Genomic DNA, 45,255 nt, shown 5'->3' on the forward strand with positions numbered 1-45,255 from the left:
AAAATGCAGCGGCTGCAGGGTTTTACGACATCAAAGATGACGCTGCCGATGCGGATCACTTTCCAGGTGTCTTCTTCCCAGGCGTCGGCGCCCGTGACCACCAGGTTCGGACGGAACTGTTCCATCTGAACGCTGGCCTTGCAGCGGCCTTGTAAATCACGCAGCGAGGCTTCGTTAGTCAGCAGGAACGGGAAACCATCGGCGAAGGAGAGGGGAACGGCGTCGTGGCGCTTCACGCGACGCGTCGGTTCAGGACCTACCCAGCGCAGCTGCACGTCGCGGGAGAAGAAACCGCTCAGCCAGCGGTTAATCTCATCCGGGGCGATGCGCGCGGTAAAATGATTGCCCCACACTTCCGTTGGCGCATCGACAGGCGCAAAATCAGCAAAGCGAATGACCGCGCTGGAACCGTCCGGCGCGGTAAGGTGCAAACCGTCATGAAGCGGGGAAGGGGTAAAGCGAACCATCTGCGGGAACTGGCGTGCGGTGATGAACGTGCCGTCAGGCTCGGTGACCATCAAAATACGATCGAAGGCGAATCCGCTCATGTCGGCCAGCGCGTGAGAGACGCCGATGCCGCGCATGGATTTCACCGGATGAATAAAAAGCCTGGATAACGTCGCCACTGCACACTCCCACAAATGAAAATAAGCCTTCAACTTTATGACATACACGCCATATTAGCTATAATGCGCGACAATTTTCTAAGAGTAAAAGTGACGATATGAATTCTCTGTTTGCCAGTACGGCCCGTGGGCTGGAAGAGCTGTTAAAAACTGAACTGGAAAGCCTGGGCGCGCAAGAGTGCCAGGTGGTTCAGGGTGGTGTCCATTTTGAGGGCGACACGCGGCTTATTTACCAGAGCCTGATGTGGAGCCGTCTGGCGTCGCGCATCATGCTGCCGATGAAGGAGTGCAAGGTCTATAGCGACCTGGACCTCTATACCGGCGTACAGATGATCGACTGGACAGAGATCTTCACGCCCAATGCCACCTTTGCGGTGCATTTCAACGGCGTGAACGACGAGATCCGCAACAGCCAGTACGGTGCCCTGCGCGTAAAAGACGCCATTGTGGACTGCTTTACGCGTAAAAATAAGGAACGTCCGAACGTCGATCGCGAAAATCCGGATCTGCGTATTAACGTCTGGCTCAACGGTGACACGGCGAGTATTTCTCTCGATCTGAGCGGCGCGGGCCTGCACCTGCGCGGCTACCGCGATCGTACCGGTATGGCGCCAATTAAAGAAACCCTGGCCGCCGCCATTGTAATGCGCTCCGGCTGGCAGCCGGGCACGCCGCTGCTCGATCCGATGTGCGGTTCCGGTACGTTGCTGATTGAAGCGGCCATGCTGGCAACCGACCGCGCGCCGGGCCTGCATCGCGGTCACTGGGGCTTTAAAGGCTGGGCCCAGCACGACGAAGCGCTCTGGAAAGAGGTCAAAGACGACGCGCAGACCCGCGCGCGTAAAGGTCTGGCGGAGTACACCTCCCACTTCTACGGTTCGGACAGCGACCCGCGCGTAATCGAACGCGCGCGCAGCAACGCCCGTCGCGCCGGTATCGGCGAGCTGGTCACCTTCGAGGTGAAAGACGTGGCGAATCTGACCAACCCGCTGCCAAAAGGTCCGTACGGTACCGTGATCAGCAACCCGCCTTACGGCGAGCGTCTGGACAGCGAGCCGGCGCTGATTGCCCTGCACAGCCTGCTGGGCCGCAATATGAAGGACTACTTCGGCGGCTGGAACCTGTCGCTGTTTAGCGCCTCGCCGGAGCTGCTGAGCTGCCTGCAGCTGCGTGCCGATCGCCAGTTTAAGGCGAAAAACGGCCCGCTGGACTGCGTGCAGAAAAACTACCATCTGGCGGAGAAAGCGGCGGACAGTAAGCCATCCGGCGTGGCGGAAGATTATGCCAACCGCCTGCGCAAGAACCTGAAAAAATATGAAAAGTGGGCGAAGCAGGAAGGGATTGAATGCTACCGCCTGTACGACGCCGACCTGCCGGAGTATAACGTGGCGGTTGACCGCTACGCGGACTGGGTGGTGATTCAGGAATATGCGCCACCGAAAACCATTGATGCGCAAAAAGCGCGTCAGCGCATGCTGGACGTTATCGCGGCCACCATCGCCGTGCTCGGCATTGCGCCGAACAAGCTGGTGCTGAAAACCCGCGAGCGTCAGAAAGGGAAAAATCAGTACCAGAAGATGGGCGAGAAGGGCGACTTCATCGAAGTGGGCGAATACAACGCTCGCCTGTGGGTGAACCTGACAGACTATCTGGATACCGGCCTGTTCCTCGACCACCGTATCGCCCGTCGCATGCTGGGCCAGATGAGCAAGGGCAAAGATTTCCTCAACCTGTTCTCCTATACCGGCAGCGCGAGCGTGCATGCGGGTCTGGGCGGCGCGCGGAGCACCACCACGGTGGATATGTCCCGCACCTATCTGGAGTGGGCGGAGCGCAACCTGCGTCTTAATGGGCTGACCGGACGTCAGCACCGACTGATGCAGGCCGACGTGCTGGGCTGGCTGCGTGATACTGACGAGCAGTTCGACCTGATCTTTATCGATCCGCCGACCTTCTCCAACTCCAAGCGCATGGAGGATAGCTTTGACGTTCAACGCGATCACCTGCGCCTGATGACCGACCTGAAGCGCCTGCTGCGTAAGGGCGGTACCATTATGTTCTCGAACAACAAACGCGGCTTCCGTATGGATCATGACGGCTTAGCAGCCCTGGGACTGAAAGCACAAGAAATCAGCCAAAAAACGCTGTCTCAGGACTTTGCCCGTAACCGTCAAATTCATAACTGCTGGTTGATTACCGCGGCCTGAAAGGAAAAATAAATGTCTTTAATTAGTATGCACGGCGCGTGGCTCTCTTTCAGCGACTCGCCGCTTCTCGATAATGCAGAGCTGCATATCGAAGATAACGAGCGCGTCTGTCTGGTGGGCCGTAACGGCGCGGGTAAATCCACGCTGATGAAAATCCTCAACCGCGAACAGGGGCTGGATGACGGTCGCATCGTTTACGAGCAGGATCTGATCGTCTCCCGTCTCCAGCAGGACCCGCCGCGTCACGTGACAGGCAGCGTTTATGATTTCGTGGCGGAAGGGATCTCTGAGCAGGCCGAATACCTGAAGCGCTATCACGAGATTTCGCATCTGGTGATGACCGACCCGAGCGACAAGAACCTCAACGAACTGGCGAAAGTGCAGGAGATGCTCGATCACCACGGTCTGTGGCAGCTTGAAAACCGCATTAACGAGGTTCTGGCCCAGCTTGGTCTGGAACCGGACATGGAGCTGTCGGCGCTCTCCGGCGGCTGGCTGCGTAAAGCGGCCCTGGGCCGCGCGCTGGTCAGCGGGCCGAAGGTGCTGCTGCTGGACGAACCGACGAACCACCTGGATATCGAAGCGATTGACTGGCTGGAAGGTTTCCTGAAAACCTTCAGCGGCACCATCATCTTTATCTCGCACGACCGTTCGTTTATTCGCAACATGGCGACGCGTATTGTCGATCTCGACCGCGGCAAGCTGGTCACCTATCCTGGCGATTACGACACCTATCTGCTGGAGAAAGAAGAAAACCTGCGCGTGGAAGAGCTGCAAAATGCGGAGTTCGACCGCAAGCTGGCGCAGGAAGAGGTGTGGATTCGCCAGGGCATCAAGGCCCGCCGTACCCGTAACGAAGGCCGCGTGCGCGCTCTGAAGGCAATGCGCCGTGAGCGCAGCGAACGCCGTGAAGTGATGGGCAGCGCCAAAATGCAGGTGGAAGAAGCATCCCGTTCCGGCAAGATTGTCTTTGAAATGGAAAACGTCAACTATCAGGTTGATGGCAAAGTGCTGGTGAAAGATTTCTCCGCCCAGGTGCAGCGCGGCGACAAAATTGCGCTTATCGGCCCGAACGGCTGCGGAAAAACCACGCTGCTGAAGCTGATGCTGGGCCAGCTGCAGGCCGACAGCGGCCGCATTCACTGTGGGACTAAGCTGGAAGTGGCCTACTTCGACCAGCACCGCGCGGAGCTGGATCCGGACCGCACGGTGATGGATAACCTCGCCGAAGGCAAGCAAGAGGTAATGGTAAACGGCAAACCGCGCCACGTGCTGGGCTATCTGCAGGACTTCCTGTTCCATCCGAAACGTGCGATGACCCCTGTTCGTGCGTTATCTGGCGGAGAGCGTAATCGTCTGCTGCTGGCGCGTCTGTTCCTGAAACCAAGTAACCTGTTGATTCTCGATGAACCAACGAACGACCTGGATGTCGAAACGCTGGAATTGCTCGAAGAACTGATTGACGGTTATCAGGGGACCGTGATGCTGGTTAGCCACGATCGTCAGTTCGTGGATAACACCGTGACCGAGTGCTGGATCTTCGAAGGTGAAGGGCAAATTGGACAATACGTAGGCGGTTATCACGATGCAAAAGGGCAGCAATCGCAGTCTCTGGCGCAGAAACAGTCAAAGTCCAAAATAAGTTCAGAACCTGCTGTAACAAAAGCAGAAACTGTCAAGAAAACCTCGGCTAAACTAAGCTATAACCTGCAGCGCGAACTGGAGGGGCTACCGCAGCGTCTTGAAGAGCTGGAGGCCGCGCTTGAGGATCTGCAAAAACAGGTTGCTGATGCATCATTCTTTACCCAATCGCATGACTATACTCAGAAAGTACTGGCTGAACTGTCCGCGGCTGAAAAAGCCCTGGAAGAAGCATTTGAGCGCTGGGAGTACCTTGAGTCTCTGAAAAACGGCGCATAGACAGGGATAACATATGTGTGACCAGCACCATGCCGACAGGCATATTTTATGCTCGCAATGCGATATGCTCGTGGCGTTGCCAGAGCTTGGTCACGGACATAAAGCCCTGTGTCCACGTTGCGGCGCAACGTTGACAACCGAGTGGGACGCGCCGCGGCAGCGTCCCACTGCTTACGCTCTGGCAGCATTGTTCATGCTGCTGCTCTCCAATCTCTTCCCCTTCATCTATATGAAGGTGGGGGGGATAACCAGCCAGGTGGATCTGCTTGAAATCCCGGGCGTGATGTTCTCGGAAGATTACGCCAGCCTCGGCACCTTTTTTCTCCTGTTTGTCCAGGTAGTCCCGGCTTTTTGCCTGGTCGTTATCCTATTGCTGGTCAACCGCGTCAGGATGCCCTCATCATTGAAAATCCGGCTCGCGCGTATCCTTTTTCAGCTCAAAAGCTGGGGCATGGCTGAAATCTTTCTGGCGGGCATTCTGGTCAGTTTCGTGAAGCTCATGGCGTACGGCGATGTGGGGATCGGCAGCAGCTTTATTCCGTGGTGCCTGTACTGTGTCCTGCAGCTGCGCGCGTTCCAGTGCGTGGACAGACGCTGGGCGTGGGATGATATCGCCCCGGCACCGACGCTTGCGCAGACGGTAAAAGTCGGCGTGCCCGGCATTCGTCAGGGGCTGCGTTCCTGCCCGTGCTGCACCGCCGTGCTGCCCGCCGATCTCGACGTTTGTCCGCGCTGCGAAACGAAAGGTCACGTACGCCGTAAAAATAGCCTTCAGTGGACGATGGCCCTGCTGGTCACCTCCATCATGCTGTATCTGCCTGCCAATATTCTACCGATCATGATCACCGATTTGCTCGGCGATAAAATGCCCTCGACGATCCTCGCCGGGGTGATCCTGCTGTGGGGCGAAGGTTCCTATCCTGTCGCCGGCGTGATCTTTATCGCCAGTATTATGGTGCCAACCTTAAAAATGATCGCCATCGCCTGGCTCTGTTGGGATGCGAAGGGGCATGGAAAACGCGACAGCGAGCGCATGCACCTGATTTATGAAGTGGTCGAGTTTGTCGGACGCTGGTCAATGATTGACGTGTTTGTCATCGCCGTTCTCTCTGCACTGGTGCGGATGGGCGGTTTGATGAGTATTTATCCCGCGATGGGGGCTTTAATGTTTGCACTGGTCGTGATTATGACCATGTTTGCGGCCATGACCTTCGACCCTCGTTTATCGTGGGATCGTGAGCCTGAATCAAGCCATGAGGAAGAGTAAGAGCATGGAAAATAAGAGTGGAGAGGCGAAAGTGCAGAAGGTCAAAAACTGGTCGCCGGTGTGGATTTTCCCCATCGTGACCGCGCTGATCGGTGCATGGATCCTGTTTTATCATTACAGCCATCAGGGACCGGAAGTCACGCTGATAACCACCAATGCCGAGGGGATTGAGGGCGGTAAAACGACCATCAAAAGCCGTAGCGTGGACGTGGGCGTGGTCGAAAGCGCAACCCTGACCGACGATTTAACCCATGTGGAAATTAAGGCGCGCCTTAATGCCGGCATGGAAAAACTGCTGCACGGCGATTCCGTTTTCTGGGTCGTTAAACCGCAGGTGGGGCGCGAAGGGATCAGCGGCTTAGGGACGCTGCTCTCTGGGGCCTACATTGAACTGCAGCCCGGCACGAAGGGCAGCCAGCCTGGGCAATATCAGCTTCTCGACTCACCGCCGCTTGCGCCGCCTGATGCCAAGGGTATCCGCGTGATCCTCGACAGCAAAAAAGCGGGTCAGCTCACTGCGGGTGATCCAGTACTGTTCCGCGGCTACCGCGTCGGTTCCGTTGAAACCAGCACCTTCGATGCGCAAAAGCGTACCATCAGCTATCAGCTGTTCATCAATGCGCCAAACGATCGTCTGGTGACCAGCAACGTTCGCTTCTGGAAGGACAGCGGGATCGCGGTCGATCTTACGTCGGCGGGGATGCGCGTAGAAATGGGTTCCTTAACCACGCTGTTTGGCGGCGGGGTGAGCTTTGATGTGCCGGAAGGGCAGGATCTGGGGCAGCCGGTTGCCGAGAAAACGGCGTTCAGACTCTTTGACGATCAGCGAAGCATTCAGGACGCGCTTTATACCGATCACATCGACTTCCTGATGTTCTTCAAAGATTCCGTCCGCGGCCTGCAGCCGGGCGCGCCCGTTGAGTTCCGAGGTATTCGTCTTGGTACGGTTGGGCAAGTTCCGTTCTTTGTTCCGGGCCTGAGCCAGATGCTTGACGATGATTACCGTATTCCGGTACTGATCCGCATCGAGCCGGAACGTCTGCTTAACCAGATTGGCGAGAATCAGGATATTGCCACCCATATCAGTCAACTGATGGACCGTGGTCTGCGAGGTTCCTTGAAGACGGGTAATCTGGTGACCGGTGCGCTGTATGTGGATATGGACTTCTACCCGAAAGCACCGCCGATTACCGGTATTCGTGAATTTGGTGGCTACAAGATCATCCCAACGGTGAGCAGCGGTCTGGCTCAGATCCAGCAGCGTCTGATGGAAACGCTGGATAAGATCAACAATCTGCCACTGAATCCGATGATTGAAGCGGCGACGAACTCTCTGAGCGAAAGCCAGGCAACGATGCGTCGCCTGCAAACCACGCTGGATAACATCAACAAGATCACTGCGAGCCAGAGCATGCAGCAGCTGCCGCAGGATATGCAGAAAACGCTACGTGAGCTGAACCGCAGTATGCAGGGCTTCCAGCCGGGTTCAGCGGCGTACAACAAGATGGTGGCAGATATGCAGCGTCTTGATCAGGTCTTGCGTGAACTGCAGCCGGTGCTGAAAACGCTCAACGAGAAGAGCAATGCGCTGGTGTTCGAAGCGAAAGATAAAAAGGATCCTGAGCCGAAGAGGGCAAAAGAATGAAAAAGTGGCTATTGATGGTTGGCGCTCTGCTGTTAACGGCGTGCAGTTCAGGGGTAGATAATAAAAGCTACTATCAGCTGCCTGTGTCTACACACAGCGGTGGACAAAGCACGGCCAGCCAGGGAAACCGCCAGCTGTGGGTTGAGCAGGTTACCGTGCCGGATTATCTGGCAGGAAACGGCGTGGTCTATCAGACCAGCGAGGTTAAATACGTGATTGCGACGAACAACCTGTGGGCCAGCCCGCTGGATCAGCAGCTGCGTAACACGCTGGTGGCCAATCTGGGCAGCCAGCTTCCGGGCTGGGTTGTCGCATCGCAGCCGCTGGGTAACGACCAGGATACGCTTAACGTCACGGTAACGGGCTTCCACGGCCGCTATGACGGTGCGGTGGTGATTAGCGGGGAGTGGTTGCTGAACCATCAGGGGCAGCTGATTAAGCGTCCTTTCCATCTGGAGCTGAAGCAGCAGAAAGATGGCTATGACGAAATGGTGAAAGTTCTGGCTCAGGGTTGGGCACAGGAGTCGGCCAGCATCGCAAGGGAAATTTCCCGGCTGCCATAAGTAAAATTCATCATTAAAAACCGCAGTTGGCCTGTTGCTGATTGCGGTTTTTTTTCGTTTTCAGTTCAGTTTGTTACTTGTGCCACGTCACAATTTTTGTACAAATGAACTTCCGGCTAGCTCACAAATATGACACCCGTATGAATTTTGAACATTGACGATGCGACTAATTCGGGGTATTCGTTATCTGTGCCTGTGCATTGAGTGCAGACACTGTTTTCTTTCCACCAGACAAAAGAATGAGGGAAACGAGGCATGAAGAGACAGAAACGAGATCGCCTGGAACGGGCTCATCAACGTGGTTATCAGGCCGGCATCGCTGGACGTTCTAAAGAAATGTGTCCTTATCAGACGATAAATCAAAGGTCACAATGGCTTGGAGGCTGGCGAGAAGCCATCGGCGACAGGGCACTCATAGCCTGATAACGTCTCTTTCAAAAAAGAAACCTCCGCAATGCGGAGGTTTCGCCTTTCTGTGGGTGCCAAAAGCACGATCAGAAAGCTGAAGTATCCTGGAACAGGCCAACTTTCAGGTCGCTTGCGCTATAGATCAGACGACCGTCGACCAGCACTTCGCCATCTGCCAGGCCCATAATCAGGCGGCGGTTAACGATGCGCTTGAAGTGAATACGATAGGTCACTTTCTTCGCCGTAGGCAGAACCTGGCCAGTGAATTTTACTTCGCCCACGCCCAGCGCGCGGCCTTTACCTTCGCCGCCCAGCCAGCCCAGATAGAAGCCAACCAGCTGCCACATGGCATCCAGGCCCAGACAGCCAGGCATTACCGGATCGCCAATAAAGTGGCAACCGAAGAACCACAGGTCCGGGTTGATATCGAGTTCTGCTTCTACGTAACCCTTATCGAAGTTGCCGCCGGTTTCGGTCATTTTCACGACACGGTCCATCATCAGCATGTTCGGGGCCGGTAACTGTGGGCCTTTAGCGCCAAACAGTTCACCGCGACCAGAGGCAAGAAGATCTTCTTTTGTATAGGATTCGCGTTTATCTACCATGTTCTCAGTAAGCCTTATTTTAGTGAAGGACGCAGGATAGCTAACACGTGTACGCTGAACAAGTCCGATCAGTTCGAACTAAACCAGCCCAGCCAGCGTAACGGCCATGGATAACGATGACGAGCATCCTGCTGCGTCGCCTGAGCTATGCGCTCCTGGATAGTCTGCATCAGGGTAGTTTGCCCTTCGCCATCCCAAACCAGATTTGTCAGTAAGGGTAGCGCATCCTCAATCCCTTCGATGGCCCAGATGGCGAATTGCTCTTGCTCAACTGCATCCAGAATATCCTGACTGAGGCTCAAATGGCGTGCGTTGGGAGCAGGAATAATCACACCCTGTTTGCCGTTTAAACCGCGCTGCTGACAGATGGAGAAGAAGCCTTCAATTTTTTCGTTGAGGCCTCCCACTGGCTGGGCACGACCGAACTGGTCCACCGAACCGGTGATCGCGATGTTCTGATTGATGGGTACTTCCGCCAGGGCGCTGATTAAGGCGCACAGCTCGGCCATAGAGGCGCTATCACCATCCACTTCGCTGTAGGACTGCTCAAACGTCAGCGAGGCGGAGAAGGGGATCTGTTGCTCAAGCTGCAGCTCTGACATCAAAAACGCCTGCATGATCATCATGCCTTTCGCGTGAATGTTGCCGCCCAGCTCGGCTTTTCGTTCAATATCGGTGAACTCGCCATCGCCAATGTGCACAACGCAGCTGATACGGGACGGTTCCCCGAATGCGCGCGGATGGCCAGGAAATTCAATCACCGACAGGGCGTTGATTTGCCCGACGCGTTCGCCTTCGGTTTCCACCAGAATTTGTTCCAGCAGAATTTCATCCTGCATACGGTCGGCAAGATAGCCTTCTCGCCACTCACGCTGAGCCAGCATCTGAGTGAGCTGTTCTCCGGTGAACGTCCCGTTACCGCTAATCACACCCACTTCACGCAGCTGTTTGCCGATCCAGAGCGGGCAAAGCGGCAGCGTTTCCTGGTCTCCGGTGTAACGTACCGCTTCGCGGATTAAGCCCGGCCACGCGTCAGCCGCAGGGGTTGGCAGCGCAAAACGCTCAGCAACGGCCATCACCCACTGGCACCACTCCGCCATATCGTCGGCGTCAGCAATCTGGATGTTGTCTTCGTATTCGCTATACACCGCCTGCTCAGCGAGTTCTGGCTCCATTTCCTGGAAATCCGCCAGCGATTCGCGGTCGCCCGTCAGCACGACGGTCAGCGACAGCGGCATAGACGGAACAGAGACAGGCAGAGGACGAGACTCGTCGTAGCCGACCCAGTCGAAACGCTGCTGGTTGACGATAGTTTTCAGACGCATCCACAGCAGCGGCTGCGAGAGCAGGGTACGCAGTGAGATGATGAGAACACCGCCATTTGCGCGATGAACCAGCCCTGGCTGCAGCGAAAGTTCGCCGTTAAACTGGCGCAGACAACCAAAGAGTTGTTCCGCCTCGACCCAGTTAGCGGTAATCACTTCGCCTTTAACGGCAAAACGGCCATCGGTCTGCGCCGTTGGTTCGAAAGTGACATCATGTCCCGCAATACGATACTGGCCGCCAAAAACTGCGTTCGCTTCCGGCTTCAGCTGGCGCACGGCATCACCGAGCAGCGTCAGGTATTCCGCTTCTTCCGGGGCCTTGAGCAGCATGAAGGGCGCTGTTGCCCATGGGCTTAACACCTGCTCCAGCGCATAATGCAAACGAGGCTGCGTATCGCTAAGGATGAATTCGTGTTCTTTTGCGAGTTCGGGCTGTGCAAACAGTTCCTGGTAACTTTCGGTATCCGGAACAAGGTCACGCCATGCAAGTTTCGTAATGGTCAAAGTTGATGTTTTTTAGTCAGATGTAAAAGCGTGGAGTATACCGTAAGCGGGGGGCTGTACCCAAGCAGGATTGGGGATTTCGACAGGGCGATTGGCTGCATTCACTCACAGGATATGATTTCTTTTCAGCAGATTGCTAAAAAACTGATATTCTGAACAGAGTTACGTGGTAACACTGAGATCGCAATGAAATATCAACAACTGGAAAATCTCGAAAGCGGCTGGAAATGGAAGTACCTGGTCAAAAAGCACCGTGAAGGGGAGCTGATCACCTGCTACGTCGAAGCCAGCGCTGCGCAAGAAGCCGTGGATATTTTGCTGACCCTCGAAAATGAACCGGTACAGGTTAACGGCTGGATCGAGAAACACATCAATCCCGCGTTGTTAAACCGGATGAAGCAAACTATCCGCGCGCGACGCAAACGGCATTTTAATGCTGAGCATCAGCACACTCGCAAAAAATCAATCGACCTGGAGTTCGTTGTCTGGCAACGCCTGGCTGGGCTGGCACAACGACGGGGCAAAACGCTGTCGGAAACCATCGTGCAGCTGATTGAGGATGCCGAACATAAAGAGAAGTACGCCAACCAGATGTCGACGCTGAAGAACGACCTTCAGGCTCTGTTGGGTAAAAAATAGATTTTTCTTTTCTTCAGACAATAAAAAACCCCGCATGGCGGGGTTTTTTTATAAGACGATAACTTATGCCGCTGGCTGAGTTACAACGTCTTTGATGCCTTTAACTTCGATCTCTACGCGACGATCTGGAGCCAGGCAGTCGATCAGTGCAGCGCGAGCTTTCACGTTGTCACAGGTGTTGCCAGTAACTGGGTTAGATTCGCCCATACCACGTGGGGAGATCTTGTTAGCTGGGATACCTTTAGAGATCAGGTAATCAACAACAGACTGAGCACGTTTCTCAGACAGTTTCTGGTTGTAAGCGTCAGAACCGATACGGTCGGTGAAGCCCAGAACCACTACGGAACCGTCTTTAGGATCCAGGTTGCTCAGCTGGGTGTACAGCTGATCCAGTGCCTGCTGACCTTCTGGTTTCAGAGTCGCTTTGTTGAAGTTGAACAGAACGTCAGACTTCAGAGTGAAGTGCTTGGTCTGTACTTCTGGAGCTGGAGCCGGCGCTGGAGCAACAACTGGAGCTGCTTCTTCCTGCTGGCCGAAACGGTAGGATACACCTACGCTCAGCATGCCGTTGTCTGGACGAACACCAACGGTGTTGCCGTCGCCGATGTTGTTAACCCACTGGTATTCCAGACGGGTAGCGATGTCGCGGGTCATAGCCCACTCAACGCCACCAGCGAATACTGGGGAAACACCGGTGTCATGGTTGTCACCAGAGATGTTGTTGCTGGAATCTGCGCGCCATACCATGCCGCCCAGACGGGTGTACACGTCCAGATCGTCAGTGATTGGGTAGCCCAGTTTAGCGGTCAGCTGAACGCCCTGTGCTTTGAAAGCGCCGTTAATGGTGTCGCCTTTGTATGGCATACGACCTAACCAGTCGTAACCCATTTCAAAACCAACATACGGGTTAACCTGATAGCCACCGAACGCACCTGCACCAAGCTGGCTCTCGTGAGTTGGGCCATCATTGTTCAGGCTGCTGTTGTACCAGCCGGTGTCATGGAACTGAGACCAGCCCAGTTTACCACCTGCATACCAGGTATTATCTTTCGGAGCGGCCTGCGCTACGGTAGCGAAGCCAGCCAGTGCCACTGCAATCGCGATAGCTGTCTTTTTCATTTTTTGCGCCTCGTTATCATCCAAAATTCGCCATGAAAGTCTCAGGAGAGAATCACGGTTAAATCCTTCACCGGGGGGCGTGGTCAAATATAAATCTACCGATATCTTCGGCTTAGGCCGAGCACCCCTGGCGATGTAAAGTCTACAACGTAGCTGAAAACTTACAAGTGTGAAGTCCGTCAGGCATATGAAAAAAAAAGTTCCGTATACCGATTATTTAACATTTTTCGAACGAATTTTGTGCAATAAAATTAAGGAGAACCGCACCAGACAAGCCTTGCCGCAATTTTCAGACCGGGAACTTTAATGCCATCTTGTGGTCAAAAAAAATTCCAGGAAAAATCTTAATTTCACTCAATGATACAAATTTGAGTGAATTTTTAGCCCAGAAAGTTGTCCTCTGCGGTAAGAATCCGATCGAACCGGACGCATAATGAACCCGATCGCATTCCCTTCTTCGGCTGCTTCAGTCAGACGGAAATGTTCCTCTTCCGTCAATTCTTCCGGTAACCATCCAATCACCACGCTGTAATTTCCGGTGCGTAACGCGCGGATCATCGACTCAACGGTATCGCACGGCGGGAGCTGATTAATTTGCATGACCTTAGTAAGCGGAAGGCCTGCGGACTGAACCCATTCACGGCTCAGTTTTTGCTGAGGCGTGAGCCAAAGCTGCCAGCGCGATTGCTGACCAAGCTGTTGTAATAACGGCAACAACAGAAGTTGCGTCAACAGGGGCTGGTCTTCACGATAAACCACTTCACTGATTAGCCCCGTGGAAACACGCTCGACGGAATTCTGCGCGACATTGCCTGCGGTAGAAGAGAGAGAGGTTGAGCGATTTGCATAGCCTGAAGTGTGCATATTCATTCCAGCCCTGTAGTTACTGTATGGATATACAGTAACCCCTGTATGCATAAAGATCAACCTCATTTTCGGAAAGCGACTCGCAAAATTCATTCAATGTTGATGTCCCTCGAAAAATCATCTTGCTCATCGGCAATAAGTTGCCTATTTTCCTGCTAACGGATCCGCTAGTAAGAAATTTCGTTGTTACTTTATGATTTTGAAGGGAAATATCATGAAAAAGATATCTTATGAACGGATTTATAAATCCCAGGAATACCTCTCCCCGTTGGGCGAGATTCATCATCGTGCGCTGTTTGGAGGCTATACCCTGGCGGTGGATGATGCGGTTTTTGCCATGGTGTCAGACGGAGAGCTTTATCTTCGCGCCTGTGAGGAGAGTGCGAAATACTGTGTAAAAAATGCCTCCTCTTTTTTGACGTTGATGAAGCGAGGCCGCCCTGTGCTGCTCAACTATTATCGTGTGGATGACGGATTATGGCAGGACAGGGAGCGGCTGCTTCAGCTCTCCTCGTTTGCGCTCAGTGCGGCAAGAAAAGAGCGCTATCAGCGCCATCAACGAAACCGACTCAAGGATCTGCCAAACCTGACCTTTCAGCTTGAAGTCTTGCTCTTTGAAGCTGGCATCACCAATGAGGAAACGCTGCGGGCGCTGGGTGCCAGAGCGAGCTGGCTGAAGATGCGGGCAAAAAACAAAGCGCTCGGTATTAAAGTTCTCTTCGCGCTGGAAGGGGCTATCGAGGGGCTGCATGAGGCGGCACTCCCGGCAGGCATTCGCCGGGAGCTGACGGAGTGGTTTAATGCGCTGCCTGAGCCACAGGAGAATCACTCCTCCAGGTAGCGATTTGCTGTTGCAGCCGGCAAATTTCAGGCAGCAGAGCGATAAGCAGGCCTATTTGCTGAAGAACCAGCGGCGCTTTGCTGTCGTTTCCTGGGTCAAGATGCGCAATGCGTTGAGCCAGTTCATCCAGGGCCTGTTGAACGCGCGGCTCATCGGCCGGTCGGTGATGAAGTGCGTCATCAACGTAGCAGACGGCGTCATCGAGCAGGTTGAGAATGCCCGGGTTGGTGAGTTTCTCACGGTGGGCACCCAGCGTCGAAATATAGCTGGTGAACGTATGGTTCAGGCAGAGCAGGCGGAACGCAGTCTCACGAATCTCCGCCGTGGCGCGAGGCTCCGTTGACATGTTAGAGACAACGGAGGCCAGTTCTGCATCACTGTTGTGCGCGTCGCGACGGGCTATCCGGTAAGCCAGGCGGTTATCGCGCCCCTGGTGGTACTGCTCCAGGATTGCGTCAAGGTATCGACAGTTGGCGTTCATTGCCCTGTCTACCACGCGCGGCAAATTGCGGAAACGCCAGTCCGGCCAGATAAAGCTGACGGCAGCCCAGGCAATCGCACAGCCAATCAGGGTATCGATCACGCGGGGCAGGGCAACTTCAAACCCTTCACCCAGCAGGTTAAAGCAGAGCAGCACCAGCAGCGTGATGAACATGGTGGCGTGCGCGTACTGCACGTTGCGAAACGCGAAGAACAGCACGCCGGTGATCACAATCAGAATCAGTTGACCTTCAACGGAGGGCACGAAATAGAGCACCGGAAGGCCGATCGCGACGCCGACCAGCGTGCCGATAATACGCAGCGCAAGACGGTGTCGGGTGGCGTTATAGTTTGGCTGGCAGACGAACAGGCTGGTCAGCAGGATCCAGTAGCCGTGGTGCAGCCCGGTTATCTGGATAAAGGCATACCCCACGCACAGCACCAGCGACATTCTTACCGCGTGGCGAAAGAGAGCCGACTCCGGCGTAAAGTTACGGCTCAGCCGTAGCCACATATCGCTAACGCTGTGCACGCTGTCATCAGCAAGCTGATTTTCCACCTCACTGCCCGGCAGCGCCATCGCCTGTTCGGACTCAATGGTCGCCAGCTGAGCATCAATCGCCCGCAGGTTGTTCAGCAGAAAGCCCAGCGCTTTGATGTGCTCCGGTGACGTTCCGCTGGCCTGAACGCGGTCGAGCGCCGCATCAAGATGGCTGAATACGCGTTCAAAGCGGGGGTCATGCTGATAGGGCGTACGCAGCAGAATGGAGCGCGAGAGCTGCTGACACGCCTGAGACTGCATGGACAGCAGGCGCTGGAAGCGGAACATCACGTCGCTGTAGCGGAACTTCTCGCGCAGGGCCGCGTATTGAACGTGCGAGGAGCTGGCACGTTCGTGAATGTCCTGGGCGGCAAAATAGTAGTGTAAGGTCCTTCGCGTTCCGCGCTGACCGCGATCGCCGCGCAGACGGGTAAGCAGAGAGGCTTTTGTCTGGTTAAGGGTGGCGACCAGCTGGCCATTTGCCAGCGCCAGATCGTAGAGCGGAGCCTGGCTTTCTTCCTCGATATCCGGGTCGAACAGCCGGGATTTCAGTTCCAGATAGTGGGCTAACTGCTCAAAGCTGCGGGCAAGGTTATCCTGCAGCGGGCGAACCGGGAAGATCAGATGACCGGTTAGCGTCAGCAGGTTATACCAGATGGCGCCCAGCAGCAGGAGAACCGGCTGCTGGTACCACTGGTCATAGAGGGAAACGCCCAGCATGGTGTAGATAGCGATCAGCAATGCACCAAACGCGATGGTGGCATAGCGCTGCCCGAGGCCGCCCAGCAAAATAAACCCGCTGGTTGAGAGCGTAAGGCCCAGGGCAAACAGCCAGGGCCACGGGAAAAGCAGCTCAACGGACGCTGACGCAATGAAAAAGCAGACGAGCGTAATGACCAGGTTACGTAAGCGCCCGGCCAGACGATCGTCCAGGTCCGCCAGCGCCCCGGCCACTACCCCCAGCGTAAGCGGAATGGTGAGCTTGACATCATTCAGCCACCAGGGCAGTGCAACCGTGCCGCAAAGCGCGATAAATATCCTGACGTTGTATAGCCAGGTGCTGTTCCAGGTATAACGGCGAAGCAGTGGGCTTAGCATAAACGCGGCCGGTCCTTATTTACTGAAAACGACGACGCGCGTTTGCTTCACGCGCCGCCTGGGCCACTTCTACCGGAACAACCCTGCGACCAACGGGCCAAAGGGCGATAGCGGCGATCTTAAAGTTCGCTATCCCCACCGGAATACCAATAATCGTGATGCACTGTGCAATACCGGCAAAAATATGCATGATGCACAGCCACCAGCCGAAGAAAATCAGCCACAGAATGTTCAGCAGGGTTCCGCCCGTATTCATCAGGGCGTTTTTGCTCTCCGGATTGAGCTCGTCAACGTGGATAGCTTCATTTCCGTAGGGGATTAAGGAGAGTTTTGTGATCTCCCAGCAGGAACGGGTCAGGGGAAGCGTGAAAATCAGGACGATGCTCACCAGCGTGGCGAAAAGCCAGGAAAGGGTGGTGGCAAAACCGCCCAGCACAAAATTCAACACATTCAGAACGGTACGCATAAACCCTCACTTCCTTTCGATAAAATTAACGCCCAATGATTGTAACGTTTTTTTAGGCTGGAGCACCTTAAAACTGGCAGTTAAACTGTCAGGTAAATTATCTCTTCGTGGATTTGGCGGAACATGGAACTGAAAGCAACCTCGTTAGGCAAACGCCTGGCGCAACACCCTTACGACAGGGTGGTTCTCCTTAATGCCGGGGTGAAAGTCTCCGGGGAACGCCACGAATACCTTATTCCGTTTAATCAGCTTCTGGCTATCCACTGTAAGCGCGGGCTGGTGTGGGGCGAGCTGGAGTTCGTTCTGCCTGACGATAAAGTCGTGCGTCTTCACGGCACCGAGTGGTCGGAAACCCAGCGTTTCCATCATCACCTGAACGCACTCTGGCAGCAGTGGAGCCAGGATATGAGCGTAATTGCCGCCCAGGTGCTGCAGCAGGTGCTGGACGATATCGCGCAGAGCAACGCACAGCACGCGTGGCTGACCCGTCAGCAGACCGCCGGGCTGCAGCAAAAGATCCGACAGGCACTCTCGGCGCTGCCGCTCTCCGTGACGCGTCTCGACGAGTTTGACAACTGTCGCGACGCCTGGCGCCAGTGTCAGGCCTGGCTGAATGATAAGGATAAAAGCCGTCTCGCCCATAACCAGGCCTGGACGGACGCTATGCTCACCCAATACGCCGACTTTTTCAGTACGGTGGAATCTTCACCGCTCAATCCGGCCCAGGCGCGCGCGGTGGTCAATGGCGAGCAGTCGCTGCTGGTGCTGGCGGGGGCCGGTAGCGGTAAAACGTCGGTACTGGTGGCGCGTGCCGGCTGGCTGCTGACGACCGGAGAAGCGGTAGCCGCTCAAATACTACTTCTGGCCTTTGGCCGCAAGGCTGCTCAGGAGATGGACGAACGTATCCAGGAACGTCTGCACACGCGGGATATCACTGCCAGAACCTTCCATGCCCTTGCGCTGCATATTATTCAGCAGGGCAGTAAAAAAGTGCCTTCCATCAGTAAGCTGGAAAACGACGCGCAGGCGCGTCAGGCGCTGTTCATCAAAGCGTGGCGCCAGCAGTGCAGTGAGAAAAAGGCGCAGGCGAAAGGGTGGCGTCAGTGGCTGGAGGAGGAGCTCGGCTGGGAGGTGCCAGAGGGCAGCTTCTGGCAGGATGACAAACTGGCGCGTCGGCTGGGTTCGCGACTTGACCGCTGGGTCAGCCTGATGCGAATGCACGGTGGAACGCAGGCAGAGATGATTGAAAGCGCGCCGGAGGCGATCCGCGATCTGTTCTCGAAACGGGTCAAGCTGATGGCTCCGCTGCTGAAAGCCTGGAAAAACGCGCTGAAAGAGGAAAATGCCGTCGATTTCTCCGGTTTGATCCATCAGGCCATCATCATTCTTGAGAAGGGACGTTTTGTCAGCCCGTGGAAACACATTCTGGTGGATGAGTTCCAGGATATCTCTCCGCAGCGTGCTGCACTACTCTCGGCGCTACGGGCGCAAAATAAACATACGTCGCTGTTTGCGGTGGGTGACGACTGGCAGGCCATCTATCGCTTCAGCGGGGCGCAGCTCTCCCTGACGACCGCGTTCCACCACTATTTTGGCGAAGGGGATCGCAGCGATCTGGACACCACCTACCGCTTCAATTCACGCATTGGTGAGATCGCCAACCGCTTTATCCAGCAGAACCCGCATCAGCTGGCCAAGCCACTCAATAGCCTGCGCCCAGGGGATAAAAAAGCGGTCACCCTGCTGGCGGATGACCAGCTGGAGCCGCTGCTGGACAAGCTCAGCGGCTACGCGAAGCCCGATGAACGTATTCTGGTGCTGGCCCGCTACCATCACCTTAAGCCCGCGGCGCTGGAAAAAGCCGCCACCCGCTGGCCGAAACTGCAGCTTGAATTTATGACAATTCACGCCAGCAAAGGGCAGCAGGCTGACTATGTGATTGTGCTGGGGCTGAAAGAGGGCAGCGACGGTTTCCCGGCCCCGGCCCGCGAGTCGGTGATGGAAGAGGCCCTGCTGCCGGTGCCGGAAGATTTCCCGGATGCCGAAGAGCGGCGTTTGCTGTATGTGGCCATCACCCGCGCGCGGCATCGCGTGTGGCTGCTGTTCAATAAAGAGGAGCCATCCGTGTTTGTCGATATCCTGAAGAGTATTGATGTGCCGGTGGCGCGTAAGCCATAACGATGTCAGGCAAGATTTTGTAGCCGGGTAAGGCATAGCCGCCACCCGGCAAAAAAGCTACTTCAGTCTGTCGGAAAGATAACGCTGATAGTCCGGAATAAGGATATCAACCGGCGAGTTAAACTGCGGCGATTCGATGATGAAATCCGCCGTCGACAGGTTTGTCGCCACCGGAATATTCCACACCGTCGCCAGGCGCAGCAGCGCTTTAACATCCGGATCGTGCGGAACCGCGTTCAGCGGGTCCCAGAAGAAGATCAGCACATCAATTTTCCCTTCGGAAATCTGCGCGCCGACCTGCTGATCGCCGCCCATCGGACCGCTCAGCATGGCATTCACCTGCAGACCCGTTTCGCGCTGGATCAGGTTACCGGTTGTGCCGGTCGCCGACAGGGCGTGCTTTTCCAGCGAAGGCTGATGGCGGCGAACCCAGTTAAGCAGCATTTGTTTACAGTGATCGTGCGCCACAAGAGCAATGTGTTTGCGCTCAGGCAGCGTGCGTGTTGTCAGTTCCATAATCATATCCATCAGGTTAACTGACTACACGATGACGGGAACCGTCTGACGCTGCAAGAGAAAGGCGTAAAAAATGTGGCTTATGATGAAGGTTGTTGTTTTGCCCACTGTAAAAAACGGGCCCGCGTGTCGGGATCGGCCTGCTGGAACCAGAATTTTAGGCGCTGTTCCGTCAGCGTCTGGGACTGAGGTGGAATAACGTCCAGTTCAGAGACGCCGGATAGAAGCGTACTGTCGTCCGCCATCATGGTGGCAAACTGCGGAAGCGATGCGCGTTTTCCCGCTTTGTTATAGGTCTGGGTCGCGGCCTCGTAATCCGGGCCTTTCGGCGAGGTCGTTAACGCCAGAATATCCAGCTTCACCGGAATCGGCATCGCATTCCCGTCCAGTAGTTCAACGCGGGGTGAAGCGTCGAAGGCCGCAGATTCCTTCTCCGTTTCAAGGCGAGGCAGGGTGATGTTCACCTGACTGATTTGCCGGGTATTAAAGCTGACGATCAGCGGCGGGGAGATGTACATCCGTTGCTCGTGATTAGCCAGACCGATCGACTTTTCTACCCGAAAGACCAGCTGATGCGGCCCGTTATCTAACTCGATGCTGTCTGCACCGCGCAATAACGAGCTGGAGACCTTTTTTCCGTCCAGTACAAGAAGATCAATGTCGGTAGAGAGCCGGAGCGTGGTAGCAAAAACGCAGACCGGCATCACTAACGCAATCAGGGCAGTGGCAATACCGGTTTTCATAGAAGGCTCCCGTCAGAAATCCTGTCGCCGCATTAATGTATCTAAATTTTTCGATAATCACGTTTACTAACATATAGACATATTTCGCCATTTTGCCCTCATGCATCTGTATGGGATGGATGGTTGAGATGTGCGGTTTGGCGTACACTTTTAAAAAAGCTAGGAGAAAAACCATGAAAGAGAACGATATTGCCGAGATTCTGACATCCACGCGTACCATTGCGCTGGTGGGCGCGAGCGATAAACCCGATCGTCCCAGCTATCGGGTGATGAAATACCTTCTCGATCAGGGCTATCACGTTATCCCGGTCTCACCAAAAGTGGCGGGGAAAACATTGCTGGGTCAGCAGGGTTACGCCACGCTCGCGGACGTGCCGGAAAAAATCGATATGGTCGATGTCTTCCGTAATTCCGAGGCAGCGTGGGAAGTGGCGCAGGACGCTATCGCCGTAGGGGCGAAAACGCTGTGGATGCAGCTGGGCGTGATTAACGAGCAGGCCGCCGTGCTGGCGCGGGATGCGGGGTTGAAGGTCGTCATGGATCGCTGTCCGGCGATCGACATCCCCCGTCTGGGGCTGGCGAAGTAATAAAAAAAAGCCCGTTATCGGGCTTTTTTTACACGCTTAGTTCCGCAGGCGCGGAGCCTGTAACTGTTTGCGGATAGTCTGAGCAAGTTCATCCATTGTGGGTTGCTCCGGATGCTCTTCCTGCAGCTCGCTACTCAGCTGCGCTTCGGCCAGATAGGTGTGAACGGGTTGTCCATCATCACCTTCCATTACCACATGGTACCAGGGCGCGGCGCGAAGCTCTGCGTTCACCGCCAGCTCGTCTGCTGACGGTTCATCAAGGGAATACTCCGGGTCGATATCCACGACCACACCCAAATACCCTAGCAAAGTGTGGCGGACCTGCTGGCCGATACCGAATTTGCTGGCAATCATAGTCACCTCCCGGGAAATACGACTTACACGTTATGTGCGGGCAATATTTCTCTTTTCAAGTTACATGACGCGACAGGCAAACCCTTTCAGATACAGTCCTTCCGGGTAGGTAGCAATCACGGGGTGATCGGCTGCCTGACGGAACTGCTCTATAAATTGTACATCACGACCAGCATCTATTGCGGCATCGGCGATGATTTTCTGAAATAAATCTGTGGTCATCAGGCCGGAGCAGGAGAAGGTGAGCAGAACCCCGCCCGGGTTCAGCAGCTGGATAGCCAGCATGTTGATATCTTTATACCCGCGGCACGCGCCCATCAGCTGGCTTTTGTTTTCCACAAACTTCGGCGGATCCATCACGATGACGTCGAACTTCTCGCCCTGATCGCGATATTTACGCAGCAGCTTGAACACGTCATCGCGGACAAACTCCGCTTTGCTCAAGTCCAGCTTGTTGAGCTCGACGTTCTGTTTTGCCACGTCCAGCGCTTCCTGCGAGGTGTCCACGCTCACCACCTGAGCACAGCCGCCCATCAGCGCCGAAACGGCAAAACCGCCGGTATAGGAGAAGCAGTTCAGCACGCGTTTGTCGGCAACGTACTGACGCGTAGCCAGACGGCTGTCGCGCTGGTCGAGGTAGTAACCCGTTTTGTGCCCGCCCTGAATATCCACCAGCAGCTTCATGCCGTGCTCTTCAATCGGCAGCAGGGCCGGTGGCAGTTCGCCCGTTACGGGCCCCTGAGTCAGCTCCATGCCTTCTTTTTTGCGCACCGCCACATCGCTGCGGTCGTAAATGGCGCATTCCGGGAACAGCGTTTGCAGCGCGCTGATCAGCGCTGCACGCTGGTATTCCGCTCCGGCGCTCAGGAGCTGCAGCACCAGGAAGTTACCGAAGCGATCGATGGTCACGCCAGGCAGGCCGTCGGACTCACCGGCAATCAGGCGGTAGCTGTCCAGCCCGTCGCGTTTTGCCAGCCAGTCGCGCCACTGCTGCGCCTGCTGCAGACGGCGAACGAAGAAATCGATGTCGATGGTTTCATCTTTATCAAACGTCCAGACGCGAGCGCGGATCTGGGACGCTGGTGAGTAGGCGCCTCGCGCTAACCATTTCCCCTGATGGTCAACGATATCAATGGTTTCACCGAGGCTGGCTTTGCCTTCCATACGGGCAACCGCGCCGGAAAAGACCCAGGGATGACGGCGCAGTAATGATTTCTCGCGCCCTTTGGCTAACACTAAACGTACACTCATAATTTGCTGTTCTGTCGATTTCAGGAAATGGCGCGTAGATTACCACATTCAGCAAGGCGCAATCATCTGCGGATACCGTTGAGCGTTTCGGCACAAAATCAAATCGCTTAGGCACATTACGATATTGCCGCTGGGTTTAGAGTGGGGCTTCCGGTACAGCAGAGGGAGCACCCATGAAAAAGCGCAGTGTGATAGCAATAGCCGCTCTGGCGGCGATGAGTTTTCAGGTTTTAGCAACAACGCCTTTCGACGTCACCAGCCGGGATATTTCCGGCGAAAGGCGACTGGCGCAACAGCAGGTATTTGAGGGGTTTGGCTGCCACGGTGGGAATATCTCACCGCAGCTGGCATGGAAAAATCCGCCTGCCGGTACGAAAAGTTTTGCCGTCACGGTATATGACCCGGATGCGCCTACCGGCAGCGGCTGGTGGCACTGGACCGTAGCCAATATTCCGGCGAAGACAATGACGCTGCCCGCTGACGCCGGTAACCCGAACGGCGAGAAATTACCTGCCGGCGTTGTGCAGGGGCGTAATGATTTCGGCTATTCTGGATTCGGCGGCGCATGTCCACCCGAAGGGGACAAGCCTCACCGCTATCAGATTACCGTCTGGGCCCTGGACGTGGATAAACTGCCCGTCGACAACAATGCCAGCGGCGCGCTGGTCGGTTTTATGCTCAATAGTCACGTTCTGGCAAAGGCTCAGTTAACAGCAACCTACAGCAGATAAGGATGGCAGGGTGCAGGAGTTTCATTTTCGACATAACCATCTTACCGCGGGTGAAGTGACTGCCAGCAAAATGCATCGCCTGCACCAGGTTAAGCTCTTTTTTCCGGCTATTTGTCATATCACTCACGGCACTAAGGTGATAGTTCAGGATGATAACCGCCTGGAGGCGACACGGGATGAGCTCATTATTATCCCGGCCAATACGGCGATGGAGATTATCAATCAGCCTGTAAACGGTCTGTTTCACTCGGATTTGCTGATGTTATCCCCGGAGATCGTCGCCGAGTTTAAGGCGCATTACCTGAAATCCTGGCCGCGCACGACGCTGCATTCGCTCTGCGCCCCGCTGAGCGAGGGATTGGCGTTTATGTGGGACAATCTGCTGCACGCCGTGCGTCAGGATTTACCGGAGGCGCTACAAAAGCATCAGGCTTTCGGCCTTTTGCTGGCCCTGCTGCACGATGGCGTGGCGGGTCCGCTGCTTGTTGAGCGCAACAGTAACCTGACCGAGCAGGTGCGGCAGTTCATTATGCTGTCGCCCGCCAGAGACTGGACCGCGCAGGACGTTGCCAGCCGTCTGGCCTTAAGCGTGCCGACGCTGCGCAGACGCTTGCGTGAAGAATCGCAGAGTTTTCGCCAGATCGTGGAGGAGGTGAGGATGGCCGTTGCTTTGTCACAGCTCCAGTCAACCCGATTACCGATTGGTGAAATCGCATTACAATGTGGGTATCTTTCCAGCTCTCGTTTCACCGCCCGTTTCCGGCAGCACTATGGCTGTTTGCCGAAAACGCTACGTTAAGGAGAAGAAAAATGTCAAAAGTCTGCACCATTGCCTGGGTTCACGGCGTTGTTCAGGGCGTGGGGTTCCGCTACAGCACCCAGCGCGAAGCGGTTGAGCTTGGGCTCACGGGATACGCGCGAAATAGGGACGACGGCAGCGTTGAGGTGGTCGCCTGCGGCGAAGCGGAGCAGGTCGACAAGCTGGTGGCGTGGCTGAAAGCGGGTGGGCCGCGCAGCGCACGGGTTGATAAGGTCTTAACGGAACCGCATCAACCCGGGCGCGAATACGTAAACTTCGGGATTCGGTATTAAATACACTTCACCGGCTTAGGCAGGCCGGCAATTTTGGTGGCCTGTTTTGCCGGGCCTTTCGGGAACAGACGATACAGATAGCGGCTGTTGCCTTTCTCTTCGCCGAACTTATTGGCCATGGCTTTAACCAGCATGCGGATCGCCGGAGAGGTGTTGAATTCAAGATAGAACTCGCGAACAAAACGCACCACTTCCCAGTGTTCGGGGGAGAGGGTAATCCCTTCGTTTCCCGCAATTTTCTCCGCCAGCGGCTCGCTCCAGAGCGTCGTATCTTTCAGATAGCCTTCGCTATCGGTCTCAATTTCCTGGCCTGCAAAAATGAACATAATCTTCTGTCGTCTGTGAAAAAAACGGCGACAGTGTAGCAAAAAAGCCGCCGAAGGATAAGCCGTGCCCTACAGGAGCAGTTGCAGCAGATTGTTGGCATTAAGCTTTTTCAGCGCGTTGCATTTATACGTTGATACCTGTTTTTCACTCATTTGTGTCATATGCGCGATATGCCTTACCGATTGTCCGTTAACCAGCCTGTCGAGAACGTTAAACTCCATGCCTGTAAGGCAACAATTCAGGCTGCGAATCCGGCGAGGCTCTTTAGCAAGCAAATACGCCGCATCCGCGACGGCAATTCTGTCATCAATGATATATAAGGTCAGCGTGGCAAACCGCTTACGCAGATGGGTAGCCAGCGCCCAACCTTTTTCATTGCACACCAGATATACCATTCCTGCCCAGCGCCTGGCCTCCAACTGGAGCAGAATGTCGACCAGCGCCAGATGTGCCCCCGTGACGGAAAATCGGCAACGGATAACGAGGGTGTCGCAGGCCAACAGCGAACGGCGCCACTTTACCGTGTCGCTCTCAACCAGCGTCTGAGCGTTACGGCGAAGAAGGGCGTAGCGCAGCCCCTCGGCATAAAAACGATTATTATCAAGAATGATGTAATTCACGGCGGTCTCTTTATAACGTACTGGGAGTGTAGATAACGCGTAGCGTGCCGGTGTAATCCCCGGCATTTTTGCTGCTGGCGGAAAACGACGGCGTGGTCAGAATGATAGGTGCGGGGACGCACTGTACTGTTTCACGCCCACCTGGCAGGATCACTTGCCGAAGATATTTAGGGTCATTCACCCCCTCCCAGACGACGGTAGTGCCGTTTGTTACCGTTTCCGTGGCGCCCGTGACAGGATGGATCACCGAAACCCGGTAATCGAGACGGTCTCTCGGTTCCGTCTGGCTTCCGCCGCGCCTGCGGATGGAGAATGCCCCAGCAGCGCGATCTGCTGCTTCCAGCCCGTCGTCTTCAAAGCGCAGGAAGAGGCGACGACTGGTGCTGCTGTTACCATCGTAAAGACACATATCGAGCCCGGTTTCACCGCTGATCTCACTTCCTCCTGGTCTGCCAGGAAAGTTAGTCAGGTTTAGATTGACGACAGGGGTTGAATGCGGGAAGGCTGGCAGGTAAATTTGTTGATTACCCGTATCGACAACTTCGAGCTTGATTTCTGCAGACCATTTAGCGAGGTTGGTGTCACCACATCCCAAGCTAACCGGAAGTCCCCCACAACTCCCGTTATTCCATAACCTAACATTCTGTATTAACGTTTGGGACCAGATACCGGAGAGATTCAGTTTGCTCAATTCACTGCCGACAATATAAAAATCAAAATAAGGTTCGCGATCCCAGTCTGCTCTGTTGTAGGACCCATCGGTAACATAGCTCGCAAGGGTGATGGCGCTTTTACGGAGAAACATATGCTTCTCACCGTATACCTTTAGTTCCACCTTATTGTTTGTCGCCAGATGGGTAAATTGCACACTAATTGCATATGGCGGCGATGGGTTATCTTCCACCGAGTATTGATTCGTACGACAGCCCCCTTGAGGGTTGTTGGTCGATAAACAGGTGAGTGTGTTCATTCCCCATTTTTGGGGGGTTAGAGGATCATAACCGGCTGACTCCTGGTTCCAGATATAAAAGCGGTTGGGTGGCGCTGTACGATCGAAGCTCAGACTGACAGTCGTGTTTTTGTCTGCGGGGGGCGCTGCTGGCGATTTCACTGCCCAGAGGCAGGCAAGCAACGAAAGTAAAATCTGTTTGTTCATCATTTTCCTTTTACATCGTTATCAGTATTCATTACCGTGGCGTCAACCGCCTTTCCATGTCTGGTTAGCATTAACTGCGCCTGCTGTTGAACCGTTTCTGGCAGAGCGGAAAATGTCATTCCCCGGCAAGTTATGGTGCCGACATAGCGCACCACATCACGCATACTCTTGACGTTAAGCGCGCATTGATAAAACTGCTGCTGGCTAACCATATAAAGTTGGTGGAGAAGGACATCGCTTTGTGCGCTAAAACCCCCTTGTCCCAGATCGTTCCAGCCATTGACATTTATAGGCACGGCTCCCGTCAGCGGGACATGACGTTCATCTGTCAACCGTCCAACCCAGGTGTAGCTTGCTGAAGTGTGCACGTCTCTATGAAGCAATTTCCCGGGCACCATAAACACCGTTCTGCTCCCTGACCCCTGTGTGATTTCACTGCTGGCACCGTGAGAAATTTTCAGGGATTCGTTAATGGTCAGCGTCGTTTGTCGATAGCCCGGTACGGTGAACAACCCCTGGCTGTTCGTTGGGATATCCGCACTACCGCCGTTATCCAGCGAGACGGCAACACGGGATGTCTCGCTTTCTTCCGGTGTAGAGACGTTAACCGCAACGGCTGATGCTGGACGTCCATCACTCCAGCGGCCAAGCCACAACCCGGAGCGCGACAGCGCGAATGTTGAACTGTAATTTCCGCTTCCGCTCGGAGTGTGGCTGCGCGCGTTTCTGTCCCAGAAGTCGCTGAACATCAGGCTGACATTACCGAAACGCCCTCCTTGTCGCGTGTATGCCGATGCGTTAAGCGAATTACTGTTGATTCCGGATGCGCTCAGACCGTATTCGTTCTCGCCACGTGCGTCTGCGTACCAGTTATGCGCTACGCTATAGCTGAGCTGGTTTTTTTCGTTTTGCTGCCCCTGCCAGGTAGCCCCCAAAGAGGTATAACTTGAGGTCTCCCTTTGAGGGGGATTTGCCAGAGACAGGTTTAAGCTCAAGTAACCGCCTTTGTCGCTGCCACTGCGTGAGTCGTCGTTGCGCTTAAACACATTGGCGCTGCCGTAAATATTCAGGCCACGGATATTAAAACTGCTGCTCAGCCCCGCCTGCCAGGCACGAGAGTGAGAGCGTGTCATATAAACCTGTTCCCAGGGGAGACCTTCGTCGTAACGATCGTCATAATGAGAAAGCTCGCGGCGGTAGACGTAACGTCCTTCGCTGTGGTTATCGGAATAGCCCAGGCTGGCATACCACGATCCGAGAGGTACGGAAAACAGTGTCGACAGCGTACGGTAACAACCGTTAACAGCGTCGAATCCCTGGCTTCTGTTATCGCAGCTATCTGCTGATAATGCGTTACGATAAAAACTCAGGGAAAAACCATCGTTATAGCTGACCTGTTGGATATTTCCTCGTTCTCCATTGCTGCCGTACAGGTAGCTAAAACGTGTGCTAAGCACCCCATCAATCGGCCCTGAATTAAAACCCTGGCTCCAGTCAACGGCATTTTCCAGAAAACGGCGCTCACTTGTTGCAGTGACGCCACTGGACAGGGCCAGTGTCGGTGTGAGAGGCAGGCGAATCCCTGCTTGTGCTACGGCAGAACGTGATTCATCTGGCCCATCGTTATTAGTTTCACCACCCTGCATAAACCATTCGATGCGATCAAACGGGGTTATACCGGTACGAGTAAAGGGAACTTGTTCAGTGCGTGTTAGACGGTTATTTTCATAGATTGCCAGAGTGACGGTGTAGCTGCCCTCCGGGAACGAACGGGTATCCAGTGTTTGCGCCCCGGCGTTCAGGTAAAAGCTGGCCAGCAACTGCTCTCCCCGACGTGCGTCTATGCGGGCGTCATGGGACAAAAGAACGGTGAGTGGCGTGCCGTGCGAAAGCTGAACCGGATTGATCCATGCCCGGGTCGAACCCGCGCGAAGCCCACGTATTTTCCCCAAAGGAAGCTGGCTGAGAGAAATATTTCCCCCGGTGTTGCTGAATAAATCGCGGGTGTCCATCTCCCCCAGTTGAATATAGTGTTCACGGCCTATGTCCTGACGATACCAGGCATTGTTGACGGTGACATTCTGCTGTTGCTGATGGTGGGATCGTTGCCCAAGCCAGGCCCAGTCGAGATTGAAATAACCGTCATCTGTAACCGCCAGCGCACCACTACCTTGAACGGTGGCCGACTGATAAACTCTGTCCGCAACAAAGTTAATATTTTGCTGATGAATAAGTGCGTTTTCGCTGCCGTGCGTCGGCTGATACCATTGACTTCCCGCTGTGCGTTTTGGCAAATACTGCTTATCAAAAAATAGATTTATGCGTGCGTTATTTTCGTCATAGATAATTGCCGCGCGGCGGGTATTGATATAATCACATCCTGGCGCTGAACCGTTGCTACTGCAGGCGAGGTTGCCGTTGCGAGGCAGCGGTGCAGCCAGCGTATTGCTTACGGAGGCAAGAAGCGCTGGATCGTCATTAAATTGACGTTTAACGGCGGCGATAAGCGCCTGCGGTCTGATAAAGGTGACCGTCTCAAGATTAGTATCTATTTCAAAAAGACCAAGTGATTCTCCATACAGGCTGACTTCCGTCCACAGACGCTGAGTTTTTGCCAGATCCTCAAACCCAGATGGGATTGCCATTTCTGCACAGGCAAGTTGAATTGATGCGGGTAATAGAGAAACAAAAAGGAGAGTACTTCTGTGAAAAGCCATAAGTGAGCCTCAACATCATCCTGACATCAGAGGGAAAGATCCCTCTGATGGTATTTCCTTTGTGTAACAGTGAATTATGCTGTAGTTGCCTGCGTTAACATCAGGCTCACAACGCCGCTATACTGCCCGCTTTTCAGCATACCTTTCGTCGTTTGAGAAAGAGTCAGCGGTAATACGGCTGAACCGTTTTCAGCAGTGCCCGGGAAAAGCTCCGTACCGGTAAACACCGTGTCAGTCGTATTGAGCGTTTTATCGCCAAGAATAACGGTCATTGGAATGTTCTGGTTACCATCGGTATTGGTCAGTTTGGCTGCGCTGACAAGACGAACCTTGACGTTGCTGGTGGCGGAGTTAGACCAGATTTTGGTATTTAAACGGTAACTTACCAACCCGCTGCCAGGCAGATACTGCATATCGATACTGGACGGAAGTGGTGTGTTGTCGGCCTGAGTCATATCCAGCTGCGAATCGACGCTAGCATTGATAGTAATATCTTTCTGAATGGCCATTGCGTTCAGAGATGCTGTCATCGAGGCAACGATCATCAGAGGTTTAATAAACTTATGCATTGATATCTCCATATTTACAAGTGAGCGCCATAGCGCTTTAAAAAAACACATTAGGACTACAGATGTCGTGTTATTCCACGACGGGTAACTCAGCTTCTTCAGTGGTTTTGTTTATCCAGTTGAAGTAGCGGAATTTGTACTTAATGCCCTGTGGTTGCGAAAAACTTTTTAAGTTTCGCTCCGTCTCCGGATAAATTGTTGCCTCTTCTTTAAGCCAGTGGCATTTATCTTTTTCATCACATATACCGATTTCTTTTAGCGGTACGCGCAGGGTGCCCTTATTTATTAAGGAGCCGTGAGTTCTATCCAGTGCCAATGAGATGTGATTTTCCGCGGGCGCGATGTGCACCAACGCACCCCAGATAATATTTACCCCTATTTTCGCTAAGGCAGCAGAGTGACCCTGTTCTCTGAGGGCAATGCTGTCTGGCTGGTTGACCCCTTCGAAATAGATGCGCCAGGTACTCTCTTTTGAGGGAGGAACCAGAGACACCAGTCGAACCACGCGCATGGCGCCCGCTGAAAGGGCAAACTTTTCAGGGGTGACGACAATGCCACCTTCCTGCCATGCGGGAACATCGATCTCTTTTTCCAGCGGTGTTCCGGGATTAAGAATTTTCTTTTGCTTCACCCGAATGAACTGAATATCATCGCTCTTCGACGCCACTGTTATTTGCGCTGTTCCGGAGCTATCTACATTCAGTTCCATCGGGTACACGCTCATATTAGCCACTGAAATTTCTGAGAAAAATGACAGTGATAGTACGAGTGCGTAAAAAGCGTAGGGCCTTTTCTTTACAAATTTAAATTTCAACATCTGTCTGCTCTGGTTACTGAGTGGTTTATTGCCAGTGGCCGTCTGCTTATGAATCGCTTCAGGGCAGAGAAACTTTAACCAGAACAACATCTTGTGAAAATTTGTATTAGTTGACTTGAGATATACAGTTTTTTATCCTGATTTTGTGGTCTAAAGAATGTATAGTTAATATTAAATGCCGCAATCGTGTATGTTGGAAAAAAATACACCTGCTCAAAAATTAATCGAATCAGGGCTGTTTTTATGTCTTTTGTACTTTCGAGTGGAACAAAGACAGGTGGCATAACCTGAGAACTAAATATGTTTTTTATATGCAATAATTCGTTATTATTTAATCCAGAGACACACGCAATTAGCCTGGTCGGACAACCAGAGTCGGTATTAACCCTCTCGGCTCCCGCTGCCCGGCTTTTACAGGAGTTCATTCGTAATAAAGGATGCGATCTAAGCCGGGAGGAGTTAATTACACGTGTCTGGGAAGCATATGGCTTTACCCCATCAGGCAATAATCTTAATAAGGCGGTGAGTGAGCTACGTAAGAGTTTTCAGGTTTTGGGTGAGTGTCAGGAGATGATTGTTACCTTGCCACGTTATGGTTTTCGTTTTGATGCAGAAGTTATTAGCCACCCAAAGCTGCTTTTTTGCGTATCCGACCCGGAGCCTACAACGATTCCCGTATCGCTCAACAGTAAAATATCGCAAATATGGAGTCGGGCTCGTCTCACAAGACGGGCAGGTCTTTTCGTGCTCACTGCTGCAACTATAGGAATTGGGTTTTTATTATATCGTTTACATTACGTCATCGCGCCCGTAGAACTTAAAGCAATTAATGAAAAAATCGGAAGTTGTCGATTCTGGTTTATCAACGAACAGGATCGGCCATTAAAAATGTCAAAAATATCAAGGTTGCTTGAGGAAAATAATGTCATGTGCCAACAGGAGGAATACGATATTTATTATTTTAGTGAACGGCTTACACTTTCTGCTGCGGATGAGATTTTTATTGGGGCGTGTCCGGTAAATAAAAGCAGCCCGTGCAAAAGTATTCGTTATAAAAGTGGTCCCGAAGAATGAAAACAAAACTCCTGTTTGGACTCGGGGGGGCTATGGTCGGAAGCTTACTGGTGGTAGCTTTCTCCCCTTCCCAAAACGATACGCAAGATGTCCTGGCTTGTACTACAGAATTTAATTTTACCCGAAATGAGGGAAAACCAAGCGAAGTGAAGGTAAATGCCATAGCTCAGTTCTATGTACGAGCGGATGGTACCGGCTTAACAACCTATAAAGGCGCTTCAAGGATAAAAGGGAAAGAGATGATTGTGGATCGCGACGTGAATTTTACGTGGGAGCGGCGAACGAATGACCATGTCATTATGTTAACCTATAAGAACACTTTGCGTCGACATAATGACAATACGCCCGATGCGTTGTGGGGGAGCTTTGCGCGTCCGGGGGCGCGTTACTATATCACTTTGTCCAAACTTTCCTCTTCCGTGTGGATGATTCAGGATCGGCTCTATCCCACCTACATTTGCCGTGAAGATTAAGGCATAAAAAAAGGAGAATGCCACCGGCATTCTCCTTTTTCGTATCCGTTGTGCTTAATCGCGGCTGGCGAAGCCCAGGATGCTCAACAGGCTGACGAAGATGTTGTACAGCGACACATACAGGCTCACGGTGGCGCGGATATAGTTCGTCTCGCCGCCGCGAATGATGTTGCTGGTTTCAAACAGGATCGCGCCTGAAGAAATCAGAATAAACACGGCGCTGATTGCCAGATGCAGGGCAGGCAGCTGCAGGAAGATGTTTGCCACCATGCCCACCAGCACTACCACAACACCCGCCATCAGCATACCGCCGAGGAAGGACATGTCCTTACGCGTGGTCAGCACGTAGGCCGAGCAGCAGAAGAACACCAGCGCGGTACCGCCCAGCGCCATGCCGATAAGATCGCCCATACCGGCAGACAGATACGCATTCAGCATCGGCCCCAGGATGTAGCCCAGGAAGCCGGTGAAAGCAAACGCGGACAGGATGCCGACGGGCTTGTCAGCGGTTTTGTAGGTCAGGAACATCAGACCATACATACCCACCAGCGTCAGGATCAGCCCCGGAGACGGCAGCATCAGAACGGTGCTGGCGGTGGCGGTGATCGCTGAGAAAGCCAGCGTCAGGCTGAGCATGAAATAGGTATTGCGCAGCACCTTATGGGTGCTGAGTAGCGATGTGCGGTCGCGTGAAGAAGTAATTATACGATCCATGAGTCACTCTCTTATGACAGATGTAATTAGTGGAAAGAATAGGAAACGGCACGCCAGTCTCAAAGTGGTTTTACCCATCTTTACTCAGCACGTTAGCGCTGGAGGCGGTTATTTCTTCTGCAGAAATCCGTTTCGCCAGTATGAACAGCGGTTTGCGACAATTTACCAGATCAAGCTCTTATAGGTTACTGAAAAATATTGCGTTATTACCATTCGAACGCTAAGAGTTATTTCCGGATCGTCATAAAACAGACTATAAGGCGAAGGAAATGAAACCACAAACACGCACTCACTTTACGCTTTCTTTGTTAACCGCAGGGATCCTGTGCGCCAGCACGGCAGCCTGGGCGGCTAACGTGCCGACAGGAACCGCGCTGGCCGACAAACAGGAACTGGTCAGAAACAACGGCAGTGAACCGGCTTCGCTCGACCCGCATAAAGTCGAAAGCGATGTCGAATTCAATATTATCAGTGATTTATTCGAAGGGCTGGTAAGCGTCTCCCCGGCAGGAGAAGTCCAACCGCGACTGGCGGAAAAATGGGAGAACAAGGACAACACCGTCTGGACGTTCCATTTGCGTCCGGGCATCACCTGGAGTGACGGCACGGCGATTACCGCTGAGGATGTGGTCTGGAGCTGGCAGCGCCTGATCGATCCGAAAACGGCTTCGCCGTATGCCAGCTATCCGGGCAACATGCATATCGTCAACGCGGCCGATATTGCTCAGGGAAAAAAAGCGCCCGATACGCTGGGCGTAAAAGCGATTAACGACACTACGCTGGAAGTGACGCTCACGCAGCCAAACGCGGCCTTCCTCGCGATGCTGGCGCACCCGTCGCTGGTGCCGGTGGATAAAGTGCTTATTGGCCGCTTCGGCGATAAGTGGACCAAACCGGAGCATTTCGTCAGCAGCGGGGCGTATAAGCTGTCGCAGTGGGTGGTCAACGAACGCATCGTGGCGGAGCGCAACCCGCGCTACTGGGATAACGCACATACCGTGATTAACAAAGTCACCTACCTGCCCATCACGTCCGAAGCCTCGGATGTGAACCGCTATAAGGCGGGCGAAATTGACATCGTGTACACGGTGCCGATTAACCAGTTTGCCCAGCTCAAGAAGACCCTGGGCAGCGAGCTGGACGTTTCACCTCAGCTGGCGACCTATTACTACGAATTCAATACCACCCGGCCGCCGTTCAACGACGCGCGCGTGCGTAAGGCGCTCAACATGGCGCTGGATAAAGACATCATTGCCGGAAAAGTATTAGGGCAGGGGCAGCGACCGGCGTGGCTCATCAGCCAGCCGGATATTGGCGGCGTGAAGTTACAGAACCCGGATTACGCCAGCTGGCCGCTGGACAAGCGCATCGCGGAGGCGAAAAAGCTGCTGAACGAGGCCGGATATAACGCCAGCCATCCTCTGAGCTTCAACCTGCTCTACAACACCTCTGAATCGCACCAGCGCATCGCGATTGCGGCCAGCTCCATGTGGAAGAAAAACCTTGGCGTGGAGGCAAAGCTGCAAAACCAGGAGTGGAAAACCATGCTGGATACCATGCACACCCACAACTTTGACGCGGTGCGGTATGCGTGGATTGCCGATTACGACGATGCGGCGACCTTCCTGAATAACTTCCGCACGGGCGACAGCGAAAACACCAGCCAGTACAGCAATCCGGACTACGATCGCGCGCTGCTCGATGCCGCAAAAGCCAAATCAGCGGAAGAGCGGGGTAAGTTCTACCAGCAGGCGGAAGATCTGCTGGGGCGTGATGTGCCGGCCATTCCGGTTTATCACTACGTCCGCACGCACCTGGTGAAACCGTGGGTAGGCGGATTTACGCCGGATAAGCTGGGGTACTATTTCACGAAAGACATGTACATCAAAAAACACTAGGCCTGTGCTGATAAAATCGTCGATGTGTCGTCAGTTCAACCGATTAAACACGTTTTGACTATTTTTACAGCGAACGAGTGCAGCCACTCTTTACAGCTCGCGGTGAGGTGTTTATAGTTCGCCTCACTTAGGAAGTGTGGCCGAGCGGTTGAAGGCACCGGTCTTGAAAACCGGCGACCCGAAAGGGTTCCAGAGTTCGAATCTCTGCGCTTCCGCCAGATATAAACCCCAGGTTACTCGTTAACCTGGGGTTTTTCTTTTGCCTTAACGCGAGTTTGTCTGTCACCAGATTCTGGCCATTCCTTCGCTTTCCGGGCGAACGAGCGTAAAACCAAATTTTGCATAAAGCTCAGGCACATCCGCCATTAAACAAACGTAGGCCCCTTTACAGGCATGGGTATCCAGCCAGGCTACAAGCGTTTCCATAATGACTCTGCCAAGCCCTTTCCCCTGATAAAGGGGATCAACGGCGACATCGACAATATCGAAATTCAACGCACCGTCCCCCACGATTCGCCCCATACCCACTGGTTTACCCTCATAAAGAATATGCATGCCGTAACAGCTGCCAGGCAGTGCTTTCCGGGCTGCCTCCAGAGGACGAGGGCTGAGGCCCGAGATTTCGCGCAGCCGACAAAACGCTTCTGCAGTGGGGACGGTCTCAACAACGGTATAGTTATCAGGCATAAAAAAGCTCCAGTCAGTGTCCATCAGGGGATCCCAGTCTGGCAGTAAAACTGACTAAACACGATTTTTAGGATCGATCCGCCTCACACTTTTAAGACTCTGCTATTTCCCTGTAAAAAACAGGCGTTATCATTCATCCCGTAAATATATTGCTATCTCTTACCGAGGCTTTGATGCTGGAGAATGTTTTCATCAGATAATCAGTTTCCCGCCCTTTTCAGGACGGACTGGTTATCGCTGCGCTTAAACCTTATGCGCGCACCTGCGGGTGTGGGCTCGTTTTTACGCATGATGATTACACAGGTTTTCCAGTATGAATTTATCCCGTCAGGAACAACGCACCTTACACGTTCTCGCCAAAGGTGGACGTATTGTGCACGTCCGCGACAGCTCTGGCCGCGTCACTTCCGTAGAGTGCTACACCCGTGAAGGGCTGGTGCTGAGCGACTGCACGCTTAGCGTCTTTAAAAAACTCCGCACCAAAAAGCTGATCCGTTCCGTGAACGGGCAGCCTTACCGCATCAACACTACCGGGCTGAACAACGTTCGCGCCCAGCTGGATAATCGCTAAGGATAAGTGATGAATACACCTTACACAGATAGCTACGACCGCGCTTTTTTGCTCGATACCATGATGGGCCCAAACGCCATGCGGCTTACCGAGGAGCTGGTTGCTCAACTGCAGATTGATCTAGGAATGCGCATACTCGATCTCGGCTGCGGGAAAGGGATCTCTTCTATCCTGCTCGCCGAAAAATATGACGCCACGGTTTTTGCCGCCGATCTATGGATTACGCCGAGCGAAAACGCAGCGCGTTTCAGCGAACGGGGTCTGGACGGAAAAATTTTTCCGCTACGGGTTGATGCCACGAAAGCGATCCCGTTCGCGCATGATTACTTCGACCTGATCGTGAGCGTGGATGCGTATCAATACTTTGGCAACAATGACGCCATGCTGGGCACGCTGCTACCTTTCCTGAAACCCGGAGGACATATTGCGGTTGCCGTTCCCGGGTTTATCGGGGAATACAGCGAAACGCATCTTCCGGAGGTGGTTAAGCCTTTCTGGACGCCAGAGTGGTATTTCTATCCGCTCTCCTGGTGGAAAGCGCTGTGGGAAAAAGAGCCCGGTTCGGTTCTGACCACCGTGCGGGAGATGGATACCTGCCAGCAGGCGTGGGATGAGTTTATGCAATGCGAGATCGCCCAGGAGATGATGGTACCCATTATGGACGCGGGCGCCGGGACTTATTTCAACATGATCCAACTGGTTGCGCAGAAGCGCTAAAAGCTCATAAACAACGCCACCCTCGGGTGGCGTTCATGCATTGAATTGTGCAAATGTAGGCCGGGTAAGCGCAGCGCCACCCGGCAAGAAACGCGGCGTTATGAGCGGATAAAGGCCAGAATGTCCGCGTTGATGGTGTCCGCATGGGTGGTATGCATCCCGTGCGGGAAGCCCGGATAAATTTTCAGTACGCTGTTCGCCAGCAGTTTATCCTGCAGCAGGGCAGCGTTTTTATACGGCACGACCTGATCGTCATCGCCCTGCAACACCAGAACGGGAACCGTGATGGTTTTTAGATCCTCCGTCTGGTCGGTCTCTGAAAATGCCTTAATCCCCTCGTAGTGGGCCTTGGCGCTGCCGATCATTCCCTGACGCCACCAGTTTTGAATCGTGCCCTGTGAAACGTCCGCGCCATCCCGATTAAAGCCGTAGAAAGGGCCGCTGGCGACGTCGAGGTAAAACTGGGCGCGGTTAGCCGCCAGCGCTTTGCGGAAGCCGTCGAAAACCTCGATGGGCGTACCGCCGGGGTTACCGTCCGTTTTGACCATCAGCGGCGGGACGGCGCTGACGAGCACCGCTTTGGCGACGCGCCCCTGCGGTTGCCCATACTGCGCAACATAGCGGGCGACCTGTCCGCCGCCGGTGGAGTGACCGACGTGCACGGCGTTGCGCAAGTCCAGGCTTTCAACCACGGCCGACGCGTCGGCCGCGTAATGATCCATATCGTGGCCTTCACTCACCTGGTCCGAACGCCCGTGACCGCGACGATCGATAGCGATAACGCGATAGCCTTCAGCGAGGAAGAAGAGCATCTGGTTATCCCAGTCATCGGCACTCAGCGGCCAGCCGTGGTGGAAAACAATGGGTTGAGCCTCTTTTGGGCCCCAGTCTTTGTAGTAAATATTGACGCCGTCTTTCGTTGTTACGAATGCCATACCGCAGACTCCTCTGTTAAAGGCAAAACGATCCCCGGCTGAGCGCACAGCGAATCATTAATGCCTTAATTAAGTTGGCTTTTTTCTGTTTCCCGTACCGACAGTACTCCTAAAGTGTAGGAGAAATAGTAAAAGCGGTTGGTTTCATTGCTGTTAAAGGCATCCATTGCCAGCCCTATCATCGTTCTCCCGGCGTTACCCGCTTGCGGGTATACATCGCCTTGTCTGCGCTATTGAGCAACGTATCGGCATCACCCGCGTCATGAGGAAAGCGGGCAATGCCAATACTGCCGGAGATGGTAATCACCTGTTCGTTAATCAAAAAAGATTGTGCCAGCGCGGCGCTGACCTTTTCCGCCGTTTGTGTGGGTAAGGGATCGGCGGGGGTTAAATCGGGGAGCAGGGCGACAAACTCATCGCCGCCGAGGCGGGCCACCGTGTCACCTTCGCGCAGTACGCTTTGCAGACGAAATGCCACCAGCCGCAGCAGCTCGTCGCCGACGGCATGACCATGGAGATCGTTCACCGGTTTAAACCGGTCGAGGTCGATAAACAGCAGCGCCAATTCTTTATCGTGGGCGATAGCCTGGGCGATCGCCAGCTCCAGACGGTTAACCAGTAATCTCCGGTTCGGTAAACCCGTCAGGGCATCAAAGTTTGCATGCAGCCACGCGATATGTTCACGCTGTTTGCGATCGGTAATATCGCGAATAAAGGCTGAAAATATTTGCTTACCCGCTTGCTGATGCGGCCATATCGAGAGCTCAATAGGGAACTCGCCTTTGGTGCGATGCAGCGCAGCGATCTCGATAGTGCGGTTGAGAATATTCGACGGTTGCCCGGCCTGGAAGCGCATCAGGCCGCGTGCGTGCTGCTCGCGAAACGCTTCTGGTACGATCATCTTGCCAAGGCTGTTGCCTGTCGCTTCTTCCGCTGACCAGCCGAACATTCGCTCTGCCGCCTGGTTCCAGTTCACAACGTTACCGGCATGATCGATGGTAATCACCGCATCCTGCGCGGTTTCAACCAGCTGACGGTGGTACTCTTCACTCTCTTCCAGCGCCTGCTTCATCGACTCTATCTGGCTAATGCTCTCCTGCAGCTCGCGGTGCATTTCCGCCAGCGAAAGGGAGAAGAAGCGGATCCGCTCTTCAACGGACATATTTTTCATTTCTGAATAAAGATCGCTGGCGGTACGTGGCGGCATACTGAATTCCTGACAAAAGAGTTAGGTACCTATCAATTATGGCGCTTTAGATAACTTTTTGTATCGGGAGTGTGGCTAGGCAGCGGTAGGGGGCTTGCAGGTAATTTGGGCAGCAGCAATAAAACAGGCTCTGGAGCATGCCTCCAGAGCCTTCCGGGTTAGCGGTTTTCTTCAATATAGCGGGCCAGGTCCGCCGGAGTTTTTAGCACCGTCGCCACGTCAGTTGGCGGGATCATGCAGCCGTAAACGTCCTGCACTTCCAGCACCATATCGACCGCCAGGATGGAGTCGAGAATGTCGGATTCAATCAGTTCATCGTGAAAGCCCACCTTGCGGGATAACACTTTTTCGAACAGGGCGAGAATTTCTTGTTCCATAATTTTTCCTGGAGTCATTAATTTGTGCGGGCGTAAGCGTCCAGCAGCTTGCGGTCAATTTTGCCGTTAGGATTCAGCGGCAAAGCGTCTTTTACGATAATTTGTGAAGGCACCATATAGTGCGGAACGACCTTCGAAAGCGATGTTTTGATGGTGTCCGGCGCCATATCCGTCACGCAGAACGCGGCAATGCGCAGTACGCTGCCGCAGGATTTCATCAGCGGCAGGACCACCGCTTCGTTGATGCCGGACATGGCCAGCAGGCGGTTCTCGATCTCGTTGATTTCAATACGGTAGCCGTTCAGTTTGACCTGGCTGTCGTTGCGGCCCTGACAGTAGATCAGCCCCGCCTCATAGCCCAGATCGCCGGTCCGGTAGCCGCGAAACGCTTCATCTTCCCGACGGAGTAATTTCGCCGCGTTCTCCTGCGGCAGGCCGAGATAGCCGCGCATGACGTTTTTACCCCAGATAATCAGCTCGCCGTCGGCGGAAATTTCCATTTTGCTCTCAGGCATCATGACGCCCACCGGCAGCACGGCGCTGTCGCTGTTCAGGATCGCATCCGTGATTTCAACCACGGTCGTCGCAATCGTCGCTTCCGTTGGGCCATACGAGTTAATGATTTTGGCCTGCGGGAAGCGGCGGCGAAGCTGTTTAACCAGCGCCTTATTGAGCACTTCACCAATGAAGATAAAGACGTTGAGCGCGGGCAAATACTCGCTGTTGAACTGCGGGGAGAGCAGCTGCTGGTAAGCAAAAGAGGGGGTCGAAACCCAGGCGGAGACCGCGTTGCTTTTCAGTCGCTCCAGCCAGTTCTCTTTCTGAATGTCCTCTTTGGCGTTCAGCACGATGTGTCCGCCCATCGCCAGATTCGCCAGCAAAGGGATCAGGGAGAGGTCAAAGCTGAATACCGCGTGGTTCATCAGGACTGGTTTTTCCGGCAGTGAAAAGTCCTGGCTGACCCATTTCATGAAGTGCCATACGCTTTCACGCCCAATCTGCACGCCTTTAGGTTTACCGGTGCTGCCTGAAGTAAACATGATGTAGGCCAGATCCTGCTCCTCCAGTACCTTGCCCGGTTCCCCGGTGGCGATGAACTGCCGGGTCGCGACGTCGTAATAGTAAGGGGCGCTGGCCAGATGGCAGATCTCCCGGAGGCGCTCCTGCGGATAGATGCAGTCCACCGGGATGTACGGAATGTTGTGCAGCAGGCAGCTATAAATCGCCACGGCGAACTCGGCCTGCTGGTGTCCGTACAATACGACCGGCGTACCGGCAACAGGCTGGCAGCGCTGATAGCGCTGCGCCCAGTCCGTCACGGCAGCGGAAAGCTGTAGCCAGCTTAAGGCTTCGTCGCTGCCGCTGATGGCCAGCTGCTGCGGGGAGGCGGGATCGCATAATGCCTCACGTAAGAAATCCTGCAGTTCCTGAAGATCGGAGTGATTTTTCATAGAGGTGACATTCCACTAAAGATGTAAAGGGATCCCGCGGCGCTTCCCAGCGTCAGAATTCGCCCTAAAAACGCAACGGCCGGATACTGCAGGCCGCGGTGCAATGCCGGGCTGCGTTTGGCTGACCACAGCAGCATGTTGTGAGCGACGGAAATCGCGCCAAACAGCGCGCCGCTGATGACGTAATGGCGTTCCAGTCCATTCCATGCCCCCATGCAGAATAAGGTGCAAAAAATACCGATATTTTGCGCCAGCGTTTTGTTCTGACGGAAAAAGTTGAATTTCATCAGATTCATATAAATGGGCATAAAGACCACATCGCGCAGCCATTCAGACAGGCTGATGTGGAAGCGGCGCCAGAAATCCTGCGGGTTCTTTGCCAGAAGCGGCATGTTAAAGTTTGCCGGAATGCTGAGCCCAAACAGGCGGCCCGCGCCGATGGCCATATTGCTGTAGCCCGCAAAATCAAAGTACAGGTAGGTGCTGTAGGCAATCGACATCACCACGCCCACGGTCAGCGTAAACGGCTTATGGCTCCAGGGCTGCACGACAAGGGAATCAATCAGCATGGCAAACAGGAACTTCTGGACAATGCCGGTAATGATTTGCTCCAGCGCGACTAAAAACTGTTCGCGGTTAAGGGCAAATACGGGCTTGCTGACGTCACTCATCCACGTCCGCCAGCGGTACATTGGGCCGGCCAGGATAATAAAGGGCATAAACAGATAACAGAAATAGTGCAGGAAATTCTGACCTTCTTTTTTACTGCGATAGAGCAGCACGTCCAGCGCGCGGAACGTCATAAAAGAGAGGCCGATCATGCCCCAGTGGTTATTTAAATGTAATTTCACCAGCAGCAGCGGCAATAATGTCAGAACGACCGCCTGCCACGTTTTTAACCATCCCTTCTCTTTAAGCGTGGCAAAAACATAAAAGCTGAAAAAAACGGCGGCGGGGACAATATAATCGCCCTGAAATATATATCCCCATCCCAGCGCCGTTAACACCGAGAGCGCAGATAACCAGGTCAGACGATGGCGTAATACGCGATTAACCAGCGCAAACGCCAGCGCGGATGAAAACAAATAAACAAAAAACATTCCTGAGCTGTACATCATTCGGCCTCAGAACTTTTGATATTCAAAATGCAGCTGCATACTCATGCTGTCATCGACAGAGGTCCACGCGACGATGGTGATCGCCAGCAGGAGATAAAGTAAAAAAAGACGGATCGCGATTTTCATCATTTAAAACTCTGTGCAATAAAGCGAATCATAGGAACCCAGGCCAGTTCGGAAGGGTGCAAACGATCCCAGTTCCAGCCATTCTGATAAGGCATGGCGTACATATCTAAATAAGGGATCTGGTTCTTTTCCAGAATGGTTTTTATTTGTTTATCAACCGGGCGGAAGGTATCGGTATTGTAAAGCGCCCAGGGGTTAACCGGGTCGACGATAGCAATCACCTGCACGTGGTGTTCCTTAAGCAGCTGGACGGTTTTACTGAAGGCGGCGATTTGCGCAGGCACGACCGGCGTGTCATCCCACTGCTGCCGCGTACTGTCCTCCTCGTAAATCGTTTTGTCCATCCACAGGGTGGCCGCGCTCTGCTGGCGTTTTTTATTTAACTCGCGCGCATTCGCCAGCTCTTTGTCCCAGTCGGGGGCAATGTGGGCGACTGGCTGCTGCGGCCAGGGCTGTACCGTCTGGGGCGTGATGTTGAGCAGCGCCAGCCAGTCGTTTTTTATCAGGGTGCAGACGTTGGCAAACTGGAAGCTCAGCTCGTCCCACATCAGATCGGGGTGCCAGCCAAAGACCCGCATTTGGCCGAAGGTTAAATGGCTTATTTCTTTACTATCAATATGCTTTAAATAATTAACCAGCAGCGGGCGCGCCTGCGGATCCTTCATCAGCGGATTAAAAATAGAGCCGGGAAAATTATCGGCATAGATAGCCGGTGGCAGCCCTTTTGAATAAAAGCTGTCAGGAGCCAGAAGCAAAACAACTTTACTGTTTGCGTTAAGGCTATTTTTAAAACGTGAGAACAGTAAAAATTGCGTTTCATCATCGACGAACGCATCGCCATACGCCACGACGGGTTTGTGCAATTGCTTATTAAAGTAATTATATACAGCGTAATGTTCATCTTCTGAGGTGGCCACCTCAGACGCGCCAATGAAGAAAATAGCATTCCCTTCTAAGGCATGGGAAATAGTCGCAATTTTTTCCGCTTGTTCTTTCGGCGTGCCCGCCATTGATTTAATCAGCGGCTGGAAGGTGAGGGGCGGATTGAAGCTCGTCACCAACGGGTGAACACAAAGGAACAATATGGCCAGGGTCGCCATCAGGATATGTAAGCAAAGCGTATTTTTGATTTTCATCATCAACCAGTAACACTGCATGGCAGTAATTTCTAAATCTGCGGGTACTCAGATTTATAACAATTACACAACAAATGACCGTTTATTTTTGTGGCATTCTATACCAGAGCGATTTAAAAGGATGAGCGTTGCTGTGTAACGGTATGTACAAGGGGGCTGTGACCGGTGCGCGGCAAGCGACTGGGTGATTTTTGCGCAGTCAAACGCCGGTGGGTGAAAATAGAAAAATTCCTGCTTTACAAGGGGCTAATAGATGTTTATAGTGCGCCTCACTTTGGAAGCGTGGCCGAGCGGTTGAAGGCACCGGTCTTGAAAACCGGCGACCCGAAAGGGTTCTAGAGTTCGAATCTCTACGCTTCCGCCATTTTTATGGCAAAATCAATAACTTACAGAATGTTTTTGATTCTGTCATGCATAAAGTAATGCATTAAAAGCCCGTGTAAAACGGGCTTTTTTTGTATCTAAAATCTGGTTTTTTCCCGCAAAAAATATTTTAAACACTCAGTTCTTGCCTGAGAAAGGCCCCTACCTGTTTCTCTTCCTATACAGATTAACCAAGCAACATCCTTAGGTCACAAACGTGTATTCGTGACGGTTAACTGGACAACTAATTGTTCTGTCGGTTAAAACAGCTAAAAAAAGTTAACTGGTAATTGAAAATGAAAGCTAGTGAAGTCATGAAGGCTGCAAAATCATGGTTCAAGCTAAGTAACTATGATGTGTTGCAGGAGATCACTGTCAACGATCTGAAGAGGGAAGTGATTGCCCGGTTAGAAATGGCTGAGCACAATTTTGCTGTTGAGATTGATGAAAGCGACTGGATGTACCGTCAAATCCATCTGGATAACGAAACCAAGATTTTATCTGGGCAACCATTGCTGGCAAGCCCACGTGATAAACCAGCTCCAGTTTACGGTAAAGATTACCCATTAAGACAAGCCGTTGAAAACCCGCTTGCAGATGCTAAAAGGCATATCAGGCACATGACTGTATTTGATGTGGCGAAATATGCACATAGGTTGAGTGATATAAAGATACTTACCCGTGTGGGACCTAACGATGGTGGTGCTCTTTCGCCTAAATCAGCAAATGTAGGGCAGTGGCGGTTGACCGATATTGAAAAGCTTAATTCTTATACACCGCTGTATCTTGAACTTAACCTCAGAGCGCTCACAGATGAAGAGGTGATAGAGCATATGAAGCGTATGCTTCCTGAATGGCGTAGGACTCATGATCTCCCTGAACCTCAAGCGTTCGGGATTTCAACAATCAAAAAATTGATTAACTTCCAAACCATCCCTATGTTGGACTTGCTGTTCTGGGCAAAGAGAGAAAACGTCAAAATTTCGTATGAGATGTTGGCTCGTCTTCTACATCCAGATTCATCAGAGTCGATCAGAGGTGGTTCCAATATCAAAGATACTGATAAACCGTTTGCCGATAAAGTGCTTAACCGTGAGTTCGAAAAGGCCTTTAACGTCTACTTAAGTAAAAACGATGACATGATCAATACAAAAGTTGCTGATGTTATGAGAATGAATGAAAAAGAGGAGTGAAAGCGGTAGACCATTGCTTCAAAACCAGTGAGGGGCTGCTGCTAAGCAAGCGCCTCATTTTTCAAAACCAGCGAAATCCACAAATTTTCAATTTCCCCGAAAATCATCCCCCGCCAATTTCTAAAAAAATCTTGTTTTCCAATATCTGCATCATGTGATCTCAATTTTTCCTACTATAGCTCTTGTCGAAACAACAGAGGAAAAGGCAAATGAGAAATGAAATCGCAGGTAAAAGATTAATCCGTGTTCCAGAAGTTCTGAGAAGAGTCGGATTTAGTCGAACGACAATGTATGAGCTTATCAAGGAAGGACGATTCCCGGATAAGGTAATCATAGGGGCAAGATCTGTAGCCTTTGTGGGGCTTTGTTGAATAAATCAGATTTCGGGTAAGTCTCCCCCGTAGCGGGTTGTGTTTTCAGGCAATACGCACGCTTT

The 45,255-nt window shown here is 53.3% G+C and carries 46 protein-coding genes and 2 tRNA genes (1 of these 48 only partly in view); 22 read left to right on the forward strand and 26 right to left on the reverse strand.

The window, feature by feature from the left end; all coding sequences use genetic code 11:
• Positions 1 to 626: the 5' portion of a YcbX family protein gene (locus QMN93_RS19005; RefSeq protein ID WP_182383271.1), read on the reverse strand. 484 nt of this gene lie to the left of the window's left edge; 626 of the gene's 1,110 nt are visible here — the first part of the coding sequence; the start codon lies at positions 624 to 626; the stop codon falls past the left edge of the window.
• A gap of 98 nt (positions 627 to 724) precedes the next feature.
• On the opposite strand from QMN93_RS19005, the gene rlmKL reads away from it, so the two are divergent.
• The 6 genes from rlmKL to rmf all read left to right on the forward strand — a co-directional run bounded on the left by rlmKL (position 725) and on the right by rmf (position 8,651).
• A complete protein-coding gene (gene rlmKL, locus QMN93_RS19010) occupies positions 725 to 2,833 on the forward strand; it encodes a bifunctional 23S rRNA (guanine(2069)-N(7))-methyltransferase RlmK/23S rRNA (guanine(2445)-N(2))-methyltransferase RlmL (RefSeq protein ID WP_039261606.1) in 2,109 nt (702 codons plus the stop codon).
• 12 nt (positions 2,834 to 2,845) lie between these two features.
• A complete protein-coding gene (locus tag QMN93_RS19015; RefSeq protein WP_064672230.1) occupies positions 2,846 to 4,753 on the forward strand; it encodes an ABC transporter ATP-binding protein in 1,908 nt (635 codons plus the stop codon).
• Between the two features lie 13 nt (positions 4,754 to 4,766).
• Positions 4,767 to 6,020 carry a membrane integrity-associated transporter subunit PqiA gene (pqiA, locus tag QMN93_RS19020; protein WP_064672231.1) on the forward strand — a complete coding sequence of 418 codons (1,254 nt, stop codon included), beginning with the start codon at positions 4,767 to 4,769 and terminating at the stop codon, positions 6,018 to 6,020.
• Between the two features lie 4 nt (positions 6,021 to 6,024).
• Positions 6,025 to 7,665, forward strand: a complete 1,641-nt coding sequence (gene pqiB, locus QMN93_RS19025) for an intermembrane transport protein PqiB (protein ID WP_033145117.1) — start codon at positions 6,025 to 6,027, stop codon at positions 7,663 to 7,665.
• Positions 7,662 to 8,228 (forward strand): membrane integrity-associated transporter subunit PqiC, encoded by a 567-nt coding sequence (pqiC, locus tag QMN93_RS19030; RefSeq protein WP_064672232.1) that lies wholly within the window; start codon positions 7,662 to 7,664, stop codon positions 8,226 to 8,228. Before pqiB ends, pqiC begins: the two co-directional genes overlap by 4 nt.
• 255 nt (positions 8,229 to 8,483) lie before the next feature.
• On the forward strand, positions 8,484 to 8,651 hold the full coding sequence (rmf, locus tag QMN93_RS19035) for a ribosome modulation factor (RefSeq protein ID WP_013097261.1): 168 nt from the start codon (positions 8,484 to 8,486) through the stop codon (positions 8,649 to 8,651).
• A gap of 71 nt (positions 8,652 to 8,722) precedes the next feature.
• Here the strand turns inward: rmf and fabA are convergent, their stop codons facing one another.
• Both fabA and QMN93_RS19045 read right to left on the reverse strand, forming a co-directional pair.
• Positions 8,723 to 9,241: a 3-hydroxyacyl-[acyl-carrier-protein] dehydratase FabA gene (fabA, locus tag QMN93_RS19040; protein ID WP_008499931.1), complete on the reverse strand. Its 519-nt coding sequence runs from the start codon at positions 9,239 to 9,241 to the stop codon at positions 8,723 to 8,725.
• Positions 9,242 to 9,309: 68 nt separating this feature from the next.
• Positions 9,310 to 11,070 carry a Lon protease family protein gene (locus tag QMN93_RS19045; protein WP_182383273.1) on the reverse strand — a complete coding sequence of 587 codons (1,761 nt, stop codon included), beginning with the start codon at positions 11,068 to 11,070 and terminating at the stop codon, positions 9,310 to 9,312.
• 186 nt (positions 11,071 to 11,256) lie between these two features.
• On the opposite strand from QMN93_RS19045, the gene matP reads away from it, so the two are divergent.
• A complete protein-coding gene (gene matP, locus QMN93_RS19050) occupies positions 11,257 to 11,709 on the forward strand; it encodes a macrodomain Ter protein MatP (protein WP_032658161.1) in 453 nt (150 codons plus the stop codon).
• 63 nt (positions 11,710 to 11,772) lie between these two features.
• Here the strand turns inward: matP and ompA are convergent, their stop codons facing one another.
• Together ompA and sulA are read right to left on the reverse strand one after the other, a co-directional pair.
• Positions 11,773 to 12,828: a porin OmpA gene (gene ompA / locus QMN93_RS19055; RefSeq protein ID WP_023311028.1), complete on the reverse strand. Its 1,056-nt coding sequence runs from the start codon at positions 12,826 to 12,828 to the stop codon at positions 11,773 to 11,775.
• Positions 12,829 to 13,182: 354 nt separating this feature from the next.
• The gene (gene sulA / locus QMN93_RS19060) at positions 13,183 to 13,692 is read right to left on the reverse strand and encodes an SOS-induced cell division inhibitor SulA (protein ID WP_033145120.1); all 510 of its coding nucleotides are present in this window, start codon (positions 13,690 to 13,692) and stop codon (positions 13,183 to 13,185) included.
• 217 nt (positions 13,693 to 13,909) lie between these two features.
• Between sulA and QMN93_RS19065 the strand changes: the two genes are divergently transcribed.
• Positions 13,910 to 14,536 (forward strand): TfoX/Sxy family DNA transformation protein, encoded by a 627-nt coding sequence (locus tag QMN93_RS19065; protein ID WP_033145121.1) that lies wholly within the window; start codon positions 13,910 to 13,912, stop codon positions 14,534 to 14,536.
• On the opposite strand, the gene yccS is transcribed toward QMN93_RS19065, so the two are convergent.
• Together yccS and QMN93_RS19075 are read right to left on the reverse strand one after the other, a co-directional pair.
• Positions 14,493 to 16,655, reverse strand: coding sequence for a YccS family putative transporter (gene yccS / locus QMN93_RS19070; RefSeq protein WP_033145122.1), 2,163 nt, complete (start codon positions 16,653 to 16,655; stop codon positions 14,493 to 14,495). The two genes, QMN93_RS19065 and yccS, sit on opposite strands and share 44 nt — an antisense overlap.
• Positions 16,656 to 16,674: 19 nt before the next feature.
• Positions 16,675 to 17,121, reverse strand: a complete 447-nt coding sequence (locus tag QMN93_RS19075) for a YccF domain-containing protein (RefSeq protein ID WP_023311032.1) — start codon at positions 17,119 to 17,121, stop codon at positions 16,675 to 16,677.
• Positions 17,122 to 17,244: 123 nt separating this feature from the next.
• Here QMN93_RS19075 and helD point away from each other — a divergent pair, with 123 nt between their 5' ends.
• Positions 17,245 to 19,299, forward strand: coding sequence for a DNA helicase IV (gene helD / locus QMN93_RS19080; protein WP_182383275.1), 2,055 nt, complete (start codon positions 17,245 to 17,247; stop codon positions 19,297 to 19,299).
• Between the two features lie 57 nt (positions 19,300 to 19,356).
• Here the strand turns inward: helD and mgsA are convergent, their stop codons facing one another.
• The gene (gene mgsA, locus QMN93_RS19085) at positions 19,357 to 19,815 is read right to left on the reverse strand and encodes a methylglyoxal synthase (RefSeq protein ID WP_033145124.1); all 459 of its coding nucleotides are present in this window, start codon (positions 19,813 to 19,815) and stop codon (positions 19,357 to 19,359) included.
• 80 nt (positions 19,816 to 19,895) lie between these two features.
• Positions 19,896 to 20,558, reverse strand: a complete 663-nt coding sequence (locus QMN93_RS19090) for a DUF2057 family protein (protein ID WP_033145125.1) — start codon at positions 20,556 to 20,558, stop codon at positions 19,896 to 19,898.
• A 173-nt stretch (positions 20,559 to 20,731) separates the two neighbouring features.
• Between QMN93_RS19090 and QMN93_RS19095 the strand changes: the two genes are divergently transcribed.
• A complete protein-coding gene (locus tag QMN93_RS19095) occupies positions 20,732 to 21,145 on the forward strand; it encodes a CoA-binding protein (RefSeq protein ID WP_028012609.1) in 414 nt (137 codons plus the stop codon).
• A 36-nt stretch (positions 21,146 to 21,181) separates the two neighbouring features.
• Here the strand turns inward: QMN93_RS19095 and hspQ are convergent, their stop codons facing one another.
• On the reverse strand, positions 21,182 to 21,499 hold the full coding sequence (hspQ, locus tag QMN93_RS19100) for a heat shock protein HspQ (RefSeq protein ID WP_008499919.1): 318 nt from the start codon (positions 21,497 to 21,499) through the stop codon (positions 21,182 to 21,184).
• Between the two features lie 60 nt (positions 21,500 to 21,559).
• Positions 21,560 to 22,750 carry a 23S rRNA (cytosine(1962)-C(5))-methyltransferase RlmI gene (gene rlmI / locus QMN93_RS19105; RefSeq protein ID WP_032658151.1) on the reverse strand — a complete coding sequence of 397 codons (1,191 nt, stop codon included), beginning with the start codon at positions 22,748 to 22,750 and terminating at the stop codon, positions 21,560 to 21,562.
• Positions 22,751 to 22,923: 173 nt separating this feature from the next.
• Here rlmI and QMN93_RS19110 point away from each other — a divergent pair, with 173 nt between their 5' ends.
• Genes QMN93_RS19110 through yccX form a run of 3 tightly spaced genes read left to right on the forward strand, consistent with a single transcriptional unit; the run spans position 22,924 to position 24,573 of the window.
• On the forward strand, positions 22,924 to 23,481 hold the full coding sequence (locus tag QMN93_RS19110) for a kinase inhibitor (protein ID WP_039261620.1): 558 nt from the start codon (positions 22,924 to 22,926) through the stop codon (positions 23,479 to 23,481).
• 10 nt (positions 23,482 to 23,491) lie between these two features.
• Positions 23,492 to 24,280: an AraC family transcriptional regulator gene (locus tag QMN93_RS19115; protein WP_039261622.1), complete on the forward strand. Its 789-nt coding sequence runs from the start codon at positions 23,492 to 23,494 to the stop codon at positions 24,278 to 24,280.
• Between the two features lie 11 nt (positions 24,281 to 24,291).
• On the forward strand, positions 24,292 to 24,573 hold the full coding sequence (yccX, locus tag QMN93_RS19120; protein ID WP_033145129.1) for an acylphosphatase: 282 nt from the start codon (positions 24,292 to 24,294) through the stop codon (positions 24,571 to 24,573).
• Here yccX and tusE read toward each other — a convergent pair.
• From tusE to QMN93_RS19150, 6 genes are all read right to left on the reverse strand, one after another.
• Positions 24,570 to 24,899, reverse strand: a complete 330-nt coding sequence (gene tusE / locus QMN93_RS19125; RefSeq protein WP_193138997.1) for a sulfurtransferase TusE — start codon at positions 24,897 to 24,899, stop codon at positions 24,570 to 24,572. The genes yccX and tusE overlap by 4 nt on opposite strands.
• Positions 24,900 to 24,968: 69 nt before the next feature.
• Positions 24,969 to 25,520 carry a LuxR C-terminal-related transcriptional regulator gene (locus QMN93_RS19130; protein WP_182383276.1) on the reverse strand — a complete coding sequence of 184 codons (552 nt, stop codon included), beginning with the start codon at positions 25,518 to 25,520 and terminating at the stop codon, positions 24,969 to 24,971.
• A gap of 10 nt (positions 25,521 to 25,530) precedes the next feature.
• Positions 25,531 to 26,676: a CfaE/CblD family pilus tip adhesin gene (locus tag QMN93_RS19135; protein WP_182383958.1), complete on the reverse strand. Its 1,146-nt coding sequence runs from the start codon at positions 26,674 to 26,676 to the stop codon at positions 25,531 to 25,533.
• Entirely contained in the window at positions 26,676 to 29,393 is a 2,718-nt protein-coding gene (locus QMN93_RS19140; RefSeq protein ID WP_182383277.1) for a TcfC E-set like domain-containing protein, read from the reverse strand. The genes QMN93_RS19135 and QMN93_RS19140 overlap by 1 nt, the downstream gene beginning before the upstream one ends.
• A gap of 74 nt (positions 29,394 to 29,467) precedes the next feature.
• Entirely contained in the window at positions 29,468 to 29,962 is a 495-nt protein-coding gene (locus tag QMN93_RS19145) for a CS1 type fimbrial major subunit (RefSeq protein ID WP_182383278.1), read from the reverse strand.
• Between the two features lie 70 nt (positions 29,963 to 30,032).
• Positions 30,033 to 30,779 (reverse strand): fimbrial protein, encoded by a 747-nt coding sequence (locus QMN93_RS19150; protein WP_182383279.1) that lies wholly within the window; start codon positions 30,777 to 30,779, stop codon positions 30,033 to 30,035.
• 300 nt (positions 30,780 to 31,079) lie between these two features.
• On the opposite strand from QMN93_RS19150, the gene QMN93_RS19155 reads away from it, so the two are divergent.
• Together QMN93_RS19155 and QMN93_RS19160 are read left to right on the forward strand one after the other, a co-directional pair.
• Positions 31,080 to 31,853: a winged helix-turn-helix domain-containing protein gene (locus tag QMN93_RS19155; RefSeq protein ID WP_182383280.1), complete on the forward strand. Its 774-nt coding sequence runs from the start codon at positions 31,080 to 31,082 to the stop codon at positions 31,851 to 31,853.
• Positions 31,850 to 32,326 (forward strand): hypothetical protein, encoded by a 477-nt coding sequence (locus QMN93_RS19160; RefSeq protein WP_182383281.1) that lies wholly within the window; start codon positions 31,850 to 31,852, stop codon positions 32,324 to 32,326. The genes QMN93_RS19155 and QMN93_RS19160 overlap by 4 nt, the downstream gene beginning before the upstream one ends.
• 54 nt (positions 32,327 to 32,380) lie before the next feature.
• On the opposite strand, the gene yccA is transcribed toward QMN93_RS19160, so the two are convergent.
• A complete protein-coding gene (gene yccA, locus QMN93_RS19165; protein WP_023335168.1) occupies positions 32,381 to 33,040 on the reverse strand; it encodes an FtsH protease modulator YccA in 660 nt (219 codons plus the stop codon).
• A gap of 269 nt (positions 33,041 to 33,309) precedes the next feature.
• On the opposite strand from yccA, the gene QMN93_RS19170 reads away from it, so the two are divergent.
• On the forward strand, positions 33,310 to 34,938 hold the full coding sequence (locus QMN93_RS19170) for an ABC transporter substrate-binding protein (protein WP_182383282.1): 1,629 nt from the start codon (positions 33,310 to 33,312) through the stop codon (positions 34,936 to 34,938).
• A gap of 130 nt (positions 34,939 to 35,068) precedes the next feature.
• Positions 35,069 to 35,156: transfer RNA gene (locus QMN93_RS19175), tRNA-Ser, on the forward strand.
• Between the two features lie 64 nt (positions 35,157 to 35,220).
• Here QMN93_RS19175 and QMN93_RS19180 read toward each other — a convergent pair.
• A complete protein-coding gene (locus tag QMN93_RS19180; RefSeq protein ID WP_033146518.1) occupies positions 35,221 to 35,625 on the reverse strand; it encodes a GNAT family N-acetyltransferase in 405 nt (134 codons plus the stop codon).
• Between the two features lie 313 nt (positions 35,626 to 35,938).
• On the opposite strand from QMN93_RS19180, the gene QMN93_RS19185 reads away from it, so the two are divergent.
• Positions 35,939 to 36,196, forward strand: coding sequence for a YjhX family toxin (locus tag QMN93_RS19185; protein ID WP_021240841.1), 258 nt, complete (start codon positions 35,939 to 35,941; stop codon positions 36,194 to 36,196).
• A gap of 9 nt (positions 36,197 to 36,205) precedes the next feature.
• Positions 36,206 to 36,913, forward strand: coding sequence for a cyclopropane-fatty-acyl-phospholipid synthase family protein (locus QMN93_RS19190; protein WP_182383283.1), 708 nt, complete (start codon positions 36,206 to 36,208; stop codon positions 36,911 to 36,913).
• A gap of 98 nt (positions 36,914 to 37,011) precedes the next feature.
• Here QMN93_RS19190 and QMN93_RS19195 read toward each other — a convergent pair whose 3' ends face one another.
• The 7 genes from QMN93_RS19195 to QMN93_RS19225 all read right to left on the reverse strand — a co-directional run bounded on the left by QMN93_RS19195 (position 37,012) and on the right by QMN93_RS19225 (position 43,263).
• Positions 37,012 to 37,848 (reverse strand): alpha/beta fold hydrolase, encoded by an 837-nt coding sequence (locus tag QMN93_RS19195; protein WP_054830320.1) that lies wholly within the window; start codon positions 37,846 to 37,848, stop codon positions 37,012 to 37,014.
• Positions 37,849 to 38,026: 178 nt separating this feature from the next.
• Positions 38,027 to 39,055, reverse strand: coding sequence for a diguanylate cyclase (locus tag QMN93_RS19200; RefSeq protein WP_069302611.1), 1,029 nt, complete (start codon positions 39,053 to 39,055; stop codon positions 38,027 to 38,029).
• Positions 39,056 to 39,213: 158 nt separating this feature from the next.
• Positions 39,214 to 39,432: an acyl carrier protein gene (locus tag QMN93_RS19205; RefSeq protein ID WP_008499867.1), complete on the reverse strand. Its 219-nt coding sequence runs from the start codon at positions 39,430 to 39,432 to the stop codon at positions 39,214 to 39,216.
• Positions 39,433 to 39,449: 17 nt separating this feature from the next.
• A complete protein-coding gene (locus QMN93_RS19210) occupies positions 39,450 to 40,883 on the reverse strand; it encodes an AMP-binding protein (RefSeq protein ID WP_069302612.1) in 1,434 nt (477 codons plus the stop codon).
• The gene (locus QMN93_RS19215) at positions 40,880 to 41,998 is read right to left on the reverse strand and encodes an MBOAT family O-acyltransferase (RefSeq protein ID WP_182383959.1); all 1,119 of its coding nucleotides are present in this window, start codon (positions 41,996 to 41,998) and stop codon (positions 40,880 to 40,882) included. Before QMN93_RS19215 ends, QMN93_RS19210 begins: the two co-directional genes overlap by 4 nt.
• A gap of 9 nt (positions 41,999 to 42,007) precedes the next feature.
• Positions 42,008 to 42,130, reverse strand: coding sequence for a hypothetical protein (locus QMN93_RS19220; protein ID WP_255640238.1), 123 nt, complete (start codon positions 42,128 to 42,130; stop codon positions 42,008 to 42,010).
• Complete coding sequence (locus QMN93_RS19225; RefSeq protein WP_039262125.1) at positions 42,127 to 43,263, reverse strand: D-alanyl-lipoteichoic acid biosynthesis protein DltD; 1,137 nt, start codon at positions 43,261 to 43,263, stop codon at positions 42,127 to 42,129. The genes QMN93_RS19220 and QMN93_RS19225 overlap by 4 nt, the downstream gene beginning before the upstream one ends.
• 276 nt (positions 43,264 to 43,539) lie before the next feature.
• Between QMN93_RS19225 and QMN93_RS19230 the strand changes: the two genes are divergently transcribed.
• The 3 genes from QMN93_RS19230 (at position 43,540) to QMN93_RS19240 (ending at position 45,190) form a co-directional block, all read left to right on the forward strand.
• Positions 43,540 to 43,627: transfer RNA gene (locus QMN93_RS19230), tRNA-Ser, on the forward strand.
• Positions 43,628 to 43,922: 295 nt separating this feature from the next.
• Positions 43,923 to 44,819, forward strand: coding sequence for a DUF6387 family protein (locus tag QMN93_RS19235; RefSeq protein ID WP_323619743.1), 897 nt, complete (start codon positions 43,923 to 43,925; stop codon positions 44,817 to 44,819).
• Positions 44,820 to 45,028: 209 nt separating this feature from the next.
• Positions 45,029 to 45,190, forward strand: coding sequence for an AlpA family phage regulatory protein (locus tag QMN93_RS19240; protein WP_323630727.1), 162 nt, complete (start codon positions 45,029 to 45,031; stop codon positions 45,188 to 45,190).
• Positions 45,191 to 45,255: the final 65 nt, after the last annotated feature.

The sequence above is a fragment of the Enterobacter sp. R-1.6.2 genome, from assembly GCF_035064085.1.
Taxonomy (GTDB): Bacteria; Pseudomonadota; Gammaproteobacteria; order Enterobacterales; family Enterobacteriaceae; genus Enterobacter; species Enterobacter asburiae_B.

Excerpts from the sequence above, each read along its gene's own strand:
- QMN93_RS19240 (WP_323630727.1), top strand. The coding sequence starts at position 45,029 with ATGAGAAATGAAATCGCAGGTAAAAGATTAATCCGTGTTCCAGAAGTT.
- yccS (WP_033145122.1), bottom strand. The coding sequence starts at position 16,655 with ATGCTAAGCCCACTGCTTCGCCGTTATACCTGGAACAGCACCTGGCTA.
- helD (WP_182383275.1), top strand. The coding sequence starts at position 17,245 with ATGGAACTGAAAGCAACCTCGTTAGGCAAACGCCTGGCGCAACACCCT.
- QMN93_RS19235 (WP_323619743.1), top strand. The coding sequence starts at position 43,923 with ATGAAAGCTAGTGAAGTCATGAAGGCTGCAAAATCATGGTTCAAGCTA.
- QMN93_RS19090 (WP_033145125.1), bottom strand. The coding sequence starts at position 20,558 with ATGAAAACCGGTATTGCCACTGCCCTGATTGCGTTAGTGATGCCGGTC.
- fabA (WP_008499931.1), bottom strand. The coding sequence starts at position 9,241 with ATGGTAGATAAACGCGAATCCTATACAAAAGAAGATCTTCTTGCCTCT.
- QMN93_RS19065 (WP_033145121.1), top strand. The coding sequence starts at position 13,910 with ATGAAAAAGATATCTTATGAACGGATTTATAAATCCCAGGAATACCTC.
- QMN93_RS19205 (WP_008499867.1), bottom strand. The coding sequence starts at position 39,432 with ATGGAACAAGAAATTCTCGCCCTGTTCGAAAAAGTGTTATCCCGCAAG.
- QMN93_RS19185 (WP_021240841.1), top strand. The coding sequence starts at position 35,939 with ATGAATTTATCCCGTCAGGAACAACGCACCTTACACGTTCTCGCCAAA.
- QMN93_RS19140 (WP_182383277.1), bottom strand. The coding sequence starts at position 29,393 with ATGGCTTTTCACAGAAGTACTCTCCTTTTTGTTTCTCTATTACCCGCA.
- rlmI (WP_032658151.1), bottom strand. The coding sequence starts at position 22,750 with ATGAGTGTACGTTTAGTGTTAGCCAAAGGGCGCGAGAAATCATTACTG.
- ompA (WP_023311028.1), bottom strand. The coding sequence starts at position 12,828 with ATGAAAAAGACAGCTATCGCGATTGCAGTGGCACTGGCTGGCTTCGCT.
- yccA (WP_023335168.1), bottom strand. The coding sequence starts at position 33,040 with ATGGATCGTATAATTACTTCTTCACGCGACCGCACATCGCTACTCAGC.
- QMN93_RS19215 (WP_182383959.1), bottom strand. The coding sequence starts at position 41,998 with ATGTACAGCTCAGGAATGTTTTTTGTTTATTTGTTTTCATCCGCGCTG.
- QMN93_RS19210 (WP_069302612.1), bottom strand. The coding sequence starts at position 40,883 with ATGAAAAATCACTCCGATCTTCAGGAACTGCAGGATTTCTTACGTGAG.
- QMN93_RS19160 (WP_182383281.1), top strand. The coding sequence starts at position 31,850 with ATGAAAACAAAACTCCTGTTTGGACTCGGGGGGGCTATGGTCGGAAGC.
- pqiA (WP_064672231.1), top strand. The coding sequence starts at position 4,767 with ATGTGTGACCAGCACCATGCCGACAGGCATATTTTATGCTCGCAATGC.
- QMN93_RS19180 (WP_033146518.1), bottom strand. The coding sequence starts at position 35,625 with ATGCCTGATAACTATACCGTTGTTGAGACCGTCCCCACTGCAGAAGCG.
- QMN93_RS19200 (WP_069302611.1), bottom strand. The coding sequence starts at position 39,055 with ATGCCGCCACGTACCGCCAGCGATCTTTATTCAGAAATGAAAAATATG.
- QMN93_RS19075 (WP_023311032.1), bottom strand. The coding sequence starts at position 17,121 with ATGCGTACCGTTCTGAATGTGTTGAATTTTGTGCTGGGCGGTTTTGCC.
- QMN93_RS19220 (WP_255640238.1), bottom strand. The coding sequence starts at position 42,130 with ATGATGAAAATCGCGATCCGTCTTTTTTTACTTTATCTCCTGCTGGCG.
- QMN93_RS19145 (WP_182383278.1), bottom strand. The coding sequence starts at position 29,962 with ATGCATAAGTTTATTAAACCTCTGATGATCGTTGCCTCGATGACAGCA.
- QMN93_RS19110 (WP_039261620.1), top strand. The coding sequence starts at position 22,924 with ATGAAAAAGCGCAGTGTGATAGCAATAGCCGCTCTGGCGGCGATGAGT.
- QMN93_RS19195 (WP_054830320.1), bottom strand. The coding sequence starts at position 37,848 with ATGGCATTCGTAACAACGAAAGACGGCGTCAATATTTACTACAAAGAC.
- QMN93_RS19135 (WP_182383958.1), bottom strand. The coding sequence starts at position 26,676 with ATGAACAAACAGATTTTACTTTCGTTGCTTGCCTGCCTCTGGGCAGTG.
- mgsA (WP_033145124.1), bottom strand. The coding sequence starts at position 19,815 with ATGGAACTGACAACACGCACGCTGCCTGAGCGCAAACACATTGCTCTT.
- sulA (WP_033145120.1), bottom strand. The coding sequence starts at position 13,692 with ATGCACACTTCAGGCTATGCAAATCGCTCAACCTCTCTCTCTTCTACC.
- yccX (WP_033145129.1), top strand. The coding sequence starts at position 24,292 with ATGTCAAAAGTCTGCACCATTGCCTGGGTTCACGGCGTTGTTCAGGGC.
- QMN93_RS19170 (WP_182383282.1), top strand. The coding sequence starts at position 33,310 with ATGAAACCACAAACACGCACTCACTTTACGCTTTCTTTGTTAACCGCA.
- QMN93_RS19150 (WP_182383279.1), bottom strand. The coding sequence starts at position 30,779 with ATGTTGAAATTTAAATTTGTAAAGAAAAGGCCCTACGCTTTTTACGCA.
- QMN93_RS19225 (WP_039262125.1), bottom strand. The coding sequence starts at position 43,263 with ATGAAAATCAAAAATACGCTTTGCTTACATATCCTGATGGCGACCCTG.
- rlmKL (WP_039261606.1), top strand. The coding sequence starts at position 725 with ATGAATTCTCTGTTTGCCAGTACGGCCCGTGGGCTGGAAGAGCTGTTA.
- QMN93_RS19015 (WP_064672230.1), top strand. The coding sequence starts at position 2,846 with ATGTCTTTAATTAGTATGCACGGCGCGTGGCTCTCTTTCAGCGACTCG.
- tusE (WP_193138997.1), bottom strand. The coding sequence starts at position 24,899 with ATGTTCATTTTTGCAGGCCAGGAAATTGAGACCGATAGCGAAGGCTAT.
- hspQ (WP_008499919.1), bottom strand. The coding sequence starts at position 21,499 with ATGATTGCCAGCAAATTCGGTATCGGCCAGCAGGTCCGCCACACTTTG.
- rmf (WP_013097261.1), top strand. The coding sequence starts at position 8,484 with ATGAAGAGACAGAAACGAGATCGCCTGGAACGGGCTCATCAACGTGGT.
- QMN93_RS19155 (WP_182383280.1), top strand. The coding sequence starts at position 31,080 with ATGTTTTTTATATGCAATAATTCGTTATTATTTAATCCAGAGACACAC.
- pqiB (WP_033145117.1), top strand. The coding sequence starts at position 6,025 with ATGGAAAATAAGAGTGGAGAGGCGAAAGTGCAGAAGGTCAAAAACTGG.
- matP (WP_032658161.1), top strand. The coding sequence starts at position 11,257 with ATGAAATATCAACAACTGGAAAATCTCGAAAGCGGCTGGAAATGGAAG.
- QMN93_RS19190 (WP_182383283.1), top strand. The coding sequence starts at position 36,206 with ATGAATACACCTTACACAGATAGCTACGACCGCGCTTTTTTGCTCGAT.
- pqiC (WP_064672232.1), top strand. The coding sequence starts at position 7,662 with ATGAAAAAGTGGCTATTGATGGTTGGCGCTCTGCTGTTAACGGCGTGC.
- QMN93_RS19095 (WP_028012609.1), top strand. The coding sequence starts at position 20,732 with ATGAAAGAGAACGATATTGCCGAGATTCTGACATCCACGCGTACCATT.